This window comes from Haloarcula sp. Atlit-47R (genome assembly GCF_003665985.1).
Taxonomy (GTDB): domain Archaea; phylum Halobacteriota; class Halobacteria; order Halobacteriales; family Haloarculaceae; genus Haloarcula; species Haloarcula taiwanensis.
This window is the reverse complement of record NZ_QPLQ01000004.1, coordinates 218682-276352: the sequence shown is the minus strand read 5'-3', so window position 1 is coordinate 276352 and position 57671 is coordinate 218682. Positions and strand designations below refer to the sequence as shown.

Genomic DNA, 57671 nt, shown 5'->3' with positions numbered 1-57671 from the left:
GTCAAAAACGGATCTCCCGGGGGTGGTTGAGAATCCTTTCCCGTATATGGCAAATTCATCAGTCTTTGTCCTTTCTTCTGTTTGGGAAGGTTTCGGGAATGTCTTAGTAGAGGCTATGGCCTGTGGTTGTCCAATAGTTTCAACCGACTGTCCAAGCGGCCCCAGTGAGATCCTAGATGGCGGAACATACGGTGAACTTGTACCTGTCGGAAGTCCAGAGCTACTATCTGATGCAATAGAAGAATCTCTGTCCAACCCAATTGACGAAACAAAAATACGGGCTCGTGCAGATAATTTCTCAGTAGACTCTATTGCAGATGAATACTTGAATATCATCTCTTCAGTGAAGAATAGTCAGTGAGCTCACTGTGGGATTGTGTTTCAGGGGGTAGATCTCGTAGATTTTGCCGGACCCTTTTCTGCCAAATTCCGTTTAAATAATAATCTTTGTCTGGAAGATCATGTCGTTCAAGAAACTCAAAACAGCCCAACGCTCTCCCTGAAATGTTTAATACGGTATCGAAATCGTGTTCGGTTATGACCATGCTTCGACGTAGAGGATTCAATAACTTGTTTTTCTGAGGGGAAGAGTTCCTTTATTCCTGATTGCTGACTCGGTTTCTGAGACAAAGAGAACGAATAAAATCTGATTCCTGGAATCGAACAAAGACGGCGACCTCAAGTCGGTGAGGACGCAGTTATCCAATATACCGTTCAACTGTTGCTTATTCACAAGGCGATTCGGTGTATACCTACACTAATGGTACTTTTGCCCCTATCCAGAATAGAGACACATCAATTTAAGCAGTTCAATTCCCACGTTGTCTGTCTGTTCATCAAAGTGGTAATGTACTATTCCAAACTAATAAGTTGCAGTTTGCCGTGTCCGTTCATATATATAACATGCAGAATGTAATACTGGTAACCGTTGATTGTTGGAGGCACGATCGATGTGGGTTTAACGGACATCATCGTGATACAACACCCACGTTGGATTCTATTGCAAAGGAGTCGATTGTGTTTAATCGAGCGTACTCTACAGGACCATATACCACAGAGTCTTTCCCCGGAATTATTGGTGGACAACATTCATACAATGGGTGTTACTTCGGGGATGATCCTGCGTGGAAAGCATTTGAACAAGAGGATACGACTCTTGCTAGGTCTTTGTCCAATGTTGGATACAGTACCGTAGCTACTCTCTCAAATCCCCATCTTACTAAAACGCGGAACTTCGATCTGGGGTTCGACCGGTTTCGGAATCTACGAACAAAAGGAAAAGACAATGCTAAACAGGGAGGTGATAACACCGGTTGGGCAGGGCGTATGTATAATATTCGGAGTTATATGAGACGATACTCTTCTCTGATAAACCCATATACCCTACCGTTCATTCTCTATCGATATAGGCAATTGTCTAATTGGCCTACGGTTAGCGGCGAGGACGTAGTCACAGGCTTCTTGAGCGATCTTGAAAGTACATCTCGGCCATTCTTTGGTTGGACACATCTGATGGACGTCCATGCACCAATCCATCCTGAGAGAGCTCGTGAAGGCGGATTAATGCCGAAAGAATCAAACTTACGCCAATTTTCTTGGGATGCTGCCCGTGCTTCTAGGATTCACGAACCAAGATATGATACAATGTACGATAGTGCTATTCGCTATGTTGACAAGCAACTCTCCGAACTTATTTCAGAACTCAAGAACCGCTCGCTCTGGGACGAGACAATCTTGATTATCACAGGGGATCATGGCGAGGTACTGTGGGACCGAGATCAAATCTATGGACACCCTCGGCATCATCTCTACGATGACCTGCTGCATGTCCCGCTTCTCGTGCGTGCTCCTAAAGGCAGTCACAAACGAATCAATAAACCGTTCTCCTTGGCTTGGATCCCAGATTTGGTTGGTCAACTCCTTGACGTAAACAGCGGTAATTTCCCCGAAAAAAGCAATACCGACTGGATCAACGATACTGGATCCCAGGATATAGAGTATGTGGTCTCAGATACTCTCGATAATTCGGGACATAGTGTTGCAGTTAGAACCGAAAGTCGCAAAGTGATACATCATCGTAAAGGCCCAGATAACGACTTAGTGCCAGATTACCGGTACTTTCAGGAACCAATACAATTCAACTATCTATCTGATCCAAAAGAACGTGTTGGAACAGAACCAGATAGCGATATTCGAACTCAAGCTGCTGATCTACTTACGGATGCCGAATCTCTCTCAACAGTGGGGGAAGGCTTTGATCCTGATATGAAACAGCAATTACAGGATCTCGGATATAAAATGTGAGGGTTAAATGACGGATACTATTGAAAAATCAACCCAGAGTCTTTTCATTCCCTCAGCCAAAGGGTCACTCGACAGATATATGATTAGAAGAGAAACCTCAGACGACACGGGGAGATATTTCGGATAAGGATGGAGAAGAATAACGTTATTCTCATTGGGCTAGACGGATTAGGACTAGACGAAATCGGAGAGTGGATCGCTGATGGTACACTCTCTACGCTCTCATATTTCCACGAAAAAAGCGCTGCTGAGTTGATGAGCACCCATCCCCCATGGACGCCGTGCGCTTGGCCATCCCTTCTGAGCGGACGCAACCCGGGGAAACACGGCGTCTTTGATTTTTACACTCGGGAAGATTACGATAAACGACTCATTGAACGACCGGATGTGGACTCGCCGTACCTTTTCGATGTCGTGGATCAGAGCGATCTAACCCCGATCGTAATCAACTACCCCGTAACGCATCCCGTATCGGAACTCGATCACGGAGCTCTCGTACCCGGATATCTGGCTCGCGAAGACGCTGAGTTCCACCCGGGCGATATTCGAGGACAATACGAGGAACAGTACGGAGAGTACAAGATCTATCCAGATTACGGAACTGATGACGACACCATTGAGGAGTACGTAAGTGTCGCTAAACAGCGCCGTGATATGGCTGAGTTCCTTGACGATCTCTTTGATTGGGATCTGATGGCGGTTCAGTTCCAGGTAACGGACTCGATTTTCCACGACCTCGACGACCGAAATAAGATCCGCGAGATTCTGACGAAAGTGGATGAATTCGCCGGAGATATCATCGAACTCGGAGAGGACGACCCGACCGTGTTTATCGTGTCAGATCACGGGATGGGCGACTACGATTGGACATTCTACGTCAACTCTTGGCTCGCCGAACACGGCTACTGTGAGTCAAAGGAAGGGGAACCACAATACTTCCGCCAACAAAAAGAGGGAGTCCTGAAAGGAAAAGACCAGTCCGACCCCGGACTCATAGAGACTGCAATCTCAACTGGAGTGAACACTGTCTCAAAGGTAGGAATCTCACCGCGCCGTGTTCACCGTGCGCTTGATATCGTCGGGGCTGCTGAATACGTTGAACGTATTCTCCCGGAAGACGCGCTAGTCGCTGCGCAAAACCAAGTTGTTGATCACTCGAACTCTGAGGCGTTTCAACTCTACTTCAACAGCCTTGGCGTTCACCTAAACGTGGAAGGGCGTGATAGCGAAGGGGTTGTTCCGCAAGACGATTACGAAGATGTTCGTTCCGAACTCATGAAAGAGCTACGCGAGGTTCGGGATCCTGACGGAAATCTCGCATTCGACGACGTCTGCCCACGTGAAGAGGTGTATGAAGGGCCACACCTGGAGGACGCACCCGACATTGCATTGTTCCCGCGCGATTATCAGTATGATGTTAGTGGGTCAATTCTGGATACTTTCCGTCGATATTCCCACAAGAACCACAAACCAAACGGAATTTTGCTCACGAACCGTTCGCTCAATTCGATCGATCAAGCGCAGATATATGATATCGCTCCGACGATAGCAGCCGTGTTGGGAATTCCTATCGATACACAAACCGATGGGAAAGTTCTCACACCACAGACCGAAGAGGTAGAAGAAGCTGACTGGAATGAAATTGCTGGAGACTATACCAATACTCAAGCAGACGGCGATACGTCAAGCGTTGAGGACCGTCTTGCAGATCTGGGATATATGGAGTAGTCAGATGATCACACGAGCTCTTGATAGAGACTGTAAGTTCGATCTGCAACCCCCTCCCACGAATACTTCTGTTCGACCAGCTTGCGAGCATTTTGGCCCCATTCTTGTGTCTGATCGGGGTTCTTTAAAGCGAAGCGTATGGCTTCGGCGAGGTCGTCTGGAGATCCCGGTGAGACAAGATATCCGTTTTCGCCATGGTCAATGAATTCCTCAATACCCTCAACTGCGGACGCAATAACCGGTGTGCTTGCGGCCCACGCTTCGAGTAACGTTAATGGGTGGCCTTCCCAAGCGGAGGGGAGAACGAACATTTTCGCTGAGGCGTAATGGTTCGGAACTGCCTCATCAGGTACCCGACCCTCGAATGAGACCGACTCTTCTAGTCCGAGCGCGGCCGCTTGCCTCTCTAAGTCGTCCCGTTTCGGGCCTTCACCAACTATTCGTAGATTAGCATCAGGATGTTCTTCGTGTACAAATGAAAACGCTTCGATCAGATCCGAGACTTGCTTTCTGGCGGTTAGACGACCGAGATAGAGTATATCGTCAGTCCTCTCGGTCTTGATCGAGAATTTCTCATAATCCACGCCGTTTGGGATAGTGTGAACAGAGGGATGATGCTCTTTGAGTAAGTCGACGTGTTCGTTGTTGACTGAGATTACAGAGTCGTAGTCAAAGCCCAAAATTAACTGTTTTTCGATTAATCTCTTGACGCCTGCAAGCATCGATTCGTCCCGGCCGACGCCAGTCGTTAGTGCTGTTCCATGAATTGTGAATACGGTAGGAGTCCCAGTCAATGCTCCTGTGAGGCGTGTCGGAACTGCGGGGAGAAACGTGTGTCCATGAATGAGGTCGTAGTCGTTTAATAGGAGACTTGGGAGAGGGGTACCCATTGAAGAGACTCGTCCGAAGGCGTTCCAATACTTTGTACAGGGCCTGAGACGGTGGACCTGTACTTTTCCAGAATGAAATTCTTCGTTGGCAGCGTAACGCTCACCGTCTTTCTTCAGCGCACGCGTGTAGATGTCTATAGTGCAGTTATGATACGTAGCTAGCGCAGATGAGAGTTCCCGTACATGGACTGGACCCCCACCTGTTTCGGGCCACCAGTCATCGATAATCATTGCGAGCTTCATATAATTCTCCCAGTCTCGTGGACTGGTTTGTACTGATCACAAGGGATCTCGTTGTTCAAAAGTACGGTTTTCCAAAAAGACTCGCAAGCTGGGCGACCTTCCTTAGGGTTTCCATGGATAGTAAAAAAAGTGGTACCGCTAAGTATTTCTGACATAAAGGTATGCTGATTGTGAAATAACTTGATTCTTCCGAAGATAACATTTATTTATACAGAGTCGGCAAATAATTTTGATTGAGTATATTGCACTGTCACACAGGCAGGAGTCAACGACGGTCCAGATCAATATCTCAGGCTCAGGGATTACGGTGCAGGAAGATCCCACAAGGATTTCAGGCCGATAAATCATCGCCCTCAGTACGACTATAAATTTCCAGCACCAGAATTTGATACCTGATTCGGCCTGATTTGGGTCCGTCTATTTTCTCCACCGAAACGTAGTATTCAAGATGGTTCTATTAGAAGGGATGTTCACATAGTGATGGATGTCTGTTTTGTAAGTAATGTGATTTATCCGTTCATCACCGGGGGTGCGGAAAAACGCATCCACGAAATCGGCACCCGCCTCGCCGACGGGGGCCACGACATCACCATCTACGGCCGACATTTCTGGGACGGCTCAACAGAGATAACCCACGAGGGAGTGACCCTCCGTGCGGTCGCCCCCGAAGCAGAGCTCTACGAAGATGACCGCCGGTCCATCACCGAAGCCATCGATTTTGCCGCCCGAGCACTTCCACCACTCCGTCGACGTCTCCGCAACGATGAACACGACCTTGCGATCGCTAGCGTCTTTCCGTATTTTCCAGTTCTTTCGACGAAGCTTGCTAGCCTCGGGACTAGCACGCCAGTCGTCACGACCTGGCATGAGGTCTGGGGCGACTACTGGGAGGAGTACCTCGGGTTGCTCGCTCCGGGTGGCAAGATCACCGAGCAACTGACTGCCAAGATCCCACAGCATCCGATCGCAGTGTCTGGTATCACTGCGGACAACCTCGCTGCAATCGGTCCGGCTCGCGAGCATATTGAGGTCGTGCCCAACGGACTCGACACCGAACAGGTCCGGACAGCGCCTCGCCCTGACACCGGCTACGACATCATCTTCGCCGGTCGGCTGATCGAGCACAAGAACGTCGATATCCTGCTGGAGGCGTTTGATCGAGTCGCCGACAGGCATGCTGTCACGTTAGGTATCATCGGCGACGGGCCTGAGCGTGACCGCCTCGACAGGAAACGCGACTCACTGAGCCACGCCGACCGCGTTTCGATGCTGGGCTTTCTTGATGACTACGAGGATGTGCTCGGGCACATGCGTGCTGCGGACATTTTCGCGTCTCCCTCGACGCGAGAAGGATTTGGAATTACGTTCGTCGAAGCAATGGCTGCTGACTGTACCGTGATTGCTGCAGACCATCCGGATTCGGCGGCAGACGAAGTTATCGGTGACGCGGGCTTCCTCGTTGATCCTACTGTTGACTCCCTCACAGAAACACTCGACGATGTTTTAGGTGGTGACCGCCCAGCGACGGATCCCGTCGAACGTGCGCAGCAATACGACTGGGATGCGGTTGCAGATCAGGCCGAAACCGTCTATCAGCGAGCTATTGACGGGTCGTGGTAACATGAACTCTATCGGAAACGGAACTGCGCTTTGGCTCCCCTCTGCGGTTTAATATCGAAGCCGACCCACACACCTCGTAACGAGTGAAGTGCCGTCATGGGTCCCCGCCCTTCGTTGAGCTATCAATGGCCTGAATGACGACCTCTGGATCTCGAAGTAGCCGATGTTCCAAGTAGCTTCCTTCACCCTGTCCACCCCCCGTATGATTCGATTCAGTTACCCCGAGAAACGACTGTTCTTTCAGCAGTCGGTACACGCGATCCTCGGAGAGCGGATCCGCTCCAGCCTGCTCCGCGACCTTCAGATAGAGCGTGTATATCTGATGGGTTCGAAACGCCTCCTGTTCTGGGTTGTCGACAGTAAGTAGCGCCTGCGCTCGGAGAATGTATTTCATATGTGGCGTCGTCCCACGAACGAGTTTCTCGAAACGGTTCACTTCTGCTCGCTGGACGGCGTCATCGACATGTGAGACTGTGACTGTTCCTGTCCCCTGTTTCTCAGCGAGACGACCAGCTTCGTATAGCGTATCGATCGCTTTCCGTGCATCCCCGTGTTCCTTGGCTGAGAGGGCCGCGACCTTCGGGATCACGTCGGGCTCCAACACGTCTGGTTCGAAGGCATCCATTCGGTTTTCGAGGATCGCCGTAACTGGCCGGCATCGTAGGGGTCAAAGACGAGTTCGTTCTCCTGAAGACTGGAGTCGATGCGTTCGCTCAACTGCTCGCGATATTCGATCCTGTTGCTGATGCAGATGGCGCCGACGTGTGTCTCTGCCTTCCCGCTCTCTCGAGCCTGCGAGAGGCTGCGTACCAGCTCGTCGTCGTCTAACTTGTCGATTTCATCGAGAATGACGACCAGTGAGTTAATATCGTACTCCGCAAGCAGGTCCCAAGTGATGTCACGGTAGTCGGCGGCTCCGATTCCGACACGCAGGACGTCGATATCCGCGTCGAGGCTCGCCACCAGTTTGCGTGCCATCTCTCGGCTTGCCTTTGCGTCGGTCTGATAATCGGAGCAGTCAACGTACGCCTGCTGAAACGAGATATAGTTTGCCTGTGCCTCGAAGTGAGCCTCACGAGACACACACACCCTCTACCGAGTGTAATCGCCTACTGCCCACACTAGGCTAGTTGAAGTCATGCGCGGGAAGGCATGCAGTCCACGATGGACTCTTCACCGGAATACTATGCGACACGCAGAGCCCCATCCCACACAAGGTATTTGCTCGCACGTCGACTTGACACACTACCAGGATAGAGAATGGTCCTCCCGAGCGAACACTTCATCATCGCCCTTCTCCCCGTTGCAGGATACGCCCTTCTCCGGGACAGACACCTCCCGTCGCTCCAGCTAGTCGCAGTCACGTTTTTCGGCAGCCAGTTCCCGGATCTCATCGACAAACCATTAGCGTACGAACTCCATTTGATTCCCTCCGGGCGGGTGTTTATGCACTCGCTTCCGTTCGCGATTCCGCTCTCGATTGCCGTCGTCGCGTACGCAGTCCGAACCGACCGGACCAGACTCGGGGCGGCGTTTGCGTTCGCCCATCTCTCACATCTGGTAGCCGACAACCAACGTATCCTCCCCCCGGATCCGTACGTGTCGTCGGACTTGCTCTGGCCGCTCCAGCCGCCCGTTATGCGCCCGGCAGTCCCACAGTGGGTCGGAGAGGGTGCAGTGAATCTCCACCTCTGGACCGGGTTTTCGGTGCTCGTTCTCGCACTGGCGGCGTACATTCTAGTGGTGGACTTACAGACCCAACTCGACTCCAGATTGTTGTGAGGGACATCACCAGTCAGACCCATGACGTTTTACACCGACGGGTGAACCAGAGTCACGTATGCGACGATTGCTCCTCGCCGTCTGCTTCGTTTCCCTCCTCGCTGGGTGTGGTACATTCATGAGTGATAGCCCGCCGCCGAGCGACGAGCGCGCCGTCGCGGCCGTTGAGGAAGCGAACCGGTCGATAGCCTCAGTCGACGCGTACCGGTTCCAAATGGACATGCACGTGACTGCGTCGGATGGCGACCAGTTGCGAACGGTGAGCGTCGATGGCGACGGTGCGGTGAACGCCTCCGAAAAACGGATGCAGGCGACGACACAGATGCAAGACCAGACAGTCAAATCCTACATCGACGGCTACAGAGCGTACCAGGGCTGTCAGGATCCCTGGGGCGGCTACGCTGTCGAGAATGTCTCTCGCTCCGAACCGTGGGCGACCGCGACGCCGCTCCACCGACAAGTGCTACTTTTTGAACGCTCGAACGTCTACTGGCAGGGCAATGAGACGCGTAACGGCAACCGGACTGTCCTCGTCACGGCCTCCCCGAGCGCTGACACCATCGAGTCACTGATGAATCGTCGACAGGCTGGCGACGTGGCGCTGGACCGCGGTTCGCTTGCGAACGCGACGGCGCGACTGTGGCTTGACCCGGAGACGAATCGCCCTGTCCAGTCGGAACTCGACATCGAGATCTCACAGCGCGGCGCGACCGCAACCGCGACGATTACGGTCCAGTACACTGATTACGACGAGCCAACCTCGGTCTCGATTCCGCAGGGCGTGTACAAGAATCCGTACGAACTCGGATGTCCCGGGGCCAGCTGACTCCGTCCGTCAGTAACGGCGAGAAGTCGTTTCGGTAACACTGGCTCAGATTAGAATCAGAAAGCCGACAGGAATTCTACAGTTGATTGATGGCGGATCAGTGGTCTTTCGGGTTATCAGAATGGTTCGTATTTGCCTGTAACTGTGAGGGCACCGTCATCCCATCCTTCGTTTGGTCAGTTGAACTACTTTGTTCGTCGCTGGCACGTTCGTCATCACCTTTGGCGGTGGGTTCTAACGGTGGCTCATACCGATACAAACGGTCGTCAACGAACACGACGTATTGGTTACACGATACATTCTCAATGACGCGGTTGTTCGTATCGATCGCTACGTCAACCAGTCCCTCAAGACTATCGACCGTTATCGCCGGCATCTTATCAGTATCTGACGGCAGGTGACCAATCGTGATCCAATCATCGTACTCTGCTCTGGCTGTTCGATAATCAGCCCACCGGCGCTCGGCCTCGGAAACTGACAGGCGGCCAGTTTGGCGGGCATACAGCAAGCCAAGCAGTGAACCGACTGCGAGCAAGAGTAGCAGCGGACTGCCCACACGGCGAAGGGCCCCGTACTCTACGGGGACAGATACCTGTTCAGTCTGTGACCCCGACGCAGTATCGACGCCGGGGTCTGCCACTCGGTAGACGCTGTCACCGGGGATGATAGGGAGTCGGTACGTGTTTGTGGTGTCGACTCGCTGGCCGTTTCGCGTCCCCGACACGTCTACGCGGGCGATGAACGCGATTTCGAGTTGCCCGGGCGTGTTGCCATGCTCCGCGTCAATACGCCGTGCCCGCTCAATGGCCGCGCTTGCGTTCGTGGAGAAGGGCACCGTCGCGCGCTCGGTTGGTCTCAGCGCCTCGGTTCGATCCTGCGCGACTGGGCGGGTAACGTCCCAGTACGTCGTCCCGTTGCCGTCATCGGCCGGTTCAACAGAGCGATACTTGAGTAACACTGTCGTCTCTGTCGTAAGGTTCCCTTCCTGGGCCTCGTACGCATACCTGAACGTGCCGTTCAGCTTTGGGCTCACCCCCCGGAAGTACACGGATCGGTTTTGCAGGACTGTCCCCTCGTCGAACGCGGTCGTTCCGTTGACGACCGTGGCCTGATGGGAGAACGCCCCGCTCGATTGCCAGGACGAAACCTCCTTGGTCTCCGTCGTGGTTCCCGGTTCGACGTGTGTTGTGTACGTGAGATAGCCACCGACGGCCCCTATAAGTACCACGCAGAGAACCACTAACACGTAATTAGCAGCGATGTCCTGTCTGATTGTCCGGCCCCCACCATCCATTGTGTAAGATATAATGGAGTCTTATTGGTAATTATTTGGGTTATAACACTATCTCAACCGCGTAAGGAGCCGACGAATTTTGGATGGACTATCGCGAGACCGCGACCTGACACGGCCGGTGTCGACAAGCACCGTCCCGAGCACGTAAAACGCGCCTCCGAGAAGCGCGTCGATGGTAATAATCGGGAGCCACGGATGGACGAGATACAGCGATCGGATCGTCGACTGTGGGAGGATCAGGAGGTATCGGTGCTCAACAACGAACTTTCGGTAATAGCCCCTCTCTGGCGGTGCTGTCAGCGACAGCGTCGCATTGACTGTCGAACGGGCTGGTATCACCGTCTCGTTTGGTTCGACAGCGATGCCATCTGTTGCAGGGTCAAAATATGTCACGACAGGAACGTACCCACCGTTACCGAGCCGATACTGCGTTGACTCCGTCGTTCCCTGTTCGATGACGCGCGGTCCCGGTGAGTCGAATTCAGCACTGACCACGCCGAACTCCTGTGGGCCCGCCGGCGCGACCATCGTCGCTGTTGCTGACAACACTATCGCCGCTGCGAAGATTCCGATCAGTAGCCTGACGCTCGTCCCCGTGTCCCGTGAGCTGTCCCGTCGGCCACGATCACGGTTCCCACTCAACACGAAGTCGAGCACGTACGCACCGACTGAGACTCCGAGAAGCAAGTATGCCAGCCCTTGTGTCCCCAGCAGCGAACGCACTCCAAATATCGATGCCGCTCGTTGCTGTACCCACGACAGGCCATTCCGGACTCCGTTGACGAGTGTCCCCACTCCCGGAACTGCAACAACTTCCCCACCTGGTTGCCAGGCGACAGCGACAATCTGTGCGTTGGTTACAGGGGGCTCGTCGCTATCTTGATCGGTGAAGGGATTGTTGTCACCGCGTGTTATGTATCCGCGGTCAGTATTGTCGACGACCCGGTGAGTTGTCAGTCCACCCCCTTGGATTTCCTCGGCCCGGAACGTAACAACGTCCCCTTCTTCAACGGAGCCAGCGAGGTCCGCGGGGATCGCGACGAACCCGTCGCCCGGTTCCAGTGTCGGTTGCATGCTGCCGGTCGTGACAAATCCCAGGAGGACGGGTTGGCCCAGTATCTGGCCGAGTACCATCGCGATGAGAAATATAATCACCCCCGATTCAAGCGCGGTCTCCAACCACTTTTTTAGCCGATCCATTGACACTATGCTTTATCTCTAAAGGAACATTAATAAATTGGTGGCTAGACAGTGATCGGCAAGTACTACATCGAAAGTTTCGGTCACTGAGGTGAAGAGGTCCAATAATCAGCTATCTGAGAGCGGTCTCAGGAGTCAAAATTGTCCGCGAACACAGTGACACTGTCAAGGATTTCCTCGTTAGGGTCGATACCTCGCGTATCAACAATCATGGCAAAAGACCATTGCTTACCGGGACCAAATTCTATCCGGCCACCAGAATTCTTTCCGACTGTCCCGTTGGTGTATGCAACAGCGCCGTTTTCATCTTCTGCATCAAGTATTTCAGCGTTAATTGACGGGGGATCAGATTGTCGAAGCGTCGCCTGTGAGTCATTCGTGTACCCGTTACGGACGAAGACGACCTTATCTGCATGTGGACCATCCGGATCTCCCCAGACCTCTACCGAGTGATCGGCGTTGTTTTTGATTGTGAATAGTTCGTTGACACCCGTAACTGCATCCGGGTTGAGATTGTCGAAAGTAATTTCGAGTTCACCATCCACCCCATCATCGGTCACATACTCGTTGTTGGCTCCTTCAAGTGCTAACTCTGCACTTGCGTCACCTGTGGTGCCCACAGTAAAGTTACGAGATGCTTGAACGGTGCTGAACGCACCAGTCCCAGTTGCAGCAGCTGTACCAGCCGCGAGCGATCCTAAACCGATCAGGAATTTGCGTCGTTGCATCAGTGTTGCACCTTGTTCGTGCACGCCCACCCCCCACGTGTCGTGGGCCGGACGTGACAGTTGATGCAACCGCTGACAAGGGCATTGTATTCCGCTCTTTGACAGGACGGGTTGCAGTGTTTGAAGCACAGATATGGGTCTTTGCGACCCAGCGGCTGGTGTTATACAGTCTCTTCTACCCTGTGTTTGAGAGAGCAAACCGTTATAGCGGTATTTAGATGTTTGACATTGCCATTTGCGGGAGATCACACGACAAACCCTGCCAATCTACCACTCGTCACTGTACGTATCAAAGTATAAACGACGACTAATACGTAAACAGTCGATAATATTATAACATAACATGAAAAGTAATGCCTAGACGACATGGTCGTGTCGTCGGCAACGATCGGTATCTAAGCAAGGGGCTGGGGATAATATGAGCAAGACATCGACAAGGGCGGCTGGTGACCAGTCTACAAACGTATTTGGAGATGCTTCGACGGAGACCGGATCGGACACCGCTATCGAGTCGGACACAGAACCGGATGAACTGTCGCGAGACGACGCATTTGAGATGCTCAGTAACCGGCGGCGACGATATGCTATCCAGTTCCTGAGCGGCACGCCAGGCCCTACTTCGCTCTCGGATCTCGCCGAGCAAGTTGCCGCTTGGGAGAACGAGACCAGCGTGGCCGAAATCTCGGCGAGTGAGCGCAAGACTGTGTACACCTCACTCCAGCAGTTTCATCTGCCTAAAATGGCTGATATGGGCGTTATAGAGTTTGACCAGCGGGAAGGGGACGTGCGACTCACCGAGTCCGCAGCCGACCTCGACATATATCTCGAACTCGTCGACCGCTACGATATTCCTTGGAGTCTTTATTACGTGGGCCTCAGCAGTATCGGAATCGTCCTTACATCGCTAGCCTACGCGGGTATCAAGCCGTTCGCGGCTGTCCCGTTCGTTGGGTGGACTGTGTTCCTGATCGCTGTGTTTACCGTCTCATCAGCGTGTCACTACGTCCTCTCACGCCAGATGCGTATCGGTTCGAACGCCGTTCCACCGGAGGTAGATGATGCGTAGACGGCTGTTGTTTCTGTGTGCGCTGGTGGTCGTTGCAAGCTTCGCTGTTGGAACTGGGAGTTACAGTGCGGCGTCAGTCGAGCGCGATGCGACGGTCAATGTCGTCGCCGACAAAGACGCGTACATGTCGCTGCTCTACTCCGATGATACCGTTCGTCTTGAGGGGAGTGGTGCTCACGAAGTGACGGTCGTGACTGTCCGTAATCGCTTCACACAACCAGTCGACTTTGCTGTCACAGTCACCGTTACTGCCGGCGATGGGCTGACCGTCAAGGCAGACGCGATGGAGACGACCAGTGTTTCAGCCGGTATTGGTGACGCGTTCGACGTGCCGGCGACAATAGCTTGCCAGTCACCCGGACAACACCGCGCGACCGTCGCGTTCGATGTCACTGCTACCGGCGCAGGTGTCACCGCCGAAACGACGACGTCTCGCACCATCGAGTATCTTGTAAATTGCTCCAATAACCAGGAACAAACCGACACTGAGGTTTGATCGTCTGGGATGAATAGCGAGCGTTCTCAGTTTGTTCGACCCGTATCGGACCGGTACACGCTGGTACCTGACAGCTCACCCGTTATCGAGGATGTGTTTGTGAGCGTGTCTTGCGGACCATTGCGGTAGAACCCGAGAAACCGCTCAGTCCGTCCAACTCTCGTACAGGTCCCGGCCGACCACGCCCAGACCGACGAGCGTGATGAGGTTGAGGAGGAGGCCGCCGACGATTGGAATCGCGAAGGGGACGGCCAGTAACAACCCGCCGGCGACCCCGTCCGTCGCCCTGACGGTCCCGTCGTCGCCGATGACCGAGTTGCCGACCCAGACGGCGGTAATCCCGGTGCCGACGATACCGAGGACGCCGAGAAGGAGCAACCCGGGAATCGAGATCAGCGCGCCGATGACGGTCAGTGCGAGCAGTACCAGTCCGATAGGGACCAGAATGCCGACGAGGACGCCCCAGCCGATTGCCCCGCCGGGGTCGTCCTGAATCTCTCGCACGGCATTCGTCGTGTATGCCGGGCCGATGGCGGCGGCTGCGGCGCCCAACACCGCGAGAATGATGAACCCGACACCGAACCGGATGACGACGTTGAGGGCCGGATCACCGACGCCACCAGGGGCTGTAGATTGTGCTGTTGCGACCCCGGAGAGTCCGAGTACGGCGAGCAGACTCCCGAGGCTACTGACGGCTTGCTTGGAGGGCATAGTAGCGTCACGCTAGTTTCTACTCGGCTTGTAAACTTCTTCTGGGTGCTTGTCATCGGTTACAACTCTGGGGTATCTACAAATGATTAATACTTGGAAGCAACCAGACATACATCTATGACTGACTGGCGTGAGCGTATGGAGTCCGGCTCGGAGATCCTTCGCCAACAGGCTGTTCGAGTCCCGCTCCCAGATGTGGAGGCGGAGCGATCCGTACACGAGAATATGATGCGAATTGCGGCGGCCGGCGAGCGAAAGAGCGAGTTACTCGACGACCCAGACGTGCCCCTGACGGAAGTGTACGAGGACGAACTGGACGAAATGAGACAGAGCTTCGAGCATCGCCTACAGCAGGTCGCTGGCGAGGACTATTATGAAGTCGCAACCGCGTATCTCAACGGTGAGCGTGACGACTGGATCGGGGCGCTCGCGGCGTATTACTTGGAGTGTTATTATCGCTTGCAGGAACGCTACACCGTTGACGAGCAGATATTCTTTCTACTGATTCTCCGATACCCGGATTGCTTCACTGTCAACCTCAGTTTCCTCACTGGCGATATCTCCCCTGTGGGGGTGCGGTACGAGTCATCCAAGCACGTCGAGGCTGACCTCAACGAGCGAAACAAAGAGCAGCTCTATGCCGACTGTCAGTATTCCCAGTACGACGCTTCGGCGTACCTCCGCGAGAACGTCAGCTGTATTCGGGACGCATTCCCGGGTCCGGAGACGACGCCGTTTGAGCAGCGCCGACGTGGCGGGTTCGTCCATATCACTGGCAGACAGGGCGCAACATTCACCGAGATTCTCGAGGCCGTCTCGCCGGATCCGAACCGGTTTGATGACACCGCATCGGAACCCGGGCTCGTGTCCGAGGGGCCAGAGGCCAAACGAGCGAAGCGAGAATTTCTCACCGACACCACGGTTGTTATGTGACACGCCCTCACCGCCACTGGCTGTTCCACAGAGCCGCCCCCGTCCGTGACCTCCGCTTGCCGGTGAATCAGGTCTTATCTGGCAGCGATTTCGAGACGGGGCCCGGTCTTTTTGAGGACTGGGACGTGACTGAGCAGTGTGGATGTGACTGTGTACGGGCCGCTTCGGGCGGCGACGGGGTCGAAGACAGTCGAAGTTCCGGTAGACGGCGACACGGTGGAGGCTGTAATTGCGGCCTTCATTGACGCGTACCCGCGTGCGGAGCCCCAACTGGTCAACGACGCCGGCGAACTCAGACCAAGCGTCCGTGTGATGGTCGACGGCGACAACGCTGAGTACTCGGACCGAGTTCCGCCCGGCGCGTCAGTCGAGATTTTTCCCGCAATGCGCGGCGGGTGAACACAGACGGACGCTATGCTGCTAGAGGTTGTACTGTTCGCGGACGGTATCGGCCAGTCCCCGTTCTTCGAGGAGGGACATCGGGGCGAGCATCGAGAGCTGTACGACGCCGGGCAGTCGGGCGATCTCGACACCGCCAGTGAACGTGCATCTCGCTCGGACCTCTCCCTCTGACATATCGAAGAGCGTCCCAGCCCGTGCGAACGCGTTCTCGGTGGCGTCGTTGATCGTGGCACCGGACCCGATTATCTGGAGCGGCGCTGCATCGACGACGTCGTCGACGTGGTGGTCGGCGGCGAGGGCCTCACCCGCCTCCCGCTCGGCGTCCGTGTACGGCTTGGCGATATCCGGCAGGTCCGACTCGTTCGGGAGCAGGAGCGGGCCGTCGATATCGAGATCTTTGATAACGCTCACTTCGAGCTCGGTGCGACCGCTCACGTCGGTTGTGTGAAGCGAGAGCTCGCCGTCGCCCTGGTTGGCGTGCAAGTCACCGACGTAGAGCCCCGCGCCGTCGATCTCGACGGGGCAGATGAGCGTCGCTCCCGGGCGGACGTCGTTCGAGTCTAGATGACCGTCCGTCCGGGCGTCCAGCGCTGCTTCGTCGGCGAGGCCCCAGTCGTGGTCGGCCCCGATGAGGAACTGGCCGAAGTCACCGGCATTGTGTGAATCGGGGAACTCTACCGACGGTGTCGTCCCGATGTTCCCGATGAACGGGCGGAGGTGGCCGAGCGTTCCCGGGATTTCGTCGGGCTTGTACAACAGAATCGGGTGTTGCCGGGAGTTGTCGGGCAGCGCCATCGCCTCGTCGGCGCGCTCTGCGAGGTCCGCAGCACCATCGGGGCCGACGGTGAGCCCAACGGAGCGGTCCTCGTCGAAGGCAACGGTGTAGCCGAACTCGAAGCCAAAAGACGAAGCGTTGGCCCCACAGTCCGCACATCGAATCGCGTCTTCGCCGGTGCCCTCGACGACGCTGTCGGGCCACTCGGTCCCACACTCCGGGCACCGATGGTCGACGAACGGGTCGCTCCCGAAGGCGTCCTCGCGTTCGGCCATGCTGCCCGTGCTTGTCGCGACACTCGTCACCTCGACGTCCTTGATCTGGACGACGAGCGCGTCACCGGGTTCAGCGTTCTCGACTCGGATCGGTCGCGTTACCTCGTGGCCGCCGCGGAACTCGGGGGTAATCATCGGGCCCCAGCACGCAGGGGGCGTATGTGTGCGAACGGTCCCGCCATCGGCGACTGTGCCCGCCCATTCTTGCTCCGGCCCAACGAGCCCCAGTGTAAACCGGTCGACATCGAGCTCTTGCTGGATTTGCTCTGACATACATTCTCAAGCACGGTCTACGGGAGAATAAATCATAGCGTGGATCGAACCGTTCTAGTCGTCGCCCTGCACAAGTGGAAGTCCGCCACGATGCGTGCCTCAGTTCCACCGCCAAGTCCCACCGACGAACCCATCTGTGTCACAACTGGGCGTTGGATGTCCGTTTATTACCCGTCAAGCAAGGTTCGCTTCACGCGCACCGCTGACATCACACCAGGTCGGCCGAGGATCGCGGCCAGCGTCTCGATTATCCTCGGAAACTTTTGTTTCCGCTCATAGTAGGCAGATTTAATAAAACACTGTATCGCTTTCGCTGACCAGATCTGTTCGTCAAGCCAGTTCCGTCCCTGACGCTCGTACCACTCTGCAAGGAGGTCTCGACGTATCTCTGGATACTGATTGTATATGTCTTTTTGATGACGAATGTTCTGTAGTATTTTTTTAAACCTCCGTTTTCCGGTCCATAACTTGTTTCCTTCTTGACGATAGAACGTCAGACACTCGTCGACGTAGTCGGCTTTCGTCCGCTTCGCGAGCTCTATTTTGAGGTCTGTGTCGCCCAGTTCGATGTCCAAGTCGTCTTCCTCACCCATCCCAGCCATTGGGAGGCAATCACACAGTACTTCTCGTTCCATCAACATCGAGCCTGTCCACATGGGAAACGTCTGGAACCGGAGCGCTGGTTCCAGAAAATGGCCTGACACCTCCTGTTTTGGGTAAAAATCCCCCTCATCACCACGGACTACGCCGCAGTACGAAACACCGACCTCCGGGTTCTGGTCGAGAACGTTCGCTGTTTTTGTCAGTTTCGTCTCGTAGAGGTAGTCGTCGTCGTCCAGAAACTGGATGTACTCGCCGGTCGACTGCTCGATTCCAGTCGTGTAGGCTGCCTGCCACCCCTCGTTCTCCTCTTTTATTATCGGCTTGTCTATCACCTCGTCGTACTCTGCAAGCACCGGTTCGGCGTACCCTTCGCCCGAGTCATCAACTACGATCAGCTCGACGGGTTCGTAATCCTGTCGGGCCACGCTTTCGATCGCTGTGGGGAGGAGGTCATTTCGGTAGTGAGTGGGGATAATCACCGATATTTTTCTGCCCATGCGAAGTGTATTCTGAGTGAATATTTTTTGTTAAGAGGTGTATACAGACGTTGGGCGATACGTTACAGCGCTGCTGTTTGATACTGGATCCCCGATCGGATCATTCTGAAAGTCTGGTCGTCCCTTTGCCGCTGAGTCTCACCTCTCCGCTATGAGCACCCGGTACAAACGCAGAGATACCCAGGAAGCGCCGTGACCACGTCGCGCAAATTCATTTGCGAGTCCCTCTCGGAATATCCGCTTAACAACGGGTACTCTCCATTACAGTCAGTCAAATCACACAAACCCGTACGTAGAACCGCTGCTGGTGGAATTGTCCTCCCTCACAGCTGAAAATACAGTAGTAAGCTTATAACAAGGGAAGCAGATCGTCCTTTTTCACTATATCAATGTGCAGATGGCAATCGTTGGCGTGTACTGGCCGAACCGCTGTAGCCAAAGATGGCACAGTCTGTTCCAACGGTCCCGAGGATAACAATTGAATAGATGACCGACAGAAACTCAGACACCATTTCACGGCAGGAGAAACTTGACGCGCTTCTCTATGCGGCCCGATATGCCCCAAAATTCACTGTGATGATCGTCGGGCTCGGTCTGGTAACGGCCGTATTAGAAGGCGTCGGACTGACGTTTATCATCCCTATCATTGAACTCATGCAGTCATCAGAACCGGTGACACAGGCTGATGGCATAGCGGGTATTTTCTTCACCGTTTATCAGACACTCGGGATTCCGTTCACGATCGAGTACGTCATTGGCGGAGTGGCGTTAGCGACCTGTCTGCGCTATACGTCGTCGTTTCTCCTCACGTGGCTACGCGATGTACTCCAGCTTTCCTACGAGCGCCACATCCGCGAGAACCTCTTCGATAGCGCTCTGGAGACGGAGATGGAATTTCTCGACAGAAAGGGGTCGGACAACATCTTGAACGCGATTGTCACCGAGTCGAAAGCAGCCTCAAAAGTCATCAAGCGGTTCGTGAAGCTGTTCGATCTGCTACTACTCACTGTTGCCTATCTCGCTCTCGCAACGTGGATCTCACCGCAACTCACAGCATTTGCTATTTTTATCATCGGTGGTGTGGGACTCGGTCTGCGACATCTCATCGGCTCAGGATACGATCTGGGTGATCGCGTTGCAGCGGCAAACGAGCGGATGCAACAAGTGGTTCAGGCCGGCATGATTGGCATTCGAGACATCCGAGTTTTCAATCTCGAAACAGAAATCTATGACGAGTATGAGGACGCCCTCGAAGAGTACACGCGTTCGAAAGTCGCGAACCGCCGGAATCGGGCAGCGATCAAGAAGTCACAGAATCTCGTCGTCTCCGTACTCATCTTCGCACTTATTTATGTGGCCCTGACATTCACCAATCTCTCGTTCGGTGAACTCGGCCTGTTCTTGTTTCTCATGTTTCAGCTCGGTCCCAAAGCAAGCGGGATTAACAAGCGGTTCTACAAAGTCGAAGAGAACCTTCCCCATCTGGTTCGGACACAGTCATTCATGCGGGATCTCGAAGAGTGGGAAGAACCGGACACCGGAGGGCAACCGACCCCGAAAGAGGTCGAAACAGTCGAGTTCGACGATGTCACGTTCTCATATACGGACGACGAGGTCGTTCTTCGGGAGGTCGATTTCGAACTCAAGAAAGGCGAGTTCGTCGCCTTCGTTGGACAGTCCGGTGCCGGGAAGTCGACAATAGTCTCCCTGTTGGCTCGCTACTATGAGCCAGACAGCGGTCAGATACGTGCAAATGGGAGCCCAATCGGCCAAATGGATATCAGCGAGTGGCGTGACCGAATCTCGATAGTCCGCCAGAACCCGTATATGTTCAACGACACGCTTCGACATAACCTCACCGTCGGCAATCGGGATGCGACGGACGCTGAGATCAAACGGGCTTGCGAAATCGCGAAGGTGGACCAGTTCATCACGGACCTCCCGAACGGACTCGATTCTCAACTCGGTGACGACGGTGTCCGCTTGTCGGGCGGGCAGAAACAGCGCGTCGCTCTTGCGCGAGCGATTCTGAAAGACGCGGACCTGTTAATTCTAGACGAAGCAACGAGCGACCTGGATTCGAACCTTGAGAAGGAAGTGCAGGCGGCAATCGAAGCGATGGAGCGAGATTATGCGATTATCGCTATCGCTCATCGCCTTTCGACTGTCGAGAATGCTGATCGGATCTATACGATGGAAGACGGATGGATTTCCGAGTGTGGCGGTCACGACGAACTGGTTGAAAGTGAAGGGAAATACGCTGAATTGTATGCGATACAGTCAGGTGGGTAACTGGACTGTACTCGGTGTTACCGCAGACACAGCTCAAGAAAGCTATCGCTGGTACTTCTCTATCCTAGTGTCAAACTGGATGCTGAAACTACTCACTGGCATCGCTTCGTCTAAGTATCACGTGCGATGATACGCAGAACAGATTCCACCTTTTGATCTCGGCTCACCAGGCGGGCATTTAGACTCCACTCTCACGGAATATGAACACAACCTTACAATCGCAAGTTGCTGCCCCAGACTTGTAGCTGATCCGGAAAATAAACAATAGGAACTCTATCTGGCTGCAAGACGGGGTCAGGCATCACGAATAACACTGATTCTGACTTTCGAAAAACCGTAGCAGCATACCCGAATCACCTATCCAAAATACTGGTAAAAACTCTCTACCACCAGTTAGGCAGCTTATCGCTAAGTGATGCGTAGAAGTGTATACTACCATGACCAAACTGCAGAGGTACATACCGGACATCTGGAGGTCAAACCAATTGATTGCCTCACAATATCAATATACAAATGATGGGATTTTTGACGGTATCGTGAACAAGTATTTCGACACGGTTTCACCGAGTGGCTTTGATTTGATGGCCGAGGACTGGGATAATTGCTATCTTCTTGATGCCTGCCGATACGATATGTTTGCGGATCTGCAGCCTTTTGAAGGGCAATTGAAACGGCGGCTATCCCAGGCGTCTAGTACACCCGGTTTCCTTGAGGCGCACTTCTCTGCGGGAAGATATTACGACACAGTGTACGTAACCGCCAATCCGATGCACTCAGTTGACGAGTGGTGTACCGTCGAACTCGACACTGTTTTTCATTCTGTCATCAACGTGTGGGAGACAGAGTGGGATGAGGACATCGGAACAGTGCCCCCAGAAGACATGGTAGCTGCTGTTAAAGAGGCCAGAAAAACGTATCCGAACAAGCGGATACTCGCACATTTTATTCAGCCTCATCATCCATTTATCGGCCCAACAGGCAGAGAAATGGTTGATTCCGGAATGCAAGGTCGGGAGAAAGCGAAAGGAGCAGACGTTGGTAATTCAGCGGATGATGAACAGAAAATCTGGGCACGGCTGAGACAGGGAGATGTCTCAGAACAACGTGTCTGGGAAGCGTATCGGGAAAACCTCAAACTGCTGTTCCCACATCTTCGAGAACTGCTTGACACTGTTGATGGCAAAACAGTGGTCACGTCAGATCATGGGAACCTAGTTGCAGACTGGTTGTGGCCGTTCCCCGTACGAGAATATGGGCATCCCGGAGAACTTCGTGTCCCAGAACTCATTGAAGTACCGTGGTTGGTTTTCGATGCCGATGAGCGGATATCAATTCAATCGGACCGTCCACTTGAGTCCGGCGTCGAACACGGCTCTACCGAGATCCGCGACCGGTTGTCTGACCTCGGATATCATTCGTAGTCTTGTGATGGTCTCAGCCTGATGTTGCGTGGCTTTCTTTTCGGTACCAAGTGTAACGAGTCGTCTGGCTGCTATGCCACACAGATTATCATCTCTTCCCAGCTACACACGCTACAGAAACGAAGTAAACCCCTCTGTAAAGCCAATCGAATCGCAGGGACTTCGTTTCAGCATGGTTCCGATGAAATCGTAGCACAGAGCTGTAAATCATATCTCCATCATCACATCACTAATATTTCACTTCCTCAGTCCATATCTGAATCAGTTGAATTATAAAGCTCATACCAATACAGGCCCCGTTCTACCGGCATGATTGTAGCGGATACAACTGAGGAAAATGAAGCGACCACAGCAGTCAGCCGACATGGCTCCCGAGCAGAATGGTACGACCACGGTCCCTACTCTCGGGTTCGGTACCTACCGAACCGGAGGGTACAAATGCTACAACGCGGTTAAGAATGCGCTTGATTGTGGGTACACGCATATCGACACTGCGATGGCATACGAAAACGAAGCGGCCGTCGGTCGCGCAATCGAACAATCCAGCGTTGACCGCGAAGACATCTTCTTGACGACGAAAATCAAGGGATATCCCGAAATGGTCGAGTATGAACGCTTGATAGAGGCCGCGAAGGGATGTCTCGAACGGCTGGGAACGGAGTATCTGGATCTGTTATTGGTCCACTGGTGGAATCCGCTGGCCGATATGGAAGAAACAGTCAACGCGCTCAACACACTCGTCGATGACGGGTTGGTCAATCAGATCGGGGTGAGTAACTTTTCTATCAAGGAGCTCAAGCAGGCGATGCGACTTTCGGACGCTCCTATTGCGACGAATCAGATTGAATACCATCCTTACTGGGGTGACGAGGAACTCGTCAGATTTTGCCAGGACAACGATGTCACAGTTACCGCATATAGTCCGCTTGCGGAGGGGCGAGCTGTTGAAGACGATGTCTTGCGTTCGATTGGAGATCGATACGGCAAATCGGCAGCGCAGGTATCTATCCGGTGGCTGATACAACAGGAGAATGTTGTCACGATTCCGAAAGCGGCGACGCCGAAACACATAGAAGCGAACATTGACGTTTTTGACTTCGAACTCACTGACCGCGACATGCAGCGGATCAGGAAACTTGAGCCGCCGTTCTGGTACAGAGAAAACCGCGAAGGCGGATCGATATACGAGGCTCGCAGTGTTCTGGGAAATTTCGTACCGGACAGTCTCTACAATCGGATTGCCTGAGCTTCTTTCCAAACCATTGAATGGACTCTCGGCAACTGAGAGGGAAACGCGTGTGACAACTGACTCCCGGAAGACAATGCGGGTTCTGTTCGGTCTTCCGAAAGGCGTTTGCCGTCTAACTCAGCGGATCAGCAATCTGTCTCAGTCTAGCATTCCGATTCGGTCCGCGGTGAAGCCGAACACGTCCTCGTAGCCGTAGGCTGAGAGCAACACCGGGTGGAAGGGCTCCTCTGCGACGACGGTTTCGTCGTCGGCTGCTGCCACAGGGTCGCCTTCGGGTACCGGCTCGAAGTTCCTGACGAACACTTCGTACTGCTCGGCCGCTGCCTTCGGAATCGGCTCGCCGAGCTGGAACACTGGCAGTGACGTCTCTCGCTGTGGGGGAGACTCAGCGGTAACGCCGGTCGCAGCGAGGAACTCCCGGATGACCTGCGCTGCGTTCTCGGCGGCTTCAGCAGAGCCCTGATAGCCACACTCGACTTCGAGAACAGAGTCGACTGTTGCGATCATTCGGCCCTCGTTTGCGCCCTTCGTCTGTACGACGGCGTCTACGGAAAGCACACTGCAGAGGGCTTCCATCTCCGGCGTGAGCTCGTCGACGAGGGCGAACATCCCGTCGTAGGACTGCGTGGAGTGCAGCGAAAGGACGGTGCAGTCACGGAGTTCAGACGTAATAGTTGCGGCTAACCGTGCTTCGCGAGACTCGCTGTCGGCGTCGCCGGGGAACGAGCGGTTGAGGTCAGTATCGAGATACCGCTTGTTTGCCTCGAGGGCGGCTTCGTTCGCGATAATAAACTTGACAGGTCGCTCGACCGCAGGCGGGTCGGCAAGGACGGTTTCGATCCCGTCTCGGCCACACGGTTCGTCGCCGTGGATGCTTCCCACGACGGCCACCTCTGGATCCCCGTCTCCCAGTTGCTCGATTCGCATCTACCCGTGCTAACACTTCCAGCCTTTAGAATTATCCGGATTCAGTCAGTGTTCGAGCGACTCCGCGAACTCGATGTCCTCCGGGCGACACGTCGGGTACTCGCCGTCGAATCGGATCTGCCATCCATGGAGTGCCGACGGGTCCGACAGTGCGTTCGTTACTGTGGTGCGCACGTCCAGTAAATCGACGCCGTAGTAGTCGTTGGGGACGCCACGGAAGTACTGCAGCGACGTGCGAAACAGCGACCGCATCCCGTCGTCGTCCTCGAAGTCGAAGTGCTTGTACGCGCCGGCGGCGACCTGCACCATCCCGTGGAGGAATTTGCTTTCCGTGCTCCCACGGCCGTAGTTGTACCACTCGTCCTCGAAGCAGTCGTGTGATTCGTGGAACTCCCCGGAGTTGTACAGGCGGACGCCGTGGACCACGGCCCGTCTGAGCGTCTCGTGTTCCCACTGGCCGTCGGTTCGCCATCCCGATGGGTTCCCGTCAGGGGCCTCGACGGTCGGGTCACGCGTGTGGTCGTCCATGCCCCCACTACTGGTTCAGGGCGGGTCAAACCACCGGTTCTGTCGGTTACGTGAGGTCCTCGAATGTGGTGTACACCTGCTCGCGCGACAGCACCCGCGCTCAGTATGTCTGATTGTCACTACCGTCTGGACCCGAGTCGCTTCCGTACGACATTTATACCGCACCACCGTGTGTACCGTAATGCAATACACGTGCGAGGGTAGCCAAGCCAGGAAACGGCGGCGGACTCAAGATCCGCTCCCGTAGGGGTCCAAGGGTTCAAATCCCTTCCCTCGCACTGTTGGACCGACACGGTCCCTCACAAACAGTGAGCGGCCATCGTCACGGTCGCGAGTACGCCGCCGACCCCGGTGGTATCTCGCGGAACAGACGAGGGCCGATCGGTGCTGGAAGACTCGCACGGAGCGATCTTCCCTCGCAATTCTCCGACCCGATGTGACAGAGATGTCTATCTGCGATGAGGATCGCCGTGCTCTGGTTCCGCTGTGCGGTCGTCCTGACTGGACTCTAACTCCGGTTGTCACGTGGTAAACGACGAGGCTTTCGCCTCGGATTTTCTGTAGTTATAGCAGCAGATGCAGTTACAGGTACGATGTTATTATATAGACTGTTTACCACTGGTTAGCTATCATCTTATTACTTGATACTTATCAAAAAGAAATAATTGAAACAATACAGTCAGTTTAATTCCAGTTTGTGCATTGTATGCTTCCAGAGAGGTGTCTTGGGCTACCCAAATAGTATCATTGCACAAGAAATATACCAAAGCCTTCAGTAATATTTCAGTAATGGTAAAAACGCCAATAGTAAAACCGACTGTCGTCTTCGTAATGGCAGTCGCACTCGTGTTGGCTGGTCCGTTATCAGTGATGTCCACTGTCGGGGCAACTCCTGTCGCCGAGAGTCAATCGATCTCGGTAACCGAAAACGTCGACGTGTGGGAACGGTCTCCACTCACGCTCCGAACGACATCAGAAGGGCCGACCACGATAGTGGCACCGCGGACGTTCATCAACGTTGAATCGGCTGCAACCGGCAACCTACCGCTTAACAAACGGACGGTGACGATCCACGAGCGCAACGAGTCGATCAACATGTCCTTCGAACCACGGATCGGTGCCGGAACGCGGTCGCTCGCCGGCGACGAGGCGCAACTGCTCGCTGTCAAACTTGATCAAGTACCAGCTACGGCAGGGATAAACGCCAGCAACATCTCTACCGCGTCCCTCGGGGATGTCTTTGAAAACAACTCCGACACCACGTCGTCGGAACTGCTTGATGACGCGGACGGCGTCGGCACGATAGACGAGAACGGCGATCTGAATGCGTCCTACACCCCTGAATCGGGCGGTGCATACGGCTTCGTTCTGGTGACTGTCGACGAGGGTGACGAGGGCCTGTCGGTGTCGGACGGCAACGTCTCCGTCAACGGGACCGTGACTGTCGTCGGTGTCGAGCAAGCGATTGTACAGGACAACGCTTCGACCGTCGAGCCGACTCAGAATCCGGTCAATCCAGGTGACAACGTTACGCTAGATATCGACACCGAGATGGAGGACGAAAACGCCACGCACGCAGTGATGCTGGTGAGGCGAGGCGAACTTCAGCGGCAGTCGAGCACGGTGACCGTGTCTGGCGAGCTAAATGAGAGCTTCAGTCAGGACCAGATCACTGTGGAAAATTCCTTTGACAACGTCAGCGGTGTTGCGACAGTCGGCGACAACACCAGTCTCGCAGGTATCAACCTCTCCGAAAACCAGTCGCTACCCGCAATCGGGTTACAGGGTATATTCGGCGTGGTGGTTTCTGAAGCTGAATCAGATGCCGACGGCGACGTTATCCACGCTTCAGCAACGGTCGTCAGCGCTGACTCTGACGCCAATGTAACGGTACAGACGCTGGATTCCTGGCCAAACGGCGCATACCAGTACGTCCACGTCGCAGTTGGTAATGAAACTGGCACCATCAACTCGGACACCGGTACAGTGACAGTGAGTCCGGGTGGCGGCTCTGACAACGGTGGGACGGGCAACGGCAATGGTCCGGGCAACGGCGGCGGGCCCCCAGATAACGCTGGTGGACCGAATAGCACTGGTGATGACGACGAAGACGGCGCAGAATAACTGATCGGCGGTGCCGAACAAGGCACACATTCCGTCACCGAACGTCACTGAACATACCGGTCCCACGGCGATATAGTGCCAACCTGATACCGCGAACTGGTGCGCTGTCAGTTGGACGGCGTCGAACAGTCACTTTTCTGGTACCCCTACCGGGTAAACAGGCACGTACCGAGACACAGATTCAGCGTTCGCATACTATAACTTTGAACGGTGTCTACATGTCTTCCAACCTTCATATGACACCGTGTATCGTCGAATGTCACTGCATAAGAATTATACCGTGCCCTTTCGAAAAAATTCAGTAATGTATAAAACACCAAACGGGAAACACACTGTAATTTGTGCGATTACAGTGCTGCTGGTGTTAGCCGCTCCCATGTCGGTAACATCAGCAGCGGCAACGCCAGTGGATGACGGACAAACGACGGCAGTGACGGAAAACGTAGATGTCTGGGAGCGGTCACTGCTCCCGCTTCGGACATCCTCTACCGGCCCCACGGCGATAGCCGCTCCACAGACGTACATCAACATTGAGTCCGCCCAGACCGGTGACGTCCCCCTCAACAGGGAAGAGTACACGATTCACCAGGCAGGCGAATCAGTTGATCTCACGTTCGAATCAACGACAGGGGCTGGAACCACGGGACTTGCCGGCGACGAGGCGCAACTGCTCGCTGTCCGTCTCTCTGAGGACCCAACTGCGGCCGGGTTTAGTGAAGGCAGCGTCAGAACCGATCTAGCTGATATCTTTACGAATGACTCCAACGCTAACTCTGTCGAACTGCTAGACGATGCCGAGGGGGTCGACTCGATAGATGACAACGGTGTGCTCGAAACCTCCTACACACCTGACTCGGGTGGCGCGTACGGCTTCATTCTGGTCACTGTCGATGACGGGCAGGGCCTGTCCGTTTCGGATAACAACGTCTCGGCCGATGGAAACGTGACCGTTGTCGGCGTCGAACAGACGCTGGTTCAGGAAAGCCCAGCCACAGTCAATGCGACCGCCAACGATGTCGCTGCTGGTGACAACGTGTCGCTCGATATCGAGACCGGACTGGACGATGACTCTGTCACGCACGCCGTGTTGTTGTTCGACGAGGACGAACTCCAACAGCGAACGAGCACCGTTCGCGTGACCGGCGACATCGATGAGAACTTCTCGGAAGAGCAGGTCACGGTCGAGAATTCCTTTGATGGCGTCAACGGCGTCTCGTCGGCCGATGATGACGCCACCCTCCCCGTTGGGGACTCGACGGCAGCGGGAGCGATGCCGTCTGCGGGGCTAGTCGGTCTGTTCGGATTCGTTCTCTCCGAAGCATCACCAGAGCCGACCGGTGACGACGTGTTGCATGCCTCGGCGACGACGGTGTCCGACGCCTCCGATACCACTGTCGATGTCGAAACACTGGACTCCTGGCCAAACGGGACCTACACATACGTTCACATCGCCGTTGGCGAGGACTCCAACGAAATCAACTCCGCCACCGGGACAATCACACTGTCGCAGTCGAATGAAACCGATGGCGACGACGGCGATAACAGTGGCGGTGGTGACGACGGCGATAACAGTGGCGGTGGCGACGACGGCGATAACAGTGGCGGTGGCGACGACGGCGATAACAGTGGCGGTGGCGACGACGGCGACAACAGTGGCGGTGGCGACGACGGCGACAACAGTGGCGGTGGCGACGACGGGAGTGACGATAGCGATAGCGGAGACGACAACTCCGATAGTGAGGACACTGAGGACGAACCGACGACCGATACTGAGGACCAGACTACCACGGACGACAGCACCGAAACAGAAGACGACGATGAGCAGACGGAAACGGCCACGACCGCAGGTGGTGGTGGTGCCCAGCAACCCGACGACACGGCAACAGCTGGCACCGAGGGTTCGGTCGAGACCACGAGTTCGAGCGGTCCCGGTTTCACCGTACTTGTCGCGGTGCTAGCACTGCTAGGTGCCGGATTCCTGGCACGCCGGGAGTAACGAACCCTCACAGTTTACCGGCGGTTTTGTCTATTCTCTGGCACGGCTCTCTTCCTGCGGTGTCCCCACCGAGGGCACGAGTCATTGCATTATCCGGTCACCAGCGGCTGCTGATACAATATTGCTGTAAGGGGTAATTTTATATTATTTTACAAATAACATGTGTCTGTAAGGTACACACAATGGGGGACTACGCAAAGCCATCTCGTGCGGCGAAACTCAAGTGCATCACGTGCAATTCACCGGTCGTACGCACTGTTGACGAGGAGTACATCTGTGTCAACTGCGGCGAAGCGCCGATCGAACCCGTGGCCCCATCCTAAGACGGTCGCTGTCCTTTTGCCCGTAGCGTTGGGAACGGCAGCGACAATATCTGACTGACAACTTGCCTTCCGTCGCCGGAGAGCCGCCATTCTGGCAGGCGACGACTGTTGAACGAAGTGTTATCGCGGTGGCACTCCGGCGGGGAACCGGTCGTCTCTTCGGTATACCGTCACGAGACTGTAGCTGACGGCCAGTCCGAAGACGGCCACAGGGACAGCAAACGAGAGCAGACTGTCGGGTGAATGCGCCGCAAACGACGGCGTTTTATCTGGGTTCGCCGCCAACAGCGGCCAGAACAGGTTCGGGAAGAAGTAGTACTCTGTCCCGAGCCGCACGATGGGGTAGAAGTCGCCGGCGATGTGTGAGAGGTAGCCGGCCGAAAACACCACAGCGTACCGCACATAGCCACAACGTGCAGCCAGCAGCACAACAATGGTGAGGATGGGTAGCGAGACGACCAGCGAATGGGCCAGCATTCGCCCGCTCGGAAGGATAGCGAACGTCCACGCGAGCGGTTTATCGATTACGTCCGGGAGTTGCGTCGCGACAAGCAAGAGGAGTACCATCGGCCCGGACGGGAGGCGACGCCACCGGGCCACCGTATACACTGTCAACGGGATGGCTGCGAGGAGGAAGTGGCCTGCGGGGTACACCGTGAAGCGAACGGTCCGGGAAAATAAAAGCTGTTCGCCGGGTTCGGTGTTCAAGCGGCAGGCAGTGGGACAGTCCCGAGTTACATGGGTTCTACGAGAACACGGGTTAGCCGGTTACGTTCACCCAGAGATGGACTTCCCGGTATGCGGTCGACTGGTCCACGGTGGCAGGCGGTGAGCCACGGTACAGCAGGTACTGGAGCCGAAGCCTGTCGCCAGTCATCCCGGGAGTCACCTCGTGTTGGCGCTGCCAGGTCTCGTTGTGACCTAGCGTCGGCTGGAAGCGTCGCAGTTCCGACCGCTCCCGGACCTGCGTCTCGTTGCCGACGCGCTCGACGCGCTGTAACTCGGCGACAACGGTGTACTCTGTCCGTTCGTGTTCCTGATTGCCGATACCGACAATCAGCGAGCGGCCCTCGCCCTGGCGAAACTCCGTCGGATAGCCGTCAGCGACGAGTTCGCCGTCTTCGTCCTCTGTCAGCAGGTAGAACTCACTGAACCGCTCGCCGTCTTTCGGCACCGTAATGGCATATCCGACGCTGGCGGCCGCAAGCAGGATGCTCAGGACCAGCAGGACGTTCAGGACTGCGTCTGTCCGTGAAGCCGGCGAGAACAGTTCATCACGGCCGGCACTGAGCCACGTACGGTACGGGACGCGAAACCGTTCGTCAGCGGGCAATGCCCAGCGTCGAACAGCCGCGACAGCAGTCAACACGAGCGTCAGTCCGCTGAGCGAGACGAGAATCGGAAGCAGGCGGATGCCCCACGGCGTGAAGTTCAACACCAGACCGACCAGCGGAACGAGCGCGATGCTGAGGCCGAATGAGAGTGCAGTCCGTTCGATAGCGTCAATTCCGTCGGCTTGTGGATTCGTACCGTTCTCCTCATCAGCCGTCGGGCCGCTTCCGGCCTCCGGGAACAGCGCCGCGATGAACGCATAGCCGGGAATGAAGAGGACGAACACGAGTCCTGCGACGATGCGGGCTGGGGTGTCGGAGACGACCGGCAGGAGGGCAGCTAGGTTCGTCAGAATCACCACGCCGATAACGCCTGCTAGATCGGCCGGAAGGTGGCGGAGTTGGCGCGGCAGCAGTAGTTTCCACGCCCGGGTTTCAGCCATTGACAGTGAGTCATGTCGGCACGGTAAAAAAATAGCTGATTGATTTGCTTTCTGTCGCAGTACCCGACTGGAACGGAGTACAGTGAGCCAACCGAACGCATTTTATCAACCCACCAGAACAACTCGGTGTGTCCCGGAGTCAGGCGTGGGTCGTGTTCGTCACTCTAGCAGTCATAGGATTTATAGCGGGCGCTGGTGGCGTGACAGCGGTGCAAGCGGATGCCGGAGGCTCGACCCTAGACCGCCAAGTGGAGACGCCGACGGACAACAACGAGACGCAACAGGCAAATCCGGATTCAGTGGCGGACGGAGAATACGGCGATGAAACGGCCGCGTGGCTGGCTCGGACGATAGGGGGACGGCTTGAAAACAGCAGCATTGCGCTGTCGAACGACCAGTACGACCAGGCCCGGTCGGTCCTCGGCGACGGCTATGACAGGCGCTTAGAGCAGTACGTCGAAGTCGCTGGAGACACGTCGTCTGATACGGACGACGCCGCTGCGAGGGAGTTCGAGGCCGCGCGCGAGAACCAGCGGAATCTCACGAACGAGGTTCAACGGTATCGGCAACAGTACGCAGCGTATCAGACAGCACGCGACCGTGGCAACGAACGCGAAGCCCGCATTACCGCGCGTGCGATGGAGCGAACAGCATCGAACATCAGCGACAGGAGCCGGCGACTGAACCGGAACTTCGAACAGATCGAGAACGCTACGTCGGTCGACCTCTCCTCAGGACAGAGCGAAATCAATGAGACGACGGAGAACATCACGGCAACGCAAGCGGAGGTCCGTGAGGAAACGCTCGTCGGCACGACGCTCACGGTTCAGGCGATAGACTCAACTGCATCGTTCAGTGACCCTGGGACGATATCCGGTCAGATACGGACGGAGAATGGTTCGGTCATCGCAGACGGAGCGGTCGAACTCAGGATCGGGAACCGGACACAGACTGTGCAGACTGACTCGGATGGTACGTTTGAAACGCAGTACCGTCCGCGCTCGGCCGGACTCGGGTCACAGTCCGTGCGGGTCGAGTACGTTCCGAGAGCAGACTCGGTGTACCTGTTCGACAACGCCACGTTCACGATAGGCGTACAGCAGGTGACGCCGGACGTAACAGGCGAAATTGTGCCGGATACGGTGGGATACGGCGACCGGCTTGACGTCTCGGCGTCTGTGGCAGTCGGTGCGATGGGCGTCGGCAAGATTCCGGTCGAGTTCGTTATGGGTGACACCGTCGTCGCACGGACGACGACTGGGCCGAACGGAACCGCCACAGCACCCGTCCGAGTTCCGGCGTCGGTAAACGACGGCGACCGCCAGGTCGTCGCCCGGATTCCGTACGAACGCCGCGCTATCGCCGGTGTGCAGTCGGAAACCCCTGTTGTCGTGGTCGAGACCCAGACAGACCTCTCAGTGAGCGCATCGCGCACAGATGAGGGCGTCCTCACTCGTGGCCACCTACAGACTGCTGCCGGAAACCCAGTATCGGATCGCCCGGTCCGGATTCAGGTCGGTGATTCTGTGAGTGAAGTCGTCGAAACGAACCAAAACGGCTCGTTTCAGACCGTTCTCGTAGACCTGCAGGCGAACGAGTCAATTACGGTCATCGCTACGTACGACGAACCGAGTTCGAATCTCGGTAACGCGACCGCAACAGCAATGCTGGCCGCAGGGTCGGGTGGTGGCAACCCACCGGTCGGGTCCGATTCGGAGAACGATCTGCTCATCGATACTCTGGTGGCGATACTGTTCGGTTCTGACGAGAGCCCGACAGCCGCCCTCGGAAACGGGATCATCGGATACGGTCTGTTACCCGTCGTTGGTGGTGGAATGGCACTTACAGTCGTCGTCGCATCCTGGTTTGTCGTGTCGCGGTTCAACCAATCTCAGGATACGGACGCGGCTGTACCAGCCGAGGCGGCTGACGTATCAATGACCGAACCAGACCCGTTGGCGGACCCGTCGGACGTATCGAGTCCGACGTTCGAGGAACGCGTCGAAACGCATCTGGACAGCGGAAACTACGACGCCGCAGCAATGGTGGCGTACATCGCTGTCCACGACACGTTAGCGGTGGAAAACGGAATTGACGAGGGGACGACACACTGGGAACTGGTCCAGCGAAGCCGAGAGCATGGCCTCTCTGACGAGTGGATGGCAGATATCGAAACGGTCGTCGAAGCCTTCGAGACGGCGGCGTTCGCACCGACATCGGTCGAGCCGGCACGCGCCGAAGCAGCCGTCGAACGCGCCCGCAAAATCAGATCGAACGGGGCTCCGTGACCGTCCAACCGACGTGTTAGTCTCTGCTGTTGGCTCCAGTCATTTCTGAATATACCGTCGCTCAACCCTCAGAAGCGGAAATAATAATACGAGCATGTCACTTATTGTCAAACCTGATGGTGGCGACCACGCACTCGTGGTTCGTCGGTGCCGGGACGGTCCTGTTGGTCCTGCTTCTCGGGATCGGCGGGTCGCCAGCCGTCGCTTCCGACAGTGCTGGGACTGCGATACAGACCCAGACTGTGAACACGACACTCGACGTGCAGGCCATTCCCGGATCGATTTCCTACACGAATCCGGCTCGCATCAGTGGAACGTTACGGACAGCGAACGGGACGCCTGTTGCGACCGAGCAGGTGAGACTCGAAGTCGAAAACCGAACACGGCTCGTCAGAACCGATGGCAACGGTTCGTTCGCGTTCCAGTACCGGCCCCGGTCGGCACGGACCGGTACCACTGATGTTTCCGTCCGATACATCCCAGACCAGTCCGCGACGTATCGCGGTGACACAGCAACCGCCACTGTCAGCGTAACGCAGGTGACTCCGACGCTCACTCTCGACCGGTCGCCGTCCCGTCTTGCCACCGGCGACGAACTGGTAGTCACAACAGCAGTGCGCGTCAACGGCGCGGGTGTCAGCGATATCCCGATCGAACTACGCATCGGCGGGACGCTGTTCAAACGCGTGGTGACGGGGAGTAACGGGACCGTGAGGACCGTCATCAGGCTGCCGCCCGTGTCGACGGGTGAGCAGACGGTCTCGGCTGTGATTCCGTATGAGGACCGCGCGATTGCGGGCGAGCGTGCCGCCGAGTCGATCACAGTCGAGCCTCGGCCGGTGATGATATCGATGGACGCGACACGCGTTGATGGGGCAATCGCTGTGAACGGGACAGTGCTAACTGGTGACGGACGCGCTGTGCCCGGCCAGTCTGTTCAGTTCTCGACCGAGGGCCAGCAGCAAGGCAGTGCCGAGACGGACGAAAACGGGACCTTCGAGACGCGACTGTCCACAGATGCCCTTCCCGAGGGTGATAGTAGCGTGACTGTCACGGCACGCTTCGACGAGTCCAACACGAATTTTGGGACAGCTGAAGCGTCAGCGACAATCGACCTTTCGGGCGGCGCTGCGACGAGTCCGACGGAGCAACCAGAGAGCGTTCTTCAGGCTCTTGTCTCGGAGGTCCGTTCGTTCTTTACAGTCCCGGTCACCGCTGCGGTAGTGACCGGAGTCATCCTCATGCTCCTCGAAGTCATCGCTCGCCGTCTTGGTCTGTACTCCGATGCTGTCCCCGAGTCCGATGACACAGAGACGACTGTGCCAACTGACGCTGAGAACGTACGGGTCACTGATACGACCGTGGCGACTGACACCGACGAAACCAACGCCTCCGAGTCCGACGACGACACTCCCACATCGGCTAGCCGTCCGACAGACCGCATGGGGCAGGCCATCGCGGCCGGCGAGTACGACTTGGCAGTCACAATGGCATACGAGTCAGTCTCCGACGACCTCCGGGCAACAGCGAGTCTTCAGAACGGGAAGACGCACTGGGAACTGCTCGAATGGTGCGAGGACAGCGCCCTCAGCGCAGATCAGGTCGATACGGTTCGGAGCGTCGTGGCAGCATACGACCGTGCGGCTTTCTCGGCAGACTCGATGGACCGTGCCAGTGCGGAAGTCGCGGTCGAACGCGCTAGGGACTTTCAGGTCGACAGCCTATCATAGATCCCGAGTCGGCTATCGAAATGCGGTAACTATCTTACACCCACCCGCTGTAGGACCCGCCAATGAGTGACGGCCGGACGGGGCGAGTACTGCTCATCGTGGCTGTGCTGGCCGTAGCAGTCGCGGCCCGACTGACGACGCTGCACTGGACACCGTTGCCCTCGACGCTAGACGGATTCGGCTACGTCGCTCTGGCGAGAGACACACTTCGGACGGGGAGCTTTCCGCTCACACGGTTCCGCGCGGACAACATCGTATTTACCGCTGTGCTGACGGTCGTCGGCGCACTCACCGGTGAACGGCCGCTGTACATCGCCCAGCCGGTCGTCGCGGTCACCGGTGCAGCGTCCTGTCTGACCGCGATGGCGCTAGTCAAACGCCTCGCGCAGACGGGTCGCTGGCGTTATTCGCGGACGACGCTGGCGATGGGCGTGGTCGGGATGGGGCTCGCGGTGGAAGGCATCTATCTCCGACGGACCGGACAGACGGACGAGGAGGCGCTGGCGTTCCTCTTGCTCCCGCTGTTTGCGATTGCCGTCCACCGGTTGCTCACGACGGAGCGATACCGACGTCGATGGGGGGCGGTTGTGGTCGTCCTGTTCGCTGTCTTCCCGCTCTTGCATACGTTTAGCTCACTCATCGCTGCGCTGGTGCTGACGGGGGTGTTAGCCGCCCATCTTGCCCGGATTCCGACCCGCCGTGACGCTGTTACTGCCCTCGCTGTCGTCGCGGGCTTCTGGGTGTACATGTGGGGGTACTATCGGATCGCAGAACGCTCGCTTCTGGAGGTCCCGTACGTCGACCGCGTCAGCGCGTATCCGGGCCTGTTCCTGGCCTGGGTCGTCCTCCTCGTGGCGACGCTGGTCTGGTTCCAGCGGACGAGCGCTCGCCTCCAGCGGGTGACGATCGGCGGCGCGGTCGGGCTCTGGTTCCTGACGCTCGGTGCGAACGCGGTACAGACCGTGTTTCCCGGGACACAGACCACGCCGACTGGCCTCCTGATATTAGTCGCAGCCTTCGCCGTTCCGGTTGTGTTTGCGGTCGTCGGCCTGCCGCGTGCGAGCCGCGACCGTCGACTGATCGGCCCGGTCGTACTGGCGTTGCTGCTGGCGCCAATCGTCATCGTGTACTTTTCGCTGACCGCTTCGCTGACGCCGGAGTACTACGGGACAGCGCTTCGCGGACAGACCTTCGTCCATCTCCCTCTGTTCGTCCTCGCCGGCATCGGCGTCGCGTCGGTCGCCTATCGGCGGTCGATGTCACCGGACGGCGGGCTTAGAACGGCACGGACACACAGCCACCGACTCGCAACCGTTGTGACGATCATCGTCGTGGTTGCTGCAGTTGCGACGATGCCCATCGCGTTCGTCAATCTCGACACGCTGGCGTTCCCGACCGGAGCGACCGAATCGCAGTTCGCGGCCGCGACGTTTACTGCGGACCACGTCGACGAGCAGTGGGCGTCCGACCACCCGTTCAGCCGTATCGTCGACTTGTACTATCCGGGTGCGTCCAACGGAACGTACCAGCCGACTGCTCGGTGGCTCGGTGGTGGTGCGGAACCTAACTGCCCGACGCTATCGCGGGCGTCGTGGGGGACGACCGGAGCGCACCTGTTCCCAGCAGGGAGCGAGAAGACCACGCCCGCGGCGCTGGAGGAGTGGCGCTACGAGAACGACGTGGTCTATGACACGCGCGGTCTCGACTCGGTGTACCTCGTTCGGCCTGGCGGGAACCAGACGAGTTGCTGAGCGCACATGGCTTGGCCCCCGTCCCTGTTTCTCCCGGGTATGTAACCGTGGCATACAATACGAGGCCGGCAGAAAGGCCGACAATGACTGACCCCGTCCTCGTCGGCTCGGAGCTGTGTGTCACACGACGGGGGACAACGATTCTCGACGGCGTCTCACTCACGGTCGGGTCCGACGCGGCACTGCTCGTTCAGGGACCGAGCGGGGCCGGGAAGTCGACCCTGTTCAACGTCCTCGGGCTGCTAGAACCCCCGTCTAGCGGACGGTTGGAAGTCGACGGTCGGGACGCGAGCACCCTGTCCGAACGCCAGCGCGCGAGCCTTCGGCGGACAACGCTCGGGTTCGTTTTTCAGGACTTCCAGCTCATCGGCGACCTGACCGCCCGCGAGAACGCGTCGCTCCCGCAGGAGCACGCGGGCGACCGCGACTCAGACTGGCTGGACACGCTGTTTGAGCGCCTTGGAATCACCGGGCTTGAACACCAGTATCCTGCGACGCTGAGCGGCGGCGAGAAACAGCGCGTCGCCATTGCGCGCGCGCTCGCAAACCGCCCCGAAATTATCCTCGCCGACGAGCCGACCGGGCAGCTGGACCCGGACACAGCCGAGTCGGTGCTAGACCTCCTGTTCAGCATGAAGGAATCGACGGAAACCGCTCTCGTCGTCATCAGCCACGACCCACAACTGGCACAACGGTTCGACGAACGGCTGTTCATCCGCGGCGGCACGCTCGTTTCTGATACCGCCTCGACGCCGGACGCGAGCCCGTCCACGGAGACGAACTAACGAACCGATGGGATACCGAAACGCCCTCCTGTTTCGCTGGTCCAGACGGGATCGGCTCACGGTCGTCGTCGTCGCCGTAACGGCCGCGTTTCTCATCGGCACGGTACTGCTGTTGTTCACTGCCGTCACGTACTCGGAAACGTTCGCTGAGCCGCTTGCGAACTCCGGGACTGTCACCTACCACGACGCCGAAAACGGCCCACCGGAACCCAGCGGGGATGTCACCGTGCTCCCGTCAGCGACGGCGACGGTAAACGGGACCGACGTTCGTCTCGTCGGTATCCCGCCCGATACGCCACGCGTGCTCATCGAAGGGTCGGCTCAGTGGCAGGAGGGTCGATTACCGACACTTCCGGACGGTGTTGACGGCCGGGGACCGGTCCCCCAGCAGCGAACTCGGGCGATCAACGGGTCGAACGGCACCGTTTCGCTCACTGTCGTGCCACAGGAACGGGGGACGACATTCCTCTCTAATCAGTGGTACGTGACGAACGCCTCGACTGCACGGCAGGTCGGCGTCACCGGCTACTTCGTCGTCGACCATAGCCCGAGCGGAACCGGGCTGGGGAGTCTGCCCAGCGAGGGAGCACCGCTGGTCAGTGCACTCCTGTATGTCCTCGGCGGTCTGGAGCAGGTCCTCTGGGCGCTTGGTATCGCCGCGGCCGCCGGCGGACTGCTGGTCCTCATCGTCGTCTACAACGTCACGCGGATGAGTGTCCGCGACCGACTCGACGCGATCCGGGTCATCCGCTCGACCGGGGCGTCGGGGTGGCGGGTGGGACTCCTGTTTACGCTCCGCGCTGGTCTCCTCGTGACCACTGGCGTTGTTCTGGGCTACGCGGTCGGACTCATTCTGATCAAGGCGCTTGTCAACGTCGCCATTTACGTTGGACTCCCAATCGCGCTCGATATCACCGTCACCGGGCAGAGCGCCACTGTTGTCGGTGTCGTCGCCGGCATATTTGTTCTGATGGGGCTGGTGGCCGGCGCGCTCGCGGCCTATCCGGCGGCGACTCGCCCGCCGGCTGCCCTCGGGGACCGTCACACTCAATCCGGGCAGTCCGGGCAGTCGGGGCTTGCGAGGGTCCGGCACTGGGTCACACCGACGTTCCTCTCGTGGCGCTCGGTCGTCCCGACGGCGGCGACGCTGACCGTGTTCGGCATCACGTTCCTGCTGGTCGTCTCACTGGCCGGCCTCGCGTCTCCGCTCGGGGGCGGGGCGGGCGGCTCCGGGACCATCACCGAAGCCGGCGCGCCCCACCCGCTGAACAGCCGCCTCGATGCCGACTACGCCTCGGCTCTGCGGGCCGACGGGACACCGGCCAGCCCGGAAATCATCTACGCGCAGGTCTCGGACGGCCAGCCGTACATGGCCCACGGGGCGGAGTACGACGCGTTCGCGAACGTCACCGGTGCCACGCTGGTCGAAGGCCAGCGACCACAGCGGTACGACGAGGCCGTCATCGGGAGCGACCTCGCACGGACGCTTGATGTCGGGGTTGGTGACGAACTGACCGTCAGTGGGAGCGTCAAGCCCGGAGTCCGCCGGGTCACCGTCGTCGGACGGTACGACGCCGCTAGAACGCTCGATGACCTGCTCATTCTGCCGCGTGATTCCGCAGCCGACCTGGCGACCGGACCGGGGCAGGTCCACATGATTCGCGTGAAAGGGTCGGTCGCAGGGATCGACGATGCTGGCGGTGTCGCTGCCAACCAGTCGGGCGCTGTCGTGACGGGGCTGTCAGGCCCGGGACGCGTCACGGAGGGCGATACAGTCAATCTCACCGTCACCGTCCGAAACGTCGGTACCGAACGTGCGGACCGGGATGTCACAGTCCGGTATCGAGGCCAGCAGCGGACTACAACGGTGGCAGTCCCGCCGGGACAGGAACGGAGTGGCACTGTCTCCTTTACCGCGTCGAAGCAGGGGACCGCAAACGCTACTGCCGGGGAGTACACCCATTCAGTGTCAGTCGTCTCACCGAACGCTATCGAGATACCGAACCAGCTGCCGTCACAGGCCCCGCCCGGGTCGGGGCTCTCCGTTCCTGTCGTCACGAAAACTGGAGCGCGGGTTTCGAACGCCACTGTCACAGTGAACGGACCGTCGGTCAGAACTGGGTCGAGCGGTGTCGCCGTCGTTCCCCTGCCACGCGAGCCGGGGAATTACACGATAACGGCCCGTTCCGGAACCCAGACGGCGACACACGACATTCAGATTGTCCGTGGAACTGAGCGGGAACTGTACGGGGAGCTGTCGATATCGCCGTCGTCAGGGTCGGTCTTGACGACGCCAACGCTCAGGGTCGGGCTCGCAAATCCCTGGCAGGAACCGATCACACGCACTGTGGGCGTCATCGGTCCCGGTGTCTCCCGAAACCGGACCGTCTACATGCCACCCGGAAACGTCACGCAAACGCGGTTCTCTCCGGATAACGGACGCAGTCAGCCCGGAACGTACACCTACCGGATGACAGCCAACGGGACCACCCTCGCCACAGCGGAGTACGAGGTGACCGGCGACCGTCGGTTGGCATCTGCGGTGGCAAGTAGCGGGTCGTACGCGTCTGGCACGCCCATCGAACGGTCTGTCGAGGGCGTGTTCGGGAACGTTCAGTTGATTCTCGGTGTCCTTGTCGTCCTCTCGGCGCTGAGTACCGTCGGCAGTACCACGGCGACGTTCGCACAGGGGGTCCACGCGCGTCGGCAGGCCATCGGCATCCACCGCTCGACCGGCGCGACGCAATGGCGGATTCTGCGGACGATTCTGGCCGACATCGCTCGTATCGCGATTCCGGCGACCGGCTTCGCGCTTGGCCTGTCAGTCGTTGCATTACAGCTGCTGGAGCGGGCTGGCTGGCTCGTCTTCTTCGGGTTCCGCCTCTCCGCGCGGACTCCGCCGGCCATCCTCGCAGCGATATTCGTCGGCGGCGTCTTGCTCGCCCTGTTCGGTGCCCTCGTCGCAACGGTGCCGTATCTGACAGCGTCACCGGTTTCGTTGCTCCCGAGCGGCGACCGAACGCGGACGCCCGATGACGATTCGGTTACCGAAAGACAGTCTAGCGACGACTGACTCTCACTGCTAGGTTGTCAAATAAGCCACTCCCTGCTGGCGGCTGTCGGTCGGAACTTTGACTGTCTGCCGACAAGAACGCCGTTGTATGGCGACCCGACAGCGCCAGCAGTTCATTTACGGGCATCTCATGTGGGTGCTTGGTAGCATCCTCGTGTTGACCCTGCTGGATGCGCTGACGCTGGAGCTGTTTTTCGTCGTCTCGCTGATCGGGTTTCTCGTCACAGTCGAGTTGGTCGCACCGCAGACCGTCTCGCCGCGCTGGCGGCGACGACTCTGGTGGCTCATCGGAATCGGTCTGGTGGGCTTTGCCTACGTAGTCATCAAACGGATCCTTGCGATTCTACCGCCGGGGCTGGTCTGATGGCGCTGACACCGCTCTCTGAGGACTCCCGGCTGCCATCGCTCACGCTCCCACAGCTACTACTCGCCGCCTACACCGCCCTCACGGTCATCGCACTCGTCTACGCTGCGAGCACGTCCTCAGCAGCGTTCGGTGCGTATAACTCACAGTGGGACGGGACAGACGAACTCCGAACCGTCGCAGCCAACGCTGGTGCAAACGTGACTGTCGGAACGAATGTGAGTCAGTATCAGGCCAGTGACCCGGACGACACCGTTGCAGTTGTTCTCTCGCCGGCGGAGCCGTACTCGTCCAGCGAGCGGACACGAATCGCTGAGTTCGTCCGGAGCGGCGGGACACTCGTCGTCGCCGACGATTACCGCCCACACGGAAATGCTCTGCTTGCTGCTGTCGGGGCGGAGGCACGCTTCGACGGCCGTCCAGTGTATGACAACCGGAATTACTACCGGAACGCCTCGCTCCCGGAAGCGACGCCCGTCGGCAACTACCCGGAGACGGCGGGTGTCGATACTATCGTCCTCAACTACGGCACGACTGTCAGGGCCGGCAACGCGACGACGCTCGTCACCACCTCCGAATACGCCTATCTCGACACCGACGGCAACGGCGAACTCGACGGCGAGGAGCAGTTAGCGTCTCGGCCCGTCGTCACGAGCGAATCGGTGGGTGATGGTCAGATCATTGCTGTCAGTGACCCGAGCCTCTTCGTGAATGCGATGCTTGAACGCGGTGACAATCGCCGCTTTGTCATGAATCTCGTTGCCGACCACGATACGGCACTGCTGGACTACTCGCATGCCGGTAGCGTTCCGCCAGTGGCCGCTGCCGTACTCGCCATGCAGCGGTCAGACGTGCTGTTACTGTTCTGTGGCGTCGTGCTGGTCGGGGCGCTATTCGCGTACGACCGCCGTCTCGACGAGTCTCTTCGGGACCGATTCCGCGAAGAGAGGAGCAGCGAGCCGAACCCACACCTGTCCCGGGAGGGCGTCAAGAAGTATCTCAGAGCCCGTCACCCGGACTGGGAGGCCGCTCAGGTGGAGCGAGTAACGGAAGCCGTTATTAAACAGCGGCCCGAACGTCAACGTAATGACTGATCCGTCGGTACTGTATGACCGTCTCAAAGAGGAGACGGACACAGTTCTTATCGGTAACGAGCAGATTCTTCGTCACATTACTGTCGCAATGCTCACACGCGGTCACGTGCTTCTGGAGGGGGTCCCCGGCGTCGCGAAAACCACGATTGCCACGCTCGTCGCCAACGCGACTGACCTCCAGCACTCCCGGGTCCAGATGACGCCTGACCTGCTCCCGGCGGATATCACTGGCACGACGGTGTATCACCAGCGAAACGGGGAGTTCGAACTGCAGAAAGGGCCGGTGTTTACCAATCTGGTCATCGCTGACGAGATCAACCGCGCTCCGCCGAAAACACAGAGCGCACTCCTCGAAGCAATGCAGGAGGGGCAGGTCTCTATCGAAGGGTCGACGCTCGAACTCCCGACGCCGTTTACCGTCGTTGCGACGATGAACCCGCTTGAGATGGAGGGGACGTTCAAACTCCCGGAGGCACAGCGCGACCGATTCCAGATGAAACTCGTCACCGAGATTCCCGATTCCGATGAGGAGCGTGCAATACTGGATCGGTTCGACGCGAACCCGACGCTCGATGCGGACTCTATCTCACAGGTCATCTCCCGGGACGAGCTTCTGGACGCTCGGGCAGTAGTTCCTGAGACACACATCGAAGACAGCATCAAGGAGTACATTCTCGCGCTCGTCGGCGCGACCCGGGACCACCGAAACGTCGTTCACGGGGCCTCACCGCGGGCGACACTCGCACTGCAGAATACAGCCAAAGCGGTTGCTTGTCTGAACGGCCGAAAATATGTCATTCCGGACGACGTGAAAGAGATGGCGCTCCCGGTGTTGCGCCATCGTCTCATTATGAGCAGTGACGCCGAGCTAAGCCAGATCAGTGCCGAAACAGTTATCGAAGAGATCCTTCAGTCGATCACGCCGCCCGGGTCCGACACCGATCACAGTGCAGGCGTCGAAACGGCAGTTGGTGACGGCGGAACGAAACGCGAGTTCGAATAGCGCCCGGACCGCAGTTAGTCGGTTTCCGGAGTCGGTGCCATCTCCTGTTCTGGGGTCGCCGCGTCACTGGACTGTGACGGTTGTTCGGGTGTGTCCCACGAAACGGTCACGACACCGCTGAACCGGTCGTCATCGCGCGTATCGACGGTAACCGGCCGATCAAGGCCCGTGGCAAATCCCACCGCAAGCAGGGACACCACTGGGTGATCTAGCTGGTGAATATCGCCGAACGCCGGATTGTCGATGGCGATAGAAGCGGTTTGATTCTCGCTATCGATTTCGATTGTCGTGTCATCAACGAGTTCGAACTGCTCGGACAGGGCTGCAGTCAGCTGTGTCGCTATTGCATCGGGACCGGTACCGAACGTGCCCGACATCGCCTGCTCGAACTCGGTGTATAGCCGGTCACCAGTCGGGGGAAGCGATATTCCCTGTTCTGCCTCAACGCCCGTGACGAACAGTTCTTCTAGCTGCTCCGGGTCGGGGACCGCGTACTCGACGTGCTGGGGGACGAACAGGCGCGCAGCCGTCTCCGGATGGGATGCTGTTGGGACATATATCCTCTCAGTCTGGAGTTCCAGCTCGCTGACGAGGTGCTGTTCGACATCTGCCAGCGTGTTGAACACCGTATCACTGACCGACGCCGAGACGAACCGCTCGGGGGTGAGATAGAACGTGACGATGCCGGCAAACACACCGGTCCCACCGAACGCGATGAAGATGGTTTGCAGGGCCGGAAAGACAAACGCCGCGACGAGAGACAGTCCACCGACTGCGAAAAAGCCTACTGCGGTCCGTCTGAACGTTGCTCGTCTCGCGCGTGCGTACGATTCACGTAATCGACGGTTTTCCTCCCGCAATACTTCAAGCTCCGCTTCGAGTGTCTGACGGTCCCGCACAACATCGGCTTGTTGGTCGGTGTCATCTGCTGTCATATCCGGTTTCGAGGGCGCAGGTTGACTCATTGGAAATCACGATCCGAAGCGATGTCTGCAGTCACGATGTCGAGTTCTATCAGCAGATAGCGATGGAGCAGATAGCCGACGATGGCAGTTCCGACGAGGATGGCGAACCCAACCCTGAGGGGGTCTATGGTCCAGCGCCAGACCGACAGCCAGACGAAGCCGCCGAGCAGCGGCACGATAAGTGCGACGAGGCTGCTGGCGACTCGACTGTCAGGCGTCTTGGTAGCCACCGAAAGCAATGTGAGGAACAGGCCGCCTTCGACAAGGGCGAGTGATAGCAGTGACGGCGTCTCAACTGTGACGAGTGCTATCTGTCCAAGCACGACCGCGAGAACGGCTGTTCCGGACAGGTAGAGGCCGCCGAGGACAACACCGATGAGGCCAAGCCATACCGGTCCATCCAGGAGAAGCCCTCCTGTTGCTCCGACGATACCAAGCAGGCCGAGCACGGTGGGTAGTGCTCGGCGCGACCGTCCCATCGAGTTCAGTGCTGTACTCATGCGTACCCCCGCTGGTTTGTGTTGGCTGGGCCGGCGGACAGAATAGTCGAGATCTGGTCTAGGGGCCCGACCTCGTAGGCCGTCACCGAGTCGATTTCGTTCAGCTCACGCCGGAACTGGTCGAAGGTCCGATACCGTTCGTAAGCGGTATCGAGGTCGGTGAGGCGGTCGGTATCGAAGGCCACCGATGGAGTGATGAACACAACGACCTCCGTTGCGTTGCGTCTCGCCTGGCCGACTGTGTTCCGCAGTTCGCTCGGGCTGCTGTCGTCTGTACAGATAACTAACAGGTCCGCACTACGTATTTCGTGTGGGGCCGTCTGCAAACCGTTGTACAGCGGTTGATTGGGGAGATGTCGTTTCGATCCGGTAGCGTCTCGATACGCGAGCAGCACCGTTTCCATCGGCGATTGTGTGTCGGCTGCTGGATTCACCGCCCCCGTTACTCTTCCGGTGGCAGCCGCTGTTGCGGGGGCTGTTGCCGGCGTTTCAGCGTTGGCGTCGAGGTCGTTGATCCGGTGCTGGCACGACCTGTAGGCCTCGGTTCTCGCCACTGGAACTCTCGTTTCCGTTACGCCCGCGTCGCCGATAGTGACGTAACCCAGCGGATCGCGGGTCGTTTCGGCACGCTGCTGGAACGCCGCGGCGACCGATTTGAGGTGCTCTAGCTTCGTGTTGCCAGGTGCACCGTCGCCCAGCGTCTGACGGTGGTCAAAGACGAGGACCACGCTACGGTTCCCCTCGGCTTCGTAATTGCGGACGTGCGCCTCGTCGAGTCTGGCAGTCGCCTTCCAGTCGACGTATTTCAGTGCGTCGCCCGGGACGTACTTCCGGATTTCCTCGGCCGAGAGGCCACCTGTCCGCCCGCGGGCATCGTGTTCGCCGACACCGCGTAGCAGTTGTTTCCCACCCTGCCCAACGTGAATCGGGCCGACTGACGGTGCCTCGACCAGTACTTCGGGACCTGGTGCCGTCGCGAACGATTGGGTAAACAGCCCGGTGCCGTCGCTGACCGTCGCTGTGGCTCCGGGAATGGTATACTCTCCGACAGTCTCCCAGGTGAGCGGAAGTGTCACCGACGCCGATTGCATCGATGTACCGAGAGTGACCGTTGAATCGGGGCCCGCTTCCATCTGCGCTACGAGTGGAATCTCTGTCTCGACGGAGAGCGGCAGGTGATCGCCGGCGGTGTCAACTGATGCTTCGAGAGTGTACGTCGTTTCGGCGCCGGTCTGTACCCGGGCCCGGTCGAGTGACTGGGTCACCGTGAGATCGTCCCTGAGCTGTGAGACGCCACGAACGAACGCAAACTGCATTGCGAGTAGCCAGCCTGTGAGCCCGACAGCACCGACCACCAACAGGGGTGCATCAAGCACCCCACCACCCACGAGGAGACTACCAGCAGCAGTGACCGCGAGCCAGAACCGTCGGGTGACACGCATTGCCTTCCGTTACTGAACCGAGCCCATTGAAGATACCGACAGCCACAGCCGGAGACCACTGCGTTATGATCGTTTCCAATATCGAAATTGATATTGATATTTGGGGAATTACCTTCTTAACCAGTAATTGAGAATATTAGCGTATAGGTACCATCTATGTCTATTCTAGCTCAAATATTGGGGGCCTGTATAGGTGCAGTTTCTAAAATCAATCTTAATACTGAATCTAAAAAACCGGGTAACTGTGCCGACACCAGCCACCGCTGGCTCCGTACCGTAGCGCTGGCTCGTTTCGGCGCCGTTGGCCTCGTCATGTTGCTTCTCGCTGGTGTCGTGCTTCCAGCCGCCGGGGGGCCGCCGCAGGTGAACACTGCTAGCGGTGGTGGGGCCAATACGCCAAGCGCGCAGCAGATACAGGCCGACCCGAATGCCACTGATACAGACGGAGACGGGTTATCCGATTCGCTAGAGCGGTCCGTTTACGATACCGACCCGACCAGTGCGGACACGGACGGCGACGGCTACCCGGACGGCATGGAAGTCCGCTGTGAACAGGCGATTCCCGATGCGGACCCGCTCCGAACGGACATCTACGTGGAGGTTGATTCCACGGAGTCAACGACGCTCAGCGAGCCGGTCCAGACGTCCATCGTCGAGACGTTCGAGAAGGCACCTGTTTCGAACCCCGACGGCTCCACTGGAATCGATATCCATCTCGTCACGGACGACACGAACCTCTCGGCCAACGGGACGGTTTACTCGAAATCCCGCGCTGGGGCCGGAAACGACATCTATGACTTCCGGGCCAACCACTCGCAGCACCGGTCTGACGGCTATTACTATGTCCTGCTCACCGACGATGTCGCCTACAACGGGGACGACTACTTCGTCGGTGCGGGACGACCTGAGGTCGCGGCGATGGAGCGGTTCGATTCGACGAAACTCACCGCTTCGCTGTTCATGCACGAATTCGGGCACGCGATGGGCCTCGACGCCCATCAGGACGGCATTGACGAGGAGCGCTACTCCCAGACAGAGTACGATAGCGTGATGAACTACAACGGGCTGTACAGACAGCTCACCTATTCGAACGGTACCGACAGCGTGGGCCGAAACGAGTGGCAGTTCGTTGCCGAGAACCGAACACAGCCCGACGTTGCGTGTGCGGAGAACGCGTGCTCTAGCAGATGTACGCGGGCCTGATTCGTTCGAAAAAGGGATAACCGACGGTTAGCTGCTGTCTGCGAGCATACTCATGAAGAACGACCCGAACACGGTCTGTAGTCCGAGTACTACGACTGTCGAGGCCAGCAGGGTCGCTGTGGCTGACGGCAATGCCGCTTCGCCGACGAGCAGCCACTCTCCGAACACACTCCCGAGGTACAGAATCCCGACTGCAGCCGCGAGAATGCCGATGGACGCGCCGTGTTCCAACTGGAACTGCTCCCGTATCATCCCGACGAGTACACCATCGGGTTTGTTTATCGGGTTCGCGGCAATGGAGCTGAACAGTGCGAGCGTCCAGACCTGATACCCGACGATTGCCAGCAGCGACCCGCCCACCATCGTCTGTATCCCGAAGTTGACGCCACTGATCGACAGCTGGGCGATTGACAGTGACATCAACAGTGCCCCGACAGAGACGAGCAACAGGGCCGGATACGAGAACAGGTACTCAGGCGCGTTCACGAGCATGAAACGGACGTGTCGCCAGCCGTCACTGAAACTGTCGAGCGTTTCCTCGCCTTCACGCTCGTGGTAGATAATCGGGACCTCCTCGATGGTGAGGTCGTTCGCGCCGGCTTCCATAATCATCTCGCTGGCGAACTCCATGCCGGTCGTCTCTAGCTCTAGCGTTTCGAGCGCGTCCTTGGTGAACACGCGGAACCCGCTGTGGGCGTCGCTGACACCGGCCCCGTAAAACGTGTTCAGGAATCGTGTCAACAGTGGATTGCCGACGTATTTGTGTAGCGGCGGCATCGAACCGTCCCGAATCTCTCCCTCAAGTCGACTCCCCATACAGATATCCGCGTCGCCGTTCTTCACGGGATCGAGAAGCTGCGGAATCATCTCGAAATCATACGTCGTGTCAGCATCGCCCATCGCGATGTACTCTCCCCGCGCCTTGCCGAACGCATAGCGATACGCATAGCCATAGCCCGGTTCATCGGGGGTCACGACTGTCGCCCCTCGCTCGCGGGCTAACTCCGGTGTCGCGTCGGTCGAACTGTCGCTGACGATAATCTCAGTCGGGACGCGCAACTCGGAGACCGCTGTTTTGATCCGGGCGATACACTCGACGATTCCTTGCTCTTCGTTGAGAGTCGGCATCACGACGCTCAAAACCGGCGTGACTTCACTCTCTGGCGTGACGAGAAACTCGTCTGCAGTCTTGGCTGCAATCCCCTGTTTGTCCGCTTGATTTGCCTGGTTTGCTTGTATTGTCATTCCCGTACCTCGGCTGAAACTGGTGCGTCTAGTAGCATGCACTCTCCACTCCCCTGGTCGGCTTTCTGCGAATACGACTAGTAGGCCCCATTTTATCTGATGTCAATGGTTAAGTTCTGATAGGTACCGCATAGTTCCCACACAGGATGTCATGTCAAAGCAACATATAATAAAGCTGTTGGGTGCGGTAATTCATAATTAATAACAATAGTTAGCACGAAACCGCTCACATCTCCCTGATTGGCCAGAATTTCTTCGCGCCATGACGGTATTGTGTAGTGAGCACCTATCAGTAAGGCACACTATTCAGGCACTAATGTACGTTGCGAATCATGCATTTATCAGATTAGTATCCTGTATCAGCGGCGTGCTTTAGTTGCAGATATATCAGACAATATGAGCTAGCTACTAACAGGATGCCACGACGGGAAGAGTCGCAGTACGCCGGAATTGATGCTTAAAGACAGGTGTGAGGGCCTCGACTATCGCCTACGGTCGCTGGAACTCGTCGAATCTGATTGATACGCTTCGGAAACGCCCTGATGCCGTGTGCCAGCTGACTGCCCCGGGGCGACTCGGTTACCAGGGTGTCTCACACTGGGCGGCGAAGTCGACTCCGGATTTCGCCGCCAACAGCGTGTACTCGTGGCAGCCGGTTCTCCAATGCGCTGAGCAGCGTTGCGACGCTTAATCCAAGGACGTAAACAGCTCCTAAAAGCATGATAACTGAGATGTCCTTACTGAACCGGAGCGCCCCGCGTAGCGATGCCATAGCTATGAATTCTCGGCATGAGTCTAAGTCATTTGGGTCTGATTATTAATTTCTGTAACTGGAGGGGGTGTTGTTGTTCTGGGCCGTAGATTTAAGCCACCCTATGTGTTAAGAAGTAACATGGCCACAGACCAGTCCGAGGGGGCCAGCCTGCACGTGCCACCGCTGGAGAATACGGCGTTTTTCTCCATTGAGGACGATGACGGCTACGTCCGTATTGAACAGTCACTAGGGAACCAGGTCCTGTACACACCCAACGAAGCGCGGGACATCGCTGAGGCAATTCTCGACGCTGTTGACGAGGCTGTCGAGGAGGAGTAATCCATCGCCGGTGGTCGGCCCTGTTTTGCTGGAAGGCGAGACGGTTTGAATGAGGGCGGTCCACCGTCAGGTATGACAGATGCAAGCCACCGGGCGGCGGTCGCCGAGCGAGCGGCCCGGTCTGGCGGTGTCGTAGCCCGGGAGCAGTTCCGGGGCGACCTCAACGTTGAGTCGAAGGCCAACAAAAACGATCTCGTGACGGAGACGGATCGCGACGCCCAGCGACAGGTCGTCGCCACTGTTCTGGAAGCGTTTCCCGGCGACCGATTCCTCTGTGAGGAAGCCCTCTCGCCGCGAGCCGGGCCGGAGGCCGACTACGAACCCGAAGCAGTCGACAACATCCCACGTAACGGCTCTGTGTGGGTAATCGATCCGATCGACGGGACGGCAAACTACGTCCGCGGAATGCGCCTGTGGGGGACCGCTGTCAGTGCGGTCGTCGATGGCGACCCGGTCGCATCGGTGATCTATCTCCCCTCGTATGGTGACCTCTATGCGGCCGGCCCTGAAAATGTGACGCGAGACGGGACTGAACTCTCGGTAAGTGGACGAACCGACCCGGAGACGTTTGCGGTGGCCCCCGTCGGCTGGTGGGACCGCGATGACCGGGACGAGTTCGGTCGGCTGTGTAGTGCTGTCGGCGACCGATTCGGTGACATCCGGCGCCTGGGGTCGTTCCAGGCAACGCTGGCCCACGTTGCCGACGGGGCACTTGAGGGACTCGTTTGCACGCGCCCGATGGCACCCTGGGATACGCTCGCCGGCGTCCATATGGTTCGACAGGCTGGCGGCACAGTCACTGACCTCGATGGCGAGCCTTGGACTCACGACAGCGACTCTGTCGTCGCTTCCAACGGCGAGGCTCACGAGGCATTCGTAGCGGCCGGCAACGAGGCGCTCAGGGGAGAGTAAACTCACTTTCACATCCAAACCCCGCCGCGTCTGGCTCGCGGACTTTCGCTCCACGCACACTGGACCGGAACGCTGAAACCGCCTGCCACCGGTCACTCGGCCATGGAAACGTTCGAGCGAGCCGTCGATGAGTACGGGCCCGGCCAGCTCTGGGTGGGCTCTTTCGTTGCAGTCCTCCTCGTTGCGGTTGGGGCCGTTATGGCCGCTCCACAGGCCGTCTGGGATCGGTTCCTCTGGCAGTACTTCTGGGGCCCAGTGTACGCCGACGCCAAGTCGGCCAGCTGTGCCGAAATGACTGCATCCGGCCCACAACCGCTGTACGATGGCTGTAGGGCGGCTATTCAGGATGGGCGGCTCATCGCTGAGCCGGGGTACACTATCGTCTCCGAGGTCGGCTACATGCTGATTCTGGTGTACATGCTCGTCGGCGTCTACTTCCTCCTCGAGCGACTGGACATCGCCGAAGACCCGAAGCTCTACTTCGCGTTCGTGCCGTTCATGCTGCTTGGCGGCGCGTTGCGGACCGTCGAGGACGCGACCGATCGCGCGGTCGACGCCGGGGTCACACCCATCGTCGAGTACCCGCTGAGTTCGCTCATCATCAGTCCCGTCATCTACGGGACGGTGTTCCTGCTGACGTTGCTCGTCCTCGTCGCCTGCGTGGACCTCGAACAGCGTGGCGTCATCGATAGCTACTACCGGACGACCGGCGCTATCGGCGGAGCGTTCGTCGCCGTGACCCTTCTGTATCTCACGGTTGTCGCCCTTACTCGTGAGTATGCGACGCTGTATCCGTCAGTCCTTATCACGACTGTCGTGCTGGCGTCAGCGCTGTCGTACGGTCTGTACCGCCTGTTCGAGTCCTACCGCCCGGCGCTGAACGACGGAACTGGCTATATCGGTCTGCTCGTCATCTGGGGCCACGCAATCGACGGCGTCGCGAACGTCTTGCTGGCCGACTGGCTCGACGCCCTCAACGTCCCACTGACGTACTATCCGAAACACCCGGCCAACGAGTTCATCATCGAAGCCACCGAGGCGCTCCAGCCGGCCGGCCTCTCGGCCGCCATCGGCACGTCGTGGCCGTTCCTGATCGTCAAGCTCGCCGTCGCTTCGCTGGTCGTCTCGCTGTTCAATCAGGAGTTCATCGACGATAGCCCGCGGTACGCGCTCCTGTTGCTCATCGCCGTCACCGCGGTCGGTCTGGGGCCGGGGACGCGGGATATGCTGCGGGCGACGTTTGGCATCTGATTACGGACTTCGGCTATTCGACTCCGCCTCTCGTTGCGTCGGCGCTACGGAAACGGATGCTGCTCCCTGTCGAGCCGCGGCTCGAAGCCCAACTCGGCCGGCACAGCTTCGGCCCGCTGGCCGAAGAACGAATCACCGAAGAACAGCGGTTGGGCCGACGGACAGACGACGCGGACTGCCTCGAACCCGAGCTGTTCGAGATCGCGCGTTGTCAGCCGTGCCCCGTGTGGCGTGAGCCCCGCATCCGCCGACCGGTCACACAGTGTCTCTAGCTCCGCCTCACCGGAGAGGTCTGCATCGGGGCCGAGCGAGTCCAGCGGGACCGCCGTCTCGGTGGCCGTCAGGTCGGCGGCCTCGCCGGGTGATTCGGCGTAGCGTCCGATTGCGCCCTGTGCGTCCATGGCCGCCTCTGGCCCCATGCTGTCGAGTTCCATCCAGTTCTGGAGCGCCTCCTCCAGCGCGCCGACGGCGGCCGCGCCCGGGTCCAGATCTGCGTCGGTCCCGAGCGCGAAGCGCGGCCATTCGTCCTGTTCCAGCGCGACAGTGATGACTGGCACGTCCACGTCCTGTGTCAGCAACAGCGCCGTCACGTCGAGCCCCTCAGATGTCGCGCGCCGTTGGAGCGTGTCGTACTGCTCGTGGTCCTCGACAACCACCCGGAGTGGCTCGAAGGTCGAGTACCACGACAGCATCGCGGCGTCACGCTCGATGACCTCGTACAGCCCGGTCAGTAACGCCTCGGTGACGGTGTTTCCGAGTCCGAGGCCGGTCGTCGTTGCCGGCCTGACAGCGTCCGATGGCGGCGGATAGTGGACGGTTTCGGCGGGCAGCGACCGACGGTCATCGGTCAGTAGATTTTTCGCCGGGACCCAGCGGAGTGCCGTCGAGTCGTCCCACTCGGATTCGTCCCTCACGAACGCATCGGGTGTGACGGCATCCGGAACATCGGTGACGGTCCCGCGTTGCAGCGTCCCGTCTCTGTAGACGCCGGCTGCGTACCGCTCGTAGTTCTCGCCGAGCGCTTTCATGAAGGCTGTATCCCAGTCGATAGCGACACCGGCGGCCTTGGCGGCGGCCGACACGTCGCTGAATCCGGTGGTGTCGGCGAGCGTCGACAGGTAGTACGGAGCCGGGAACGACTCGACCTCGCCGACTTCCGTGGCGATACCGACCCGCTCGTCGAGGCCCAGTTCCGCCCGTGAGAGCGCCTCGCTGTCCGGGGCTGTCCGGCGACCGTCGTCAAGGGTGCGGCTCGGCGTCTCGCCACAGTCACAGCCCGGGACCGGCAGGAACCGCCGCTGCGTATGTGGGAGTTCCGTGACCGTCCCAAAGAGGGCAGCGTCCCCGTCGAGAAACCGGGAGACCAGTCGGCCGGCCAACGCTCCCGCGAATCGTTGCGTGGCCGCAGCCGGGGCTTCTGTGATCTCCTCGGTGTCATCGACTGAAGCCTCGACCCGAGCCCGGAGACAGTCGAAACAGCCCGTCTCGGGTCCGAACCCGCTGACCGCGGCGTCAGTCACCGGGACGCCGCCGATGCCGCCCAGTTCGACGGCGACCCACGGAATGCCATCGCCGTTCGCTCGGCCGTTCCACGCCGCAAACGTCTCTGACCCGACGGTATCGACTACGACGGCGAGATCGCCACCGCTGTCCGCCGGTGTCGGCGGCTGTGCTACTGAAACGTCGATATCAGCGAGAAACGCAGTGAGTGCATCGACGGCCGGTCCACGCCCGACAACTTCGACAGTTCGCATGCCGAAGCCCTCGTCGTGAAGGGAGAAAAACCTACGCGGCGAGGATGGACTGGGCCACGGAAGCCAGTTCGTCCGGGTCAGCGTCTTTGAGCCGGTCGTCACCGAGCATCAGGCGGAGCCGCGGTCGGCCCACGTCGATCGGGACCTTCTCAGTGTCGATGAGGTTCATGTCTTCGAGTTTCGTCTTCGTCCGCGAGAACGTCGCCTTGCTCGCCAGCCCGACATCCTCGCCCCATTTGCTGATGTCGTACAGGAGTTCGCCGTTTCGGGCAGCCACGAGCAGACTGATGGTGACCTCATCAAGCCCGTCACCATCGCCGCGGGCCGTCGACAGAGAGCTGAGAACGTCGTTGAAGTCCGACGCGGTTTCCGGGCCGATGTCGGATTCCAGCGTGCTCTGGACGCGGTTGAGCGGCGGCGTCCGGAGCGAGTACTCGTCGGCGTCTTCCCAAGCCGAGTCGTAGTAGTCGTAGGCGTTGTCCACGAACGCCGCGTCGTCGGTCCCGAGACCGCCGACCGTGTCGCTGATCGTCACGAGCGCATACACCGTATCGACAGTCACCGCAACTGAGTGGTTCGGCACGTCGTCGAGCAGTCGCATCGTGAGCCGCTCCTCGTCGATGAGGTCGGCCGCGGTGCTCGCAACGAGGAAGTCGTCCATGACATCTTTCAATGCCCGCTCGTCGGCCAGCAGCCGAACTTCGGGGGCGTCCGAGTCCGCGTCCAGTGTCGATACAAGCTCCGAGATGCTCCGCCGCGACGGGTTCACGACGTACACCGGCTCGTCAGTTGCCCCAAACACCGTGGTCAACATAGAACCGACGTCGTCTTGCAGGAGATTTTCGGTCATTGTCCCTTGGCAGTATCTAGTGCATTAGTATATTTAATTTTACCGGCCATACTGTGTTGATTTCGCTAACAATCAGACAACACACACCGGTAAGAGGCGATAAAATATTGGTCAACTGTCCTAAGCAGAAGCCGCTCGCCTCACGGACTGAACCACCGATTCTGAGCGTCGATTTCGCATGAAACCGGTAGAACAAATGGCTGTCTCTCTGCTTTCCGTTCTGCAAACCCGCGATTTCAGCACAGTATCTAATACGCAAAGTGAATACAAAGTAGCGACCTACTGTGACTACTTGATGACCGGACGCTGAACCGGTTGCAGCCGCCTCGGTTTCGCTTTCGGAGCCCGGCAGTGTGGGGTTCCGTCAGAAATCCGTCCGGAGGCGCGCGGCCAGGTCGTCGGACCAGTGAAACTCCCCGTCATAGATGACAGGCAGTGACGTCTGGCTCAGCGTGTCGGCCAACTCGGAAACGCTGAGCGAATGGCTCGTCTGCTCGCCGTTCAGGGCGGCGCTGTCGTCGAACGGTAGCCGGTAGCTCTCACCGGGCCGTTCCGGGGACACGACCGTACACTCTACGTCGAAGCCTGTCTCCCCTTCGGAGAGCCAGACGACCGCTGGGTGTGCAGGATTGGGAACGATTGAGTAGGTCCCGTCGCCGACGACCGCGTAGTCCTTGCACATCATTATCCGCCGACGGGCGAGTTCCAGCGCACGCTGGATGCTGAATCCGTTGCTGAGCAACCGTGCGAAGGCCGTCCCGACTAGGGCGGCGTGCTTGTCCAACACGTCGGTAAGTGTCACCGCGCCGGCGACCGCGCCCTGTTTGACAAGGTCAAGCCCTTCATCGTAGGAGCCACAGGCGTTCAGGAAGAACGTCTGTGTTCGGGCCTCTGATAGCGATGCCAGTGCCAGGTTACCGTCGGGACAGCGCAGTCCCTCCTCGTCGCAGTGGCCGATGAAGTGGACGAAATCGGCCGGCTGTCGGAACACGTCGGCCAGCTCGTTGACCGACAGCAGCTTGCTGACCTGGACGTCCATTGGTAGGTCCGCTGCCCGGTATATTTCTGTGACTTCCGTGTGCTCGTCGGCCATCTCCTCATCGTTGAGGACGACCGCGACCCGTTGACTGTCGGCATCCCGGTTCTGAATCCGGTAGCGGTTGAGGTACGCCTCCGCTGGCGTTTTGCACGCGTCTATCGGGTTCCCTGGCGCGAGCCACGAGTGCAACTGCCCTTCGCGCAGATTCGGCTCGATAACCGGCGGACGCTCGGCTGACCCACGACTCAGATACGAATCCGCCAGCGTCCTGTCGAGAAGCTCTCCCCGGTCGAGCCGGGAACTGTCCGGCAGGTAGATGAGGCTGAGCCGGTCGAGCAGGAACGGGAGACAGCGGACCCGTTCCGGTTTCGGCGAGACGTACGTCGAAAGGGGCCATTCAGGCAGGATCGAGCGCACGGCCTCGTCGGAGACCTCGATGTATCGCTCGAGCCGCCCAGCTGGCGACAGCGACCGAAGCGTCTCCGCGTCGAGTGAGAGCGCCGACGTGATACGGGGGCCGCTCTCTGCCGGGTCGACGCGTCTGACCTGACAGTCGAGGTAGAACACCTTGCGGAGTAGCGCCGCGACGCCGGCCTGTAACGACGGCCAGGCGTCAAAGGAGAGGTTCACAGACGTGCCTTCGGCCGTCAACAGCGCGGTATCCCGTGACTCAACCACCACGTCCGCCCCGAGATAGTAGGCTAGCGGTGCGCTGACGAGCAGCTCCGCCTCGCACTCCGGAACATAGAGTGTGATTCCGGTTTCGGGACGGTTCTGTCGAACCGTTTCGGGAATACGGGTCGTTTCACCGGTCGTGACTATTGGCGGGTGTCCGCGGAGTTCTGGGTGCGAGCGGGACGGCTGCATCGTGTGATGGGCCCCGCCCAGATGGGTGACCGCCGTTGCAAGGCCTGCGGGCGTCGCAGGGACCTGCAGGTGCGGCCGCTCTGCGTTCGTTTCCCAGACGAACCCGACGGTTATACTGGTCGGTTCCCGGAAGGCAAGCACAGTGGTAACACCGGCCGAGTGGAGCGACGCCGGACCGTCGAAGCGGACGTGGATCCGAATGTCGTCAACGATGCCAAGCGGCGACTCCTGGCCACTATCCGAAGCACGGGCCTGCATCGTCAACAGGTACTCTCCTGTCTCAAGCGTCGTCGGTGAATCAACCGTCTCAGCATCCGTGTCAGTGCCGACTCGGGTTACCGTGGCATCCACTGCCGGCAGCGCCAACTCGGTGACGGACCCACTGTAACAGTCGTCGACAGTGTGTGGCAACTGTTCGCCGTCTGTGACTTCTCGATCGTGTAATTGGTGCACCAGTGCGGTCGGGTCGACCGTTTCCCCATCCCAGTCCAGCGTTTCACCGCCGTCCCGGCCCACCCGCTCGCCTGCCACCCCCCAGGTGACCATATGTGAATATGTGGAACGTCATCTGATATATACGTACGGTTGTCAGCACGGCCTCATCGCCAACCATATTCAGCACCGGACGCGGAATAAGACTGTCACACACGCGGGGACCAAAGGGTAGATTATTGTCGTATCGGTCCTGACTCGGATACATGAGCTACGAAACCGTCCGGGAAGCGGACCCGGCAGTCGCGGACGCTCTGGAGGGCGAACGGGGCCGGCAAAACGACACGCTGGCGATGATCGCCAGCGAGAACCACGTCAGCGAGGCTGTGATGGAGGCACAGAGCTCCGAGTTGACGAACAAGTACGCCGAGGGCTATCCCGGCGAGCGCTACTACGGCGGCTGTGAGTACGCCGACGACGTCGAGGAACTCGCTATCGACCGCGCGAAGGAACTGTGGGGTGCGGACCACGTCAACGTCCAGCCACACTCCGGTTCGCAGGCCAACATGGGCGTCTATCTCGGCGTCCTCGAACCCGGCGACAAGATTCTCTCGCTCGACCTGACTCACGGCGGCCACCTCTCGCACGGCCACCCGGCGAACTTCGCCGGTCAGGTGTACGAGGTCGAGCAGTACAAGGTCGACGAGGAAACCGGCTACATCGACTACGAGGGTCTCCGCGACCACGCAG

At 58.2% G+C, this 57671-nt stretch carries 46 protein-coding genes, 1 tRNA gene and 1 pseudogene (2 of these 48 cut by a window edge); 29 read left to right on the top strand and 19 right to left on the bottom strand.

All coding sequences use genetic code 11. The annotated features are described in order from the left end of the window. From DVK00_RS16105 to DVK00_RS16095, 3 genes are all read left to right on the top strand, one after another. On the top strand, positions 1-361 hold the end of the coding sequence (locus tag DVK00_RS16105; RefSeq protein WP_158598818.1) for a glycosyltransferase. 764 nt of this gene lie to the left of the window's left edge; only the last 361 of its 1125 coding nucleotides appear in the window; its start codon lies beyond the left edge, outside the window; it ends in the stop codon at positions 359-361. Between the two features lie 542 nt (positions 362-903). Next, entirely contained in the window at positions 904-2304 is a 1401-nt protein-coding gene (locus DVK00_RS16100) for a sulfatase (protein ID WP_121578008.1), read from the top strand. A gap of 129 nt (positions 2305-2433) precedes the next feature. After that, positions 2434-4032 carry an alkaline phosphatase family protein gene (locus DVK00_RS16095; protein WP_121578007.1) on the top strand — a complete coding sequence of 533 codons (1599 nt, stop codon included), beginning with the start codon at positions 2434-2436 and terminating at the stop codon, positions 4030-4032. Between the two features lie 8 nt (positions 4033-4040). On the opposite strand, the gene DVK00_RS16090 is transcribed toward DVK00_RS16095, so the two are convergent. Further along, positions 4041-5165 carry a glycosyltransferase family 4 protein gene (locus DVK00_RS16090; protein ID WP_121578006.1) on the bottom strand — a complete coding sequence of 375 codons (1125 nt, stop codon included), beginning with the start codon at positions 5163-5165 and terminating at the stop codon, positions 4041-4043. Positions 5166-5645: 480 nt separating this feature from the next. Between DVK00_RS16090 and DVK00_RS16085 the strand changes: the two genes are divergently transcribed. After that, positions 5646-6785, top strand: a complete 1140-nt coding sequence (locus tag DVK00_RS16085) for a glycosyltransferase family 4 protein (RefSeq protein WP_121578005.1) — start codon at positions 5646-5648, stop codon at positions 6783-6785. 94 nt (positions 6786-6879) lie between these two features. On the opposite strand, the pseudogene DVK00_RS22470 reads toward DVK00_RS16085, so the two are convergent. After that, positions 6880-7871: pseudogene (locus tag DVK00_RS22470) on the bottom strand (Cdc6/Cdc18 family protein); the annotation flags it as partial. A 174-nt stretch (positions 7872-8045) separates the two neighbouring features. Here DVK00_RS22470 and DVK00_RS16075 point away from each other — a divergent pair. Beyond that, the gene (locus DVK00_RS16075) at positions 8046-8567 is read left to right on the top strand and encodes a metal-dependent hydrolase (protein ID WP_121537451.1); all 522 of its coding nucleotides are present in this window, start codon (positions 8046-8048) and stop codon (positions 8565-8567) included. 118 nt (positions 8568-8685) lie between these two features. After that, a complete protein-coding gene (locus DVK00_RS16070; RefSeq protein WP_121578004.1) occupies positions 8686-9393 on the top strand; it encodes a hypothetical protein in 708 nt (235 codons plus the stop codon). Positions 9394-9490: 97 nt separating this feature from the next. Here DVK00_RS16070 and DVK00_RS16065 read toward each other — a convergent pair whose 3' ends face one another. From DVK00_RS16065 to DVK00_RS16055, 3 genes are all read right to left on the bottom strand, one after another. After that, the gene (locus DVK00_RS16065; protein ID WP_121578079.1) at positions 9491-10621 is read right to left on the bottom strand and encodes a DUF5305 domain-containing protein; all 1131 of its coding nucleotides are present in this window, start codon (positions 10619-10621) and stop codon (positions 9491-9493) included. 114 nt (positions 10622-10735) lie between these two features. Continuing rightward, positions 10736-11887 carry a signal peptidase I gene (locus tag DVK00_RS16060; protein ID WP_101350177.1) on the bottom strand — a complete coding sequence of 384 codons (1152 nt, stop codon included), beginning with the start codon at positions 11885-11887 and terminating at the stop codon, positions 10736-10738. Between the two features lie 128 nt (positions 11888-12015). Next, positions 12016-12615 (bottom strand): hypothetical protein, encoded by a 600-nt coding sequence (locus tag DVK00_RS16055; protein ID WP_147435889.1) that lies wholly within the window; start codon positions 12613-12615, stop codon positions 12016-12018. A gap of 418 nt (positions 12616-13033) precedes the next feature. Here DVK00_RS16055 and DVK00_RS16050 point away from each other — a divergent pair, with 418 nt between their 5' ends. Both DVK00_RS16050 and DVK00_RS16045 read left to right on the top strand, forming a co-directional pair. After that, positions 13034-13681 carry a hypothetical protein gene (locus DVK00_RS16050; protein WP_007190281.1) on the top strand — a complete coding sequence of 216 codons (648 nt, stop codon included), beginning with the start codon at positions 13034-13036 and terminating at the stop codon, positions 13679-13681. Beyond that, positions 13671-14177, top strand: a complete 507-nt coding sequence (locus DVK00_RS16045; protein ID WP_147435888.1) for a hypothetical protein — start codon at positions 13671-13673, stop codon at positions 14175-14177. The genes DVK00_RS16050 and DVK00_RS16045 overlap by 11 nt, the downstream gene beginning before the upstream one ends. 144 nt (positions 14178-14321) lie before the next feature. Here the strand turns inward: DVK00_RS16045 and DVK00_RS16040 are convergent, their stop codons facing one another. Further along, positions 14322-14888 (bottom strand): hypothetical protein, encoded by a 567-nt coding sequence (locus DVK00_RS16040; protein WP_121512226.1) that lies wholly within the window; start codon positions 14886-14888, stop codon positions 14322-14324. A gap of 117 nt (positions 14889-15005) precedes the next feature. Here DVK00_RS16040 and DVK00_RS22045 point away from each other — a divergent pair, with 117 nt between their 5' ends. After that, positions 15006-15821, top strand: coding sequence for a hypothetical protein (locus DVK00_RS22045; protein ID WP_121578001.1), 816 nt, complete (start codon positions 15006-15008; stop codon positions 15819-15821). Positions 15822-15959: 138 nt separating this feature from the next. Beyond that, positions 15960-16220 (top strand): ubiquitin-like small modifier protein 1, encoded by a 261-nt coding sequence (locus tag DVK00_RS16030; protein WP_101350172.1) that lies wholly within the window; start codon positions 15960-15962, stop codon positions 16218-16220. Between the two features lie 21 nt (positions 16221-16241). Here the strand turns inward: DVK00_RS16030 and DVK00_RS16025 are convergent, their stop codons facing one another. Both DVK00_RS16025 and DVK00_RS16020 read right to left on the bottom strand, forming a co-directional pair. Continuing rightward, positions 16242-17546: an acetamidase/formamidase family protein gene (locus DVK00_RS16025; RefSeq protein WP_101350171.1), complete on the bottom strand. Its 1305-nt coding sequence runs from the start codon at positions 17544-17546 to the stop codon at positions 16242-16244. Between the two features lie 167 nt (positions 17547-17713). After that, on the bottom strand, positions 17714-18646 hold the full coding sequence (locus DVK00_RS16020; protein WP_121578000.1) for a glycosyltransferase family 2 protein: 933 nt from the start codon (positions 18644-18646) through the stop codon (positions 17714-17716). Positions 18647-19132: 486 nt separating this feature from the next. Between DVK00_RS16020 and DVK00_RS16015 the strand changes: the two genes are divergently transcribed. The 3 genes from DVK00_RS16015 to DVK00_RS16005 all read left to right on the top strand — a co-directional run bounded on the left by DVK00_RS16015 (position 19133) and on the right by DVK00_RS16005 (position 23605). Beyond that, positions 19133-20938: an ABC transporter ATP-binding protein gene (locus tag DVK00_RS16015; protein WP_121537457.1), complete on the top strand. Its 1806-nt coding sequence runs from the start codon at positions 19133-19135 to the stop codon at positions 20936-20938. Between the two features lie 437 nt (positions 20939-21375). Continuing rightward, positions 21376-22359: a hypothetical protein gene (locus DVK00_RS16010; RefSeq protein ID WP_121577999.1), complete on the top strand. Its 984-nt coding sequence runs from the start codon at positions 21376-21378 to the stop codon at positions 22357-22359. A 337-nt stretch (positions 22360-22696) separates the two neighbouring features. Further along, positions 22697-23605, top strand: a complete 909-nt coding sequence (locus DVK00_RS16005; protein WP_101350167.1) for an aldo/keto reductase — start codon at positions 22697-22699, stop codon at positions 23603-23605. A 141-nt stretch (positions 23606-23746) separates the two neighbouring features. On the opposite strand, the gene DVK00_RS16000 is transcribed toward DVK00_RS16005, so the two are convergent. Together DVK00_RS16000 and DVK00_RS15995 are read right to left on the bottom strand one after the other, a co-directional pair. Next, positions 23747-24535 (bottom strand): succinylglutamate desuccinylase/aspartoacylase family protein, encoded by a 789-nt coding sequence (locus DVK00_RS16000; RefSeq protein ID WP_121512232.1) that lies wholly within the window; start codon positions 24533-24535, stop codon positions 23747-23749. A gap of 45 nt (positions 24536-24580) precedes the next feature. Continuing rightward, positions 24581-25063: a DUF309 domain-containing protein gene (locus tag DVK00_RS15995; RefSeq protein ID WP_101350166.1), complete on the bottom strand. Its 483-nt coding sequence runs from the start codon at positions 25061-25063 to the stop codon at positions 24581-24583. Positions 25064-25257: 194 nt separating this feature from the next. Here DVK00_RS15995 and DVK00_RS15990 point away from each other — a divergent pair. The 3 genes from DVK00_RS15990 (at position 25258) to DVK00_RS15980 (ending at position 29183) form a co-directional block, all read left to right on the top strand. Then, a tRNA-Leu gene (locus DVK00_RS15990) sits at positions 25258-25341 on the top strand. Between the two features lie 553 nt (positions 25342-25894). After that, positions 25895-27187, top strand: a complete 1293-nt coding sequence (locus tag DVK00_RS15985) for a PGF-CTERM sorting domain-containing protein (protein WP_199722473.1) — start codon at positions 25895-25897, stop codon at positions 27185-27187. A gap of 376 nt (positions 27188-27563) precedes the next feature. Beyond that, the gene (locus DVK00_RS15980) at positions 27564-29183 is read left to right on the top strand and encodes a PGF-CTERM sorting domain-containing protein (RefSeq protein ID WP_233560821.1); all 1620 of its coding nucleotides are present in this window, start codon (positions 27564-27566) and stop codon (positions 29181-29183) included. Positions 29184-29626: 443 nt separating this feature from the next. Here the strand turns inward: DVK00_RS15980 and DVK00_RS15975 are convergent, their stop codons facing one another. Further along, a complete protein-coding gene (locus tag DVK00_RS15975; protein WP_232794452.1) occupies positions 29627-30160 on the bottom strand; it encodes a metal-dependent hydrolase in 534 nt (177 codons plus the stop codon). A gap of 106 nt (positions 30161-30266) precedes the next feature. Beyond that, a complete protein-coding gene (locus DVK00_RS15970) occupies positions 30267-31280 on the bottom strand; it encodes a DUF1616 domain-containing protein (RefSeq protein WP_121577997.1) in 1014 nt (337 codons plus the stop codon). A 209-nt stretch (positions 31281-31489) separates the two neighbouring features. On the opposite strand from DVK00_RS15970, the gene DVK00_RS15965 reads away from it, so the two are divergent. The 8 genes from DVK00_RS15965 (at position 31490) to DVK00_RS15930 (ending at position 43368) form a co-directional block, all read left to right on the top strand. Then, complete coding sequence (locus DVK00_RS15965; RefSeq protein WP_121577996.1) at positions 31490-33568, top strand: hypothetical protein; 2079 nt, start codon at positions 31490-31492, stop codon at positions 33566-33568. Positions 33569-33684: 116 nt separating this feature from the next. Further along, complete coding sequence (locus DVK00_RS15960; protein ID WP_121577995.1) at positions 33685-35298, top strand: hypothetical protein; 1614 nt, start codon at positions 33685-33687, stop codon at positions 35296-35298. Positions 35299-35360: 62 nt separating this feature from the next. Beyond that, positions 35361-37049, top strand: a complete 1689-nt coding sequence (locus tag DVK00_RS15955; protein WP_121512235.1) for a sodium:phosphate symporter — start codon at positions 35361-35363, stop codon at positions 37047-37049. A gap of 83 nt (positions 37050-37132) precedes the next feature. Continuing rightward, entirely contained in the window at positions 37133-37834 is a 702-nt protein-coding gene (locus DVK00_RS15950) for an ABC transporter ATP-binding protein (protein WP_101350161.1), read from the top strand. 7 nt (positions 37835-37841) lie between these two features. Next, a complete protein-coding gene (locus DVK00_RS15945; protein ID WP_101350160.1) occupies positions 37842-40907 on the top strand; it encodes an FtsX-like permease family protein in 3066 nt (1021 codons plus the stop codon). Positions 40908-40995: 88 nt separating this feature from the next. Continuing rightward, positions 40996-41271: a hypothetical protein gene (locus DVK00_RS15940; protein WP_101350159.1), complete on the top strand. Its 276-nt coding sequence runs from the start codon at positions 40996-40998 to the stop codon at positions 41269-41271. Then, entirely contained in the window at positions 41271-42365 is a 1095-nt protein-coding gene (locus DVK00_RS15935; protein ID WP_121577994.1) for a DUF4350 domain-containing protein, read from the top strand. Before DVK00_RS15940 ends, DVK00_RS15935 begins: the two co-directional genes overlap by 1 nt. Then, positions 42358-43368, top strand: coding sequence for a MoxR family ATPase (locus DVK00_RS15930; RefSeq protein WP_101350157.1), 1011 nt, complete (start codon positions 42358-42360; stop codon positions 43366-43368). The genes DVK00_RS15935 and DVK00_RS15930 overlap by 8 nt, the downstream gene beginning before the upstream one ends. A 14-nt stretch (positions 43369-43382) precedes the next feature. On the opposite strand, the gene DVK00_RS15925 is transcribed toward DVK00_RS15930, so the two are convergent. From DVK00_RS15925 to DVK00_RS15915, 3 genes are read right to left on the bottom strand one after another with little or no spacing between them, the layout of a single operon-like run. Continuing rightward, complete coding sequence (locus tag DVK00_RS15925) at positions 43383-44333, bottom strand: hypothetical protein (protein ID WP_121537473.1); 951 nt, start codon at positions 44331-44333, stop codon at positions 43383-43385. Then, positions 44330-44833, bottom strand: a complete 504-nt coding sequence (locus tag DVK00_RS15920; RefSeq protein WP_101350155.1) for a hypothetical protein — start codon at positions 44831-44833, stop codon at positions 44330-44332. The genes DVK00_RS15925 and DVK00_RS15920 overlap by 4 nt, the downstream gene beginning before the upstream one ends. Then, entirely contained in the window at positions 44830-46275 is a 1446-nt protein-coding gene (locus DVK00_RS15915; RefSeq protein WP_121577993.1) for a DUF58 domain-containing protein, read from the bottom strand. The genes DVK00_RS15920 and DVK00_RS15915 overlap by 4 nt, the downstream gene beginning before the upstream one ends. Positions 46276-46587: 312 nt before the next feature. On the opposite strand from DVK00_RS15915, the gene DVK00_RS15910 reads away from it, so the two are divergent. Beyond that, positions 46588-47478 (top strand): hypothetical protein, encoded by an 891-nt coding sequence (locus DVK00_RS15910; RefSeq protein ID WP_233560820.1) that lies wholly within the window; start codon positions 46588-46590, stop codon positions 47476-47478. Between the two features lie 27 nt (positions 47479-47505). Here the strand turns inward: DVK00_RS15910 and DVK00_RS15905 are convergent, their stop codons facing one another. Further along, on the bottom strand, positions 47506-48723 hold the full coding sequence (locus tag DVK00_RS15905) for a glycosyltransferase family 2 protein (protein ID WP_121577992.1): 1218 nt from the start codon (positions 48721-48723) through the stop codon (positions 47506-47508). Between the two features lie 892 nt (positions 48724-49615). On the opposite strand from DVK00_RS15905, the gene DVK00_RS15900 reads away from it, so the two are divergent. The 3 genes from DVK00_RS15900 (at position 49616) to DVK00_RS15890 (ending at position 51979) form a co-directional block, all read left to right on the top strand. Beyond that, positions 49616-49816: a hypothetical protein gene (locus DVK00_RS15900; RefSeq protein WP_004518094.1), complete on the top strand. Its 201-nt coding sequence runs from the start codon at positions 49616-49618 to the stop codon at positions 49814-49816. A 72-nt stretch (positions 49817-49888) separates the two neighbouring features. Further along, on the top strand, positions 49889-50728 hold the full coding sequence (locus DVK00_RS15895) for an inositol monophosphatase (RefSeq protein WP_101350152.1): 840 nt from the start codon (positions 49889-49891) through the stop codon (positions 50726-50728). A 102-nt stretch (positions 50729-50830) separates the two neighbouring features. Next, the gene (locus DVK00_RS15890; RefSeq protein WP_101350151.1) at positions 50831-51979 is read left to right on the top strand and encodes a DUF63 family protein; all 1149 of its coding nucleotides are present in this window, start codon (positions 50831-50833) and stop codon (positions 51977-51979) included. A gap of 44 nt (positions 51980-52023) precedes the next feature. Here the strand turns inward: DVK00_RS15890 and DVK00_RS15885 are convergent, their stop codons facing one another. From DVK00_RS15885 to DVK00_RS15875, 3 genes are all read right to left on the bottom strand, one after another. Further along, positions 52024-53733 (bottom strand): YcaO-like family protein, encoded by a 1710-nt coding sequence (locus DVK00_RS15885; protein ID WP_121577991.1) that lies wholly within the window; start codon positions 53731-53733, stop codon positions 52024-52026. A gap of 31 nt (positions 53734-53764) precedes the next feature. Further along, the gene (tbsP, locus tag DVK00_RS15880; RefSeq protein WP_121577990.1) at positions 53765-54583 is read right to left on the bottom strand and encodes a transcriptional regulator TbsP; all 819 of its coding nucleotides are present in this window, start codon (positions 54581-54583) and stop codon (positions 53765-53767) included. 364 nt (positions 54584-54947) lie between these two features. Beyond that, positions 54948-57035, bottom strand: coding sequence for a hypothetical protein (locus DVK00_RS15875; protein WP_101350148.1), 2088 nt, complete (start codon positions 57033-57035; stop codon positions 54948-54950). Between the two features lie 152 nt (positions 57036-57187). Between DVK00_RS15875 and glyA the strand changes: the two genes are divergently transcribed. Continuing rightward, positions 57188-57671, top strand: partial view of a serine hydroxymethyltransferase gene (glyA, locus tag DVK00_RS15870; protein ID WP_101350147.1) — the 5' portion only. The gene runs 764 nt beyond the window's last position; only the first 484 of its 1248 coding nucleotides appear in the window; its start codon is at positions 57188-57190; its stop codon lies beyond the right edge, outside the window.

Coding starts and splice junctions, on each gene's coding strand:
- DVK00_RS16100 (WP_121578008.1), top strand. CDS start 904: ATGCAGAATGTAATACTGGTAACCGTTGATTGTTGGAGGCACGATCGA.
- DVK00_RS16095 (WP_121578007.1), top strand. CDS start 2,434: ATGGAGAAGAATAACGTTATTCTCATTGGGCTAGACGGATTAGGACTA.
- DVK00_RS16090 (WP_121578006.1), bottom strand. CDS start 5,165: ATGAAGCTCGCAATGATTATCGATGACTGGTGGCCCGAAACAGGTGGG.
- DVK00_RS16085 (WP_121578005.1), top strand. CDS start 5,646: ATGGATGTCTGTTTTGTAAGTAATGTGATTTATCCGTTCATCACCGGG.
- DVK00_RS16075 (WP_121537451.1), top strand. CDS start 8,046: ATGGTCCTCCCGAGCGAACACTTCATCATCGCCCTTCTCCCCGTTGCA.
- DVK00_RS16070 (WP_121578004.1), top strand. CDS start 8,686: ATGAGTGATAGCCCGCCGCCGAGCGACGAGCGCGCCGTCGCGGCCGTT.
- DVK00_RS16060 (WP_101350177.1), bottom strand. CDS start 11,887: ATGGATCGGCTAAAAAAGTGGTTGGAGACCGCGCTTGAATCGGGGGTG.
- DVK00_RS16055 (WP_147435889.1), bottom strand. CDS start 12,615: ATGCAACGACGCAAATTCCTGATCGGTTTAGGATCGCTCGCGGCTGGT.
- DVK00_RS16050 (WP_007190281.1), top strand. CDS start 13,034: ATGAGCAAGACATCGACAAGGGCGGCTGGTGACCAGTCTACAAACGTA.
- DVK00_RS16045 (WP_147435888.1), top strand. CDS start 13,671: ATGATGCGTAGACGGCTGTTGTTTCTGTGTGCGCTGGTGGTCGTTGCA.
- DVK00_RS16040 (WP_121512226.1), bottom strand. CDS start 14,888: ATGCCCTCCAAGCAAGCCGTCAGTAGCCTCGGGAGTCTGCTCGCCGTA.
- DVK00_RS22045 (WP_121578001.1), top strand. CDS start 15,006: ATGACTGACTGGCGTGAGCGTATGGAGTCCGGCTCGGAGATCCTTCGC.
- DVK00_RS16025 (WP_101350171.1), bottom strand. CDS start 17,546: ATGTCAGAGCAAATCCAGCAAGAGCTCGATGTCGACCGGTTTACACTG.
- DVK00_RS16020 (WP_121578000.1), bottom strand. CDS start 18,646: ATGGGCAGAAAAATATCGGTGATTATCCCCACTCACTACCGAAATGAC.
- DVK00_RS16015 (WP_121537457.1), top strand. CDS start 19,133: ATGACCGACAGAAACTCAGACACCATTTCACGGCAGGAGAAACTTGAC.
- DVK00_RS16010 (WP_121577999.1), top strand. CDS start 21,376: ATGACCAAACTGCAGAGGTACATACCGGACATCTGGAGGTCAAACCAA.
- DVK00_RS16005 (WP_101350167.1), top strand. CDS start 22,697: ATGAAGCGACCACAGCAGTCAGCCGACATGGCTCCCGAGCAGAATGGT.
- DVK00_RS16000 (WP_121512232.1), bottom strand. CDS start 24,535: ATGCGAATCGAGCAACTGGGAGACGGGGATCCAGAGGTGGCCGTCGTG.
- DVK00_RS15995 (WP_101350166.1), bottom strand. CDS start 25,063: ATGGACGACCACACGCGTGACCCGACCGTCGAGGCCCCTGACGGGAAC.
- DVK00_RS15985 (WP_199722473.1), top strand. CDS start 25,895: ATGGCAGTCGCACTCGTGTTGGCTGGTCCGTTATCAGTGATGTCCACT.
- DVK00_RS15980 (WP_233560821.1), top strand. CDS start 27,564: ATGTCGGTAACATCAGCAGCGGCAACGCCAGTGGATGACGGACAAACG.
- DVK00_RS15970 (WP_121577997.1), bottom strand. CDS start 31,280: ATGGCTGAAACCCGGGCGTGGAAACTACTGCTGCCGCGCCAACTCCGC.
- DVK00_RS15960 (WP_121577995.1), top strand. CDS start 33,685: ATGGTGGCGACCACGCACTCGTGGTTCGTCGGTGCCGGGACGGTCCTG.
- DVK00_RS15955 (WP_121512235.1), top strand. CDS start 35,361: ATGAGTGACGGCCGGACGGGGCGAGTACTGCTCATCGTGGCTGTGCTG.
- DVK00_RS15950 (WP_101350161.1), top strand. CDS start 37,133: ATGACTGACCCCGTCCTCGTCGGCTCGGAGCTGTGTGTCACACGACGG.
- DVK00_RS15945 (WP_101350160.1), top strand. CDS start 37,842: ATGGGATACCGAAACGCCCTCCTGTTTCGCTGGTCCAGACGGGATCGG.
- DVK00_RS15940 (WP_101350159.1), top strand. CDS start 40,996: ATGGCGACCCGACAGCGCCAGCAGTTCATTTACGGGCATCTCATGTGG.
- DVK00_RS15935 (WP_121577994.1), top strand. CDS start 41,271: ATGGCGCTGACACCGCTCTCTGAGGACTCCCGGCTGCCATCGCTCACG.
- DVK00_RS15930 (WP_101350157.1), top strand. CDS start 42,358: ATGACTGATCCGTCGGTACTGTATGACCGTCTCAAAGAGGAGACGGAC.
- DVK00_RS15925 (WP_121537473.1), bottom strand. CDS start 44,333: ATGAGTCAACCTGCGCCCTCGAAACCGGATATGACAGCAGATGACACC.
- DVK00_RS15920 (WP_101350155.1), bottom strand. CDS start 44,833: ATGAGTACAGCACTGAACTCGATGGGACGGTCGCGCCGAGCACTACCC.
- DVK00_RS15915 (WP_121577993.1), bottom strand. CDS start 46,275: ATGCGTGTCACCCGACGGTTCTGGCTCGCGGTCACTGCTGCTGGTAGT.
- DVK00_RS15910 (WP_233560820.1), top strand. CDS start 46,588: ATGTTGCTTCTCGCTGGTGTCGTGCTTCCAGCCGCCGGGGGGCCGCCG.
- DVK00_RS15905 (WP_121577992.1), bottom strand. CDS start 48,723: ATGACAATACAAGCAAACCAGGCAAATCAAGCGGACAAACAGGGGATT.
- DVK00_RS15900 (WP_004518094.1), top strand. CDS start 49,616: ATGGCCACAGACCAGTCCGAGGGGGCCAGCCTGCACGTGCCACCGCTG.
- DVK00_RS15895 (WP_101350152.1), top strand. CDS start 49,889: ATGACAGATGCAAGCCACCGGGCGGCGGTCGCCGAGCGAGCGGCCCGG.
- DVK00_RS15890 (WP_101350151.1), top strand. CDS start 50,831: ATGGAAACGTTCGAGCGAGCCGTCGATGAGTACGGGCCCGGCCAGCTC.
- DVK00_RS15885 (WP_121577991.1), bottom strand. CDS start 53,733: ATGCGAACTGTCGAAGTTGTCGGGCGTGGACCGGCCGTCGATGCACTC.
- tbsP (WP_121577990.1), bottom strand. CDS start 54,583: ATGACCGAAAATCTCCTGCAAGACGACGTCGGTTCTATGTTGACCACG.
- DVK00_RS15875 (WP_101350148.1), bottom strand. CDS start 57,035: ATGGTCACCTGGGGGGTGGCAGGCGAGCGGGTGGGCCGGGACGGCGGT.